This is a genomic window from Xanthomonas sp. LF07-6 (genome assembly GCF_034105445.1).
GTDB lineage: Bacteria > Pseudomonadota > Gammaproteobacteria > Xanthomonadales > Xanthomonadaceae > Xanthomonas_A > Xanthomonas_A sontii.
Genome location: NZ_JAXGGI010000015.1, coordinates 1 through 55,781 on the forward strand (window position 1 = coordinate 1; position 55,781 = coordinate 55,781).

The 55,781-nt window shown below is 68.2% G+C and carries 57 protein-coding genes; 32 read left to right on the plus strand and 25 right to left on the minus strand.

The window, feature by feature from the left end; all coding sequences use genetic code 11:
- Positions 1-173: 173 nt before the first annotated feature.
- Positions 174-1,166, minus strand: coding sequence for a porphobilinogen synthase (gene hemB / locus SLW56_RS17765; protein ID WP_152181559.1), 993 nt, complete (start codon positions 1,164-1,166; stop codon positions 174-176).
- Positions 1,167-1,373: 207 nt separating this feature from the next.
- Entirely contained in the window at positions 1,374-1,622 is a 249-nt protein-coding gene (locus SLW56_RS17770) for a hypothetical protein (protein ID WP_152236823.1), read from the minus strand.
- 172 nt (positions 1,623-1,794) lie between these two features.
- Here SLW56_RS17770 and SLW56_RS17775 point away from each other — a divergent pair, with 172 nt between their 5' ends.
- Complete coding sequence (locus SLW56_RS17775; protein WP_017908506.1) at positions 1,795-2,259, plus strand: hypothetical protein; 465 nt, start codon at positions 1,795-1,797, stop codon at positions 2,257-2,259.
- A 275-nt stretch (positions 2,260-2,534) separates the two neighbouring features.
- Positions 2,535-2,888, plus strand: coding sequence for a hypothetical protein (locus tag SLW56_RS17780; RefSeq protein WP_152236822.1), 354 nt, complete (start codon positions 2,535-2,537; stop codon positions 2,886-2,888).
- A gap of 40 nt (positions 2,889-2,928) precedes the next feature.
- On the opposite strand, the gene SLW56_RS17785 is transcribed toward SLW56_RS17780, so the two are convergent.
- The 4 genes from SLW56_RS17785 to SLW56_RS17800 all read right to left on the minus strand — a co-directional run bounded on the left by SLW56_RS17785 (position 2,929) and on the right by SLW56_RS17800 (position 8,607).
- Positions 2,929-4,734, minus strand: a complete 1,806-nt coding sequence (locus SLW56_RS17785; RefSeq protein ID WP_295906988.1) for a DUF885 domain-containing protein — start codon at positions 4,732-4,734, stop codon at positions 2,929-2,931.
- Between the two features lie 244 nt (positions 4,735-4,978).
- The gene (locus SLW56_RS17790) at positions 4,979-5,563 is read right to left on the minus strand and encodes a cytochrome c oxidase assembly factor Coa1 family protein (RefSeq protein WP_320695243.1); all 585 of its coding nucleotides are present in this window, start codon (positions 5,561-5,563) and stop codon (positions 4,979-4,981) included.
- Between the two features lie 52 nt (positions 5,564-5,615).
- The gene (locus SLW56_RS17795; RefSeq protein ID WP_295906992.1) at positions 5,616-7,847 is read right to left on the minus strand and encodes a S9 family peptidase; all 2,232 of its coding nucleotides are present in this window, start codon (positions 7,845-7,847) and stop codon (positions 5,616-5,618) included.
- 70 nt (positions 7,848-7,917) lie between these two features.
- Complete coding sequence (locus SLW56_RS17800) at positions 7,918-8,607, minus strand: glutathione binding-like protein (protein ID WP_043094212.1); 690 nt, start codon at positions 8,605-8,607, stop codon at positions 7,918-7,920.
- 113 nt (positions 8,608-8,720) lie between these two features.
- Here SLW56_RS17800 and SLW56_RS17805 point away from each other — a divergent pair, with 113 nt between their 5' ends.
- Positions 8,721-9,329: a TIGR00645 family protein gene (locus SLW56_RS17805; RefSeq protein ID WP_017908501.1), complete on the plus strand. Its 609-nt coding sequence runs from the start codon at positions 8,721-8,723 to the stop codon at positions 9,327-9,329.
- A 171-nt stretch (positions 9,330-9,500) separates the two neighbouring features.
- Positions 9,501-10,511: an energy transducer TonB gene (locus tag SLW56_RS17810; RefSeq protein ID WP_295969264.1), complete on the plus strand. Its 1,011-nt coding sequence runs from the start codon at positions 9,501-9,503 to the stop codon at positions 10,509-10,511.
- Positions 10,512-10,606: 95 nt separating this feature from the next.
- Here the strand turns inward: SLW56_RS17810 and SLW56_RS17815 are convergent, their stop codons facing one another.
- The 7 genes from SLW56_RS17815 to SLW56_RS17845 form a co-directional block, all read right to left on the minus strand.
- A complete protein-coding gene (locus SLW56_RS17815) occupies positions 10,607-11,515 on the minus strand; it encodes a CPBP family intramembrane glutamic endopeptidase (protein WP_320695244.1) in 909 nt (302 codons plus the stop codon).
- A gap of 174 nt (positions 11,516-11,689) precedes the next feature.
- Positions 11,690-12,871, minus strand: coding sequence for an ABC transporter permease (locus SLW56_RS17820; RefSeq protein ID WP_048491277.1), 1,182 nt, complete (start codon positions 12,869-12,871; stop codon positions 11,690-11,692).
- A complete protein-coding gene (locus tag SLW56_RS17825) occupies positions 12,868-13,614 on the minus strand; it encodes an ATP-binding cassette domain-containing protein (protein ID WP_017908432.1) in 747 nt (248 codons plus the stop codon). Before SLW56_RS17825 ends, SLW56_RS17820 begins: the two co-directional genes overlap by 4 nt.
- A 31-nt stretch (positions 13,615-13,645) precedes the next feature.
- Positions 13,646-15,160 carry an alpha/beta fold hydrolase gene (locus SLW56_RS17830; protein WP_320695245.1) on the minus strand — a complete coding sequence of 505 codons (1,515 nt, stop codon included), beginning with the start codon at positions 15,158-15,160 and terminating at the stop codon, positions 13,646-13,648.
- A gap of 90 nt (positions 15,161-15,250) precedes the next feature.
- Positions 15,251-15,451 (minus strand): helix-turn-helix transcriptional regulator, encoded by a 201-nt coding sequence (locus SLW56_RS17835; protein WP_010340539.1) that lies wholly within the window; start codon positions 15,449-15,451, stop codon positions 15,251-15,253.
- Entirely contained in the window at positions 15,448-16,026 is a 579-nt protein-coding gene (locus SLW56_RS17840; protein WP_320695246.1) for a hypothetical protein, read from the minus strand. The genes SLW56_RS17835 and SLW56_RS17840 overlap by 4 nt, the downstream gene beginning before the upstream one ends.
- Positions 16,027-16,781: 755 nt before the next feature.
- Positions 16,782-17,492: an FAD-binding oxidoreductase gene (locus SLW56_RS17845; RefSeq protein WP_267085517.1), complete on the minus strand. Its 711-nt coding sequence runs from the start codon at positions 17,490-17,492 to the stop codon at positions 16,782-16,784.
- A gap of 137 nt (positions 17,493-17,629) precedes the next feature.
- Here SLW56_RS17845 and SLW56_RS17850 point away from each other — a divergent pair, with 137 nt between their 5' ends.
- The 20 genes from SLW56_RS17850 (at position 17,630) to SLW56_RS17945 (ending at position 35,153) form a co-directional block, all read left to right on the plus strand.
- Positions 17,630-18,631, plus strand: a complete 1,002-nt coding sequence (locus SLW56_RS17850) for an ABC transporter ATP-binding protein (RefSeq protein ID WP_267085507.1) — start codon at positions 17,630-17,632, stop codon at positions 18,629-18,631.
- Positions 18,632-18,650: 19 nt separating this feature from the next.
- On the plus strand, positions 18,651-19,466 hold the full coding sequence (locus SLW56_RS17855) for an ABC transporter permease (RefSeq protein WP_017907701.1): 816 nt from the start codon (positions 18,651-18,653) through the stop codon (positions 19,464-19,466).
- A 132-nt stretch (positions 19,467-19,598) separates the two neighbouring features.
- The gene (locus SLW56_RS17860) at positions 19,599-19,934 is read left to right on the plus strand and encodes a hypothetical protein (protein ID WP_152236812.1); all 336 of its coding nucleotides are present in this window, start codon (positions 19,599-19,601) and stop codon (positions 19,932-19,934) included.
- A 29-nt stretch (positions 19,935-19,963) separates the two neighbouring features.
- Positions 19,964-21,010, plus strand: a complete 1,047-nt coding sequence (locus tag SLW56_RS17865) for an OmpA family protein (RefSeq protein ID WP_267085506.1) — start codon at positions 19,964-19,966, stop codon at positions 21,008-21,010.
- A 612-nt stretch (positions 21,011-21,622) separates the two neighbouring features.
- Positions 21,623-21,895 (plus strand): pilus assembly protein, encoded by a 273-nt coding sequence (locus SLW56_RS17870; protein ID WP_152236810.1) that lies wholly within the window; start codon positions 21,623-21,625, stop codon positions 21,893-21,895.
- Positions 21,896-22,013: 118 nt separating this feature from the next.
- The gene (locus SLW56_RS17875) at positions 22,014-23,543 is read left to right on the plus strand and encodes a pilus assembly protein TadG-related protein (RefSeq protein ID WP_295907006.1); all 1,530 of its coding nucleotides are present in this window, start codon (positions 22,014-22,016) and stop codon (positions 23,541-23,543) included.
- A gap of 80 nt (positions 23,544-23,623) precedes the next feature.
- A complete protein-coding gene (locus SLW56_RS17880; RefSeq protein ID WP_267093322.1) occupies positions 23,624-24,337 on the plus strand; it encodes a hypothetical protein in 714 nt (237 codons plus the stop codon).
- 13 nt (positions 24,338-24,350) lie between these two features.
- The gene (locus tag SLW56_RS17885; RefSeq protein WP_320695247.1) at positions 24,351-25,172 is read left to right on the plus strand and encodes a TadE/TadG family type IV pilus assembly protein; all 822 of its coding nucleotides are present in this window, start codon (positions 24,351-24,353) and stop codon (positions 25,170-25,172) included.
- A gap of 4 nt (positions 25,173-25,176) precedes the next feature.
- Complete coding sequence (locus tag SLW56_RS17890) at positions 25,177-25,836, plus strand: hypothetical protein (protein WP_226978563.1); 660 nt, start codon at positions 25,177-25,179, stop codon at positions 25,834-25,836.
- Between the two features lie 11 nt (positions 25,837-25,847).
- The gene (locus SLW56_RS17895) at positions 25,848-26,033 is read left to right on the plus strand and encodes a hypothetical protein (protein WP_052250845.1); all 186 of its coding nucleotides are present in this window, start codon (positions 25,848-25,850) and stop codon (positions 26,031-26,033) included.
- A complete protein-coding gene (cpaB, locus tag SLW56_RS17900; protein ID WP_043094195.1) occupies positions 26,030-26,809 on the plus strand; it encodes a Flp pilus assembly protein CpaB in 780 nt (259 codons plus the stop codon). The genes SLW56_RS17895 and cpaB overlap by 4 nt, the downstream gene beginning before the upstream one ends.
- Before the next feature lie 57 nt (positions 26,810-26,866).
- The gene (locus SLW56_RS17905; RefSeq protein ID WP_267085503.1) at positions 26,867-28,300 is read left to right on the plus strand and encodes a pilus assembly protein N-terminal domain-containing protein; all 1,434 of its coding nucleotides are present in this window, start codon (positions 26,867-26,869) and stop codon (positions 28,298-28,300) included.
- Positions 28,301-28,325: 25 nt separating this feature from the next.
- The gene (locus SLW56_RS17910) at positions 28,326-30,053 is read left to right on the plus strand and encodes an ATPase, T2SS/T4P/T4SS family (protein ID WP_267085502.1); all 1,728 of its coding nucleotides are present in this window, start codon (positions 28,326-28,328) and stop codon (positions 30,051-30,053) included.
- Positions 30,046-30,897 carry a type II secretion system F family protein gene (locus tag SLW56_RS17915; protein ID WP_267085501.1) on the plus strand — a complete coding sequence of 284 codons (852 nt, stop codon included), beginning with the start codon at positions 30,046-30,048 and terminating at the stop codon, positions 30,895-30,897. Before SLW56_RS17910 ends, SLW56_RS17915 begins: the two co-directional genes overlap by 8 nt.
- A 23-nt stretch (positions 30,898-30,920) precedes the next feature.
- Positions 30,921-31,784 carry a type II secretion system F family protein gene (locus SLW56_RS17920; RefSeq protein ID WP_267085500.1) on the plus strand — a complete coding sequence of 288 codons (864 nt, stop codon included), beginning with the start codon at positions 30,921-30,923 and terminating at the stop codon, positions 31,782-31,784.
- A gap of 29 nt (positions 31,785-31,813) precedes the next feature.
- Positions 31,814-32,176 carry a DUF192 domain-containing protein gene (locus tag SLW56_RS17925; protein ID WP_226978560.1) on the plus strand — a complete coding sequence of 121 codons (363 nt, stop codon included), beginning with the start codon at positions 31,814-31,816 and terminating at the stop codon, positions 32,174-32,176.
- On the plus strand, positions 32,173-32,853 hold the full coding sequence (locus SLW56_RS17930) for a TadE family protein (RefSeq protein ID WP_152236803.1): 681 nt from the start codon (positions 32,173-32,175) through the stop codon (positions 32,851-32,853). Before SLW56_RS17925 ends, SLW56_RS17930 begins: the two co-directional genes overlap by 4 nt.
- Positions 32,843-33,493, plus strand: a complete 651-nt coding sequence (locus tag SLW56_RS17935; RefSeq protein ID WP_267116588.1) for a hypothetical protein — start codon at positions 32,843-32,845, stop codon at positions 33,491-33,493. Before SLW56_RS17930 ends, SLW56_RS17935 begins: the two co-directional genes overlap by 11 nt.
- A gap of 28 nt (positions 33,494-33,521) precedes the next feature.
- A complete protein-coding gene (panE, locus tag SLW56_RS17940; protein ID WP_267121765.1) occupies positions 33,522-34,466 on the plus strand; it encodes a 2-dehydropantoate 2-reductase in 945 nt (314 codons plus the stop codon).
- A gap of 141 nt (positions 34,467-34,607) precedes the next feature.
- Complete coding sequence (locus SLW56_RS17945) at positions 34,608-35,153, plus strand: hypothetical protein (RefSeq protein ID WP_318526820.1); 546 nt, start codon at positions 34,608-34,610, stop codon at positions 35,151-35,153.
- A 333-nt stretch (positions 35,154-35,486) separates the two neighbouring features.
- Here the strand turns inward: SLW56_RS17945 and SLW56_RS17950 are convergent, their stop codons facing one another.
- Complete coding sequence (locus tag SLW56_RS17950; protein WP_284468159.1) at positions 35,487-36,284, minus strand: TatD family hydrolase; 798 nt, start codon at positions 36,282-36,284, stop codon at positions 35,487-35,489.
- A 97-nt stretch (positions 36,285-36,381) separates the two neighbouring features.
- Here SLW56_RS17950 and hrpB point away from each other — a divergent pair, with 97 nt between their 5' ends.
- Positions 36,382-39,018: an ATP-dependent helicase HrpB gene (hrpB, locus tag SLW56_RS17955; protein WP_320695248.1), complete on the plus strand. Its 2,637-nt coding sequence runs from the start codon at positions 36,382-36,384 to the stop codon at positions 39,016-39,018.
- A gap of 115 nt (positions 39,019-39,133) precedes the next feature.
- Complete coding sequence (locus tag SLW56_RS17960) at positions 39,134-39,544, plus strand: hypothetical protein (protein ID WP_320695249.1); 411 nt, start codon at positions 39,134-39,136, stop codon at positions 39,542-39,544.
- A gap of 194 nt (positions 39,545-39,738) precedes the next feature.
- Here SLW56_RS17960 and SLW56_RS17965 read toward each other — a convergent pair whose 3' ends face one another.
- On the minus strand, positions 39,739-40,275 hold the full coding sequence (locus SLW56_RS17965) for a pseudouridine synthase (RefSeq protein WP_017908156.1): 537 nt from the start codon (positions 40,273-40,275) through the stop codon (positions 39,739-39,741).
- Between the two features lie 85 nt (positions 40,276-40,360).
- Positions 40,361-41,218, minus strand: a complete 858-nt coding sequence (locus SLW56_RS17970) for a class I SAM-dependent methyltransferase (RefSeq protein WP_043094171.1) — start codon at positions 41,216-41,218, stop codon at positions 40,361-40,363.
- A gap of 175 nt (positions 41,219-41,393) precedes the next feature.
- Here SLW56_RS17970 and SLW56_RS17975 point away from each other — a divergent pair, with 175 nt between their 5' ends.
- The 3 genes from SLW56_RS17975 to SLW56_RS17985 all read left to right on the plus strand — a co-directional run bounded on the left by SLW56_RS17975 (position 41,394) and on the right by SLW56_RS17985 (position 44,772).
- On the plus strand, positions 41,394-42,353 hold the full coding sequence (locus SLW56_RS17975) for an aldo/keto reductase (protein ID WP_152236800.1): 960 nt from the start codon (positions 41,394-41,396) through the stop codon (positions 42,351-42,353).
- A complete protein-coding gene (locus SLW56_RS17980; protein ID WP_320695250.1) occupies positions 42,350-43,387 on the plus strand; it encodes an NADP-dependent oxidoreductase in 1,038 nt (345 codons plus the stop codon). Before SLW56_RS17975 ends, SLW56_RS17980 begins: the two co-directional genes overlap by 4 nt.
- Positions 43,388-43,902: 515 nt before the next feature.
- A complete protein-coding gene (locus tag SLW56_RS17985) occupies positions 43,903-44,772 on the plus strand; it encodes an IclR family transcriptional regulator C-terminal domain-containing protein (protein ID WP_267121762.1) in 870 nt (289 codons plus the stop codon).
- 239 nt (positions 44,773-45,011) lie between these two features.
- On the opposite strand, the gene pcaC is transcribed toward SLW56_RS17985, so the two are convergent.
- The 8 genes from pcaC to SLW56_RS18025 all read right to left on the minus strand — a co-directional run bounded on the left by pcaC (position 45,012) and on the right by SLW56_RS18025 (position 51,676).
- Complete coding sequence (gene pcaC / locus SLW56_RS17990; protein ID WP_295907023.1) at positions 45,012-45,404, minus strand: 4-carboxymuconolactone decarboxylase; 393 nt, start codon at positions 45,402-45,404, stop codon at positions 45,012-45,014.
- A 39-nt stretch (positions 45,405-45,443) separates the two neighbouring features.
- The gene (pcaD, locus tag SLW56_RS17995) at positions 45,444-46,223 is read right to left on the minus strand and encodes a 3-oxoadipate enol-lactonase (RefSeq protein WP_295907025.1); all 780 of its coding nucleotides are present in this window, start codon (positions 46,221-46,223) and stop codon (positions 45,444-45,446) included.
- A 112-nt stretch (positions 46,224-46,335) separates the two neighbouring features.
- On the minus strand, positions 46,336-47,688 hold the full coding sequence (locus tag SLW56_RS18000) for a 3-carboxy-cis,cis-muconate cycloisomerase (RefSeq protein WP_320695251.1): 1,353 nt from the start codon (positions 47,686-47,688) through the stop codon (positions 46,336-46,338).
- 66 nt (positions 47,689-47,754) lie between these two features.
- A complete protein-coding gene (gene pcaG, locus SLW56_RS18005) occupies positions 47,755-48,312 on the minus strand; it encodes a protocatechuate 3,4-dioxygenase subunit alpha (protein ID WP_320695252.1) in 558 nt (185 codons plus the stop codon).
- A gap of 4 nt (positions 48,313-48,316) precedes the next feature.
- Complete coding sequence (pcaH, locus tag SLW56_RS18010; RefSeq protein WP_017908147.1) at positions 48,317-49,036, minus strand: protocatechuate 3,4-dioxygenase subunit beta; 720 nt, start codon at positions 49,034-49,036, stop codon at positions 48,317-48,319.
- Positions 49,037-49,122: 86 nt separating this feature from the next.
- Positions 49,123-50,331, minus strand: a complete 1,209-nt coding sequence (gene pcaF, locus SLW56_RS18015; protein ID WP_320695253.1) for a 3-oxoadipyl-CoA thiolase — start codon at positions 50,329-50,331, stop codon at positions 49,123-49,125.
- Positions 50,328-50,999, minus strand: coding sequence for a 3-oxoacid CoA-transferase subunit B (locus SLW56_RS18020; RefSeq protein WP_345785066.1), 672 nt, complete (start codon positions 50,997-50,999; stop codon positions 50,328-50,330). Before SLW56_RS18020 ends, pcaF begins: the two co-directional genes overlap by 4 nt.
- The gene (locus tag SLW56_RS18025) at positions 50,987-51,676 is read right to left on the minus strand and encodes a 3-oxoacid CoA-transferase subunit A (RefSeq protein WP_017911717.1); all 690 of its coding nucleotides are present in this window, start codon (positions 51,674-51,676) and stop codon (positions 50,987-50,989) included. The genes SLW56_RS18020 and SLW56_RS18025 overlap by 13 nt, the downstream gene beginning before the upstream one ends.
- 327 nt (positions 51,677-52,003) lie before the next feature.
- On the opposite strand from SLW56_RS18025, the gene SLW56_RS18030 reads away from it, so the two are divergent.
- Genes SLW56_RS18030 through SLW56_RS18040 form a run of 3 tightly spaced genes read left to right on the plus strand, consistent with a single transcriptional unit; the run spans position 52,004 to position 54,892 of the window.
- Positions 52,004-53,080, plus strand: a complete 1,077-nt coding sequence (locus tag SLW56_RS18030; RefSeq protein ID WP_267105361.1) for an aromatic ring-hydroxylating dioxygenase subunit alpha — start codon at positions 52,004-52,006, stop codon at positions 53,078-53,080.
- A gap of 29 nt (positions 53,081-53,109) precedes the next feature.
- The gene (locus tag SLW56_RS18035; protein ID WP_320695254.1) at positions 53,110-53,859 is read left to right on the plus strand and encodes a GntR family transcriptional regulator; all 750 of its coding nucleotides are present in this window, start codon (positions 53,110-53,112) and stop codon (positions 53,857-53,859) included.
- Positions 53,860-53,908: 49 nt separating this feature from the next.
- A complete protein-coding gene (locus tag SLW56_RS18040) occupies positions 53,909-54,892 on the plus strand; it encodes a PDR/VanB family oxidoreductase (RefSeq protein WP_320695255.1) in 984 nt (327 codons plus the stop codon).
- Between the two features lie 87 nt (positions 54,893-54,979).
- Here the strand turns inward: SLW56_RS18040 and SLW56_RS18045 are convergent, their stop codons facing one another.
- Positions 54,980-55,468, minus strand: coding sequence for a nuclear transport factor 2 family protein (locus SLW56_RS18045; protein WP_017911713.1), 489 nt, complete (start codon positions 55,466-55,468; stop codon positions 54,980-54,982).
- Between the last annotated feature and the right edge of the window lie 313 nt (positions 55,469-55,781).

Sequence of the window (55,781 nt, forward strand, 5' to 3'; positions counted from 1 at the left end):
GATCAGTCGGAAGACATGACGCCTGTTTAGGGGCGACATGTCCAGATACAAGGAGCGGCTTGAACCGCTCCTCCCCATGGCCTTCGCCGCTGCTGGAGGTGCCCTTCAGTCGCGACAGGGCCTTCCCGAGAACGGCGTCGCAACGGAGGCGCCTCCAACAAGCGGACGCCGGCTCAGCGCGCCTCGCGCAGCCAGCGCGCCACCTGCGGCGCGAAGTAGGTCAGCACGCCGTCGGCGCCGGCGCGCTTGAACGCCATCAGCGACTCCAGCACGCAGGCGCGCTCGTCCAGCCAGCCGTTGCCGATCGCCGCCTTGAGCATCGCGTACTCGCCGCTGACCTGGTAGGCGAAGGTGGGCACGCGGAATTCGTCCTTCACCCGCCGCACCACGTCCAGGTAGGGCATGCCGGGCTTGACCATCACCATGTCCGCACCTTCTTCCAGGTCCAGCGCGATCTCGCGCAAGGCCTCGTCGCCGTTGGCCGGGTCCATCTGGTAGGTGGTCTTGTCGGCCTTGCCGAGGTTGCCGGCGCTGCCCACCGCCTCGCGGAATGGGCCGTAGAACGCCGAGGCGTACTTGGCCGAGTAGGCCATGATGCGCACGTGCAGATGTTCGTCGGCATCCAGCGCGCGGCGGATCGCGCCGATGCGTCCGTCCATCATGTCTGAGGGCGAGACGATGTCCACGCCGGCCTGCGCATGCGACAGCGATTGCCGCACCAGCGCCTCGACGGTGATGTCGTTGAGCACGTAGCCGCGGTCGTCGATGATGCCGTCCTGGCCGTGGCTGGTGTACGGATCCAGCGCCACGTCGGTCATCACGCCCAGCTCCGGGAAGCGCATCTTCAGCGCGCGCACCGCGCGTTGCGCCAGGCCGTCCGGGTTCCAGGCCTCGGCCGCGTCCAGCGACTTGCCGGCCGGGTCGATCACCGGGAACAGGTCGATCACCGGGATGCCCAGTTCCAGCGCGGCCTCGGCCTCTTTCAGCAGTTCTTCGATCGACAGCCGCTCCACGCCCGGCATGGACGCGATCGGGGTGCGCCCGGGCACGTCGTGCACGAACACCGGCCAGATCAGGTCGTCGACGGTGAGGGTGTGTTCGCGCATCAGGCGGCGCGAAAAGGCATCGCGGCGCATGCGCCGGGGGCGATAGTGGGGATGGGCCACGTGCAGGCTCCTGGGTGGGCGGATGTTGGGAGGCCGCGCCAGTCGCGCGGCCGATGCCGCCAGGCACCGCAGGCCGCGCCGCCGGCACCGGCGTGAACGCAGGGCGGCCCGTGCGCGGGCCGCCGTCGGCTGGGCATGTTACTCCCGCCGGCACGGTGCGCAGCGCGACATGCTGCAACACAGCATGCCGGTCGCCCGGCACGCAGGTCAGATCACCCCGCCGCCCAGGCTCAACCGGATCACCCCGACCACGATCACCAGCGTATTGAGCATCAGGCCGGTCTTGGCGCGGCCGCGGTTGGGCGCCGCGGTGAACAGCAACCCGATCGCGGCGATCAGCGCGCCGACCGCAGCGAACGGGATCAGGAACCAGTTGCCCCAGCCGAGCAGCGGGATGAAGGCCAGGATCATCCACAGCAACGCCACGATGCCCCACAGCAGACTGATCAGGCCCATGCCGGCCTCCGTGCGAATGTGAGCCTGCACCATAGCGCGCGGCGAACGCCAGGCAACCCAACTCTTGGCACGGGGATCACGGCGGCCCTGCGAGGGTGCGACAGCGGCGGGTTCGGCACGATTCACCCGGCCCGCCTATGATCGCGTGAGATCCGAACACGGGGGTAAGGCCATGAACATCCGACCGCTGTTGCCGCTGGCGCTGCTGCTGGCCCTGGCCGGCTGCGCCAGTTCCTCGAAGGTGATGGTCGGCGCGGCGCGCCCGCCGATCGACCCGGCACTGGTGCAGATCTACTCCGCGCCGCCGCCGGGGGCGGTGGATATCGCCCAGCTCGAAGCCTCCAGCGCGGCCGGCTTCGGCACCCAGGGCCAGACCGACGCGGCGGTGGACCGGCTCAAGCGCGACGCGGCCAAGCTCGGCGCCAACGGCGTGGTGCTGATGGGCGTGGGCTCGCAGCGCTCCGGCGGCGGCCTGTCGGTCGGCGCGGGCAGCTACGGCGGCCACGTCGGCGGCGGCCTGGGCATCGGCATCCCCACCACGCAGAAGCGCGCCGCCGGCATGGCGATCTGGGTACCGCCGGGGGCGCAGGCGCCAGCGGCAGCTGGACCGCAACCTGCGCCGCCCCCCGCTCGCTGAATCGAGTCAGGTCGGTCGGCAACCGCTGACCTGCCCTGTCGATGCGCCGGCTCTGGCACATGCACCGCTCCCCCGAAACGAATCGTCCGGGTCCCCCGGGCCAGCGGATTGGCCCGACAGCGAGCACCCTCCGCCGCTGAAACCCTTGCTAAGCTATTTGCAGGCAGAATCGACCGGACCCCTTCAAGGGTGCGGGTTCGGGATGCCGCTCGCCACGCAGTGACACGTTTGGTCCGAACGTCTGGGATGGACCGCTTTCGACAGAGGGAAGTGCGATGAAGAAGTTGATCTGGATTCTGGTTGCGTTCCTTGGGCTGCAGGGCGTCGCTGGTGCGGAGGAAGCCTATGAAAACCTGTCTTGCCGTTCCAACGACCCGTTCGTGTTCTGTACGCAAGGTTGCAAACCACCCGACCGACATTGGAGACCCGTAGGTACCGGCAGCGGATGGGCGCCGATTGCCCCCTACTGTCCCTACCCCACGGTCGTCGGCACCAAATACTGCAAAGGGTGGTCCGTCATTGCGTACAACGCATGGTGGGAACGCCAGCGCATCTGCCACGTCGGCGGCGGCAAGGCCAGCGACTGGACGGGACGGCAGCGGCCAGAAACCGTTCCAGGAAATCACTGAGAGCGGCGTCCAACCATCAAGGGTTCAGCCCGACAACGCCTCACTTGCGCTGCGACGGCACGAACTCCTCGTCCACCGCCGCGGCCAGCTGGTCCGGGGGCAACAGCCCCTGGTCCAGCAGGAAGTTGTTGAACTTCAGGCGGTCGAACCTGGCGCCCAGCGCCAGTTCGGTGCGCATGCGCAGTTCCAGGATGCGGCTGTAGCCGTAGAAGTAGCTGCCGGCCTGTCCGGGCGCGCGCACCATGTAGCGGTCCAGCTCCTGCCGGGCCATCGCCGGCGACAGGCCGACGTCGTTCTCCAGCACCAGGCGCGCACGCTCGCGGTCGATCAGGCCGAGATTGAGCATCGGGTCGAGCATGGCCCGCGCCGCGCGCAGCAGGCGGAACTGCAAGGCGATCAACTGCCCGTCCAGCGGCTCGTACGGCACCATCTCGGCCTCGGCGTACAGCGCCCAGCCTTCGACGTTGACCGAGTTGAACGCGAACAGGCTGCGCGCCAGCGACACGCCGCGCTCGACCATGGCGGTGAACTGCAGTTCGTGGCCGGGCCGGCCCTCGTGCGCGCTCAGCGTCCATGCCGCGGCACCGAAGTTGAAGTCGTCGTAGTGCTCGCCCTTGCCGGCGCTGTCCGGATTGCCCAGCGGCAGCACGAAGGTGCCCTGCTCGCCGGTGTTGCCGACCAGCGGCGCCGGGCGGAAATGCGGCGCCGGTTGCGCGGCGCTTTCCGCCGGCGAGCCCAGGCGCATCTGCATCGGCCGTTGCGGCACGTCGACGATGCGCTGCTGGCGGATGATCGGATCGATGCGGTCGATGACGCTGCGGTAGTGGGCTTCGAGCTTGTCGTCGGCAATGGTGTCGCGCTTGAGCGCGCGCAGCACCGTGCGGTAGTCGCGGGCATCGTCGCCGCGCAGGCCCTTGGCCGCGGCCACCTGCGGCGCCAGCTGCTGCATCGCCGCGCGGGTTTCCATGAATTCCAGCTGCGCGCGCTGCATCAGCACCTGCGGTGCGATGTCGATGCCGACCTGCTTGAGCTGGAACGCATACAGCTCGGGCGGCAGGCGCGCATCCTCGCGCGCCTGCGGCAGCACCACCGTGCGCGTCCACGTGGCGTAGTCCTGGAACTGCTTGTCCAGCGCCGCCAGCGCCGCATCCGCGCCGGTGATCTTGTACTCGGCGAACAGCGAACGAATGCCCTTGGCGTAGGTATCGACGTTGCTCAAGGCCTGCTCGACCTCGCGCCTGGTCGGCTGCAGGAGGTTGCCGTCGGCGCGCTTTTCTTCGTAGCGTTGCCGCGCCAGCAGCAGGATCGAGGTGCTGCCCGGCGCCAGGCCGACGTAGCGCTGCAGCCGCAGCAGCGCCTTGGCGCGGCGCGCCGCCGGCACCTGCTCGGACAACAGGTTGTTGATGCCGCCGAACACGTGCTGCGGCGCGTCGGTCCATGGCAGCAAGAAACGCTCGTTGAGCGTGCTGCCCTCGATGGACTGGTCGGCGGCGTGGATCAGGATCGCCAGATCCTGGCGCACGTTCGGATCGCGCTCCACCTGCAGTTTTTCCTGCAGCGTGCGGCGCGCGGCAGCGGTGGCCTCGCGGAAACGCCGCGCGTTGTCGGGCCCGAAATCGGAGACCTGGTCGTCGAATCCCGGCACGCCGAAGAAGCTCACTTCCTCGGCCTGGAACGGCGCCTGCGCCTGCAGCAGGATCTGCGCGAACGCATTGCTGCGCTCCACCCAGGCCGGCGCGCGCGTGGCGGATGCGGCCGCCGGTGCGGCCGCCGCGTCCATCGCCGAAAACGGCAAGGGCGCCGCCAGTGCCAGGGTCAGGGCGATGGCGAGGACACGTGGCTTCATGGCGCAGCTCCGACAGAATGATGTCAGGACCGTACGCGGCGCGTGCCGGCTCGGCCATCTGCCGGAGGTCATGGCCGCAGCCACGCCGCGGTGCAGCATGTGGGTTAAGAGACCACGCCGCCGCGGTCGCGCACATGCTGTGCCGGCAGCAGAGCGCATGATTGCAGGACATGGGCGGTGCGATCGCGCCCTACCCAAGGCGGCCCCACCGCACCACGCGGCGCGGCAGATCGTTCGCCGCTGCTTACTTCGTCGCGTCGGCCTCGGCCGGCGTGGCACTGTCGTCGACGTCTGTGGCGGGCACCGGCAGCGCCTCGACCGCCATCCCGTCCGCCTCTTCGTCCTCGTCCTCGGCGTCCTGCCCGAGCGCATCGAGCAGCGGGATCGCTTCACCCGCATCCGGCAACACCTGCAAGGTGGTGTAGTGCCACTCGCCCGCATGGCGCTCGGCTTCGATGTACAGGGTGCCGTTGGCGCGGCTGCCGTGCAGCGACACGCTGAGCTCGGCATTGCCACTGCCGCCGCCGCTGCTGTTGAAGCTGCCGCTGGGCATGATGCCGTCCTTGATCGGCGCGCCCAGCGCAGCCGCCACGCGCGGGTCGTGTTGCGCGGCCATCACACCGACCCGGTACGGCTCGGACGACTTGGTGACGCGCGCGATGCCGAGCACGAACACCGCGATCGACGCCAGCAGCAGGGCGCCGAGCACCAGCACGATCAGCGGCACCGCCCACTTCCAGTGCCGTGCCCACCAGCCGCGCTTGGCCGGTGGCAGCGCCGTGGTGGAGGTGGGACCGGGCGTGCTGGGCAGCGGTGGCGGACTCGACATGACGTCACTCCTTGTCGTGCGGAAGCGGGAAGGTGGAAGCGGAACGGCGCACTCAGGGCTTGAGGCAGCGCGCCAGGAAGGCTTCGGTGGTGCGATAGCGGTGCAGCGCGTTGCTGCCGGACAGGCCGTGCTTGGCGCCCGGATAGGTCATCAGCTCGAACAGCTTGCCGCGCTTCTGCAGTTCGCTCATCAGCGAGGTGGAATTGGTGAACAGCACGTTGTCGTCGGCCATGCCGTGCAGCAGCAGCAGTTGCGAGGTCAGCCCGTCCAGGTGCGCGGCCACGCGGCTGTCGCGGTAGCCATCGGGATTGGCCTTGGGCAGGTTCATGTAGCGCTCGGTGTAGTGGCTGTCGTACAGACCCCAGTCGGTCACCGGCGCGCCGGCGGCGCCGCAGGCATAGGCCTCGCTGTGCTTGGCCAGCAGCATCAGGGTCATGTAGCCGCCGTTGGACCAGCCGTACACGCCGATACGCGCCGCATCCACCCACGGCTGCGCCTTCAGCCAGGCCACGCCGCGCAACTGGTCGTCCACTTCCACGGTGCCCTGGTGCTGGTACAGCGCACCACCGAAATCGCGGCCGCGGCGCGGCGTGCCGCGGTTGTCCAGCGAGAACACCACATAGCCGTGCTGCGCCAGGTACTGGTCGAACAGCGCATCGCCGCGGCCGGGCCAGCCGTCGACCACGGTCTGCGCGGCCGGACCGCCGTACACATAGACCACCACCGGGTAGCGCTTGCCCGGGTCGAACCCGTCCGGCTTCATCAGCCGGTAGTGCAACTGGGTCTTGCCGTCGGCGGCGGTCATGGTGCCGAACTCGACCGGGCGCTGCGCGGCGCGGTAGGCGGCATAGGGGTGTTGCGGATCGGCCAGGTCGTTGACCAGCAGGGTGGCGATCTTTTCGCCGTTGGCGCGGAACAGCTCGATCTGCGGCGGCGTGGTGGTGTTGGACCAACTGTCGACATACACGCTGGCGTTCTTGGCGAAGCTGGCGGCATGCGTGCCATTGGGCTTGGACAGCTGCTCGATGGCACCGCCGGCCAGCGGCACGGCGTAAATCTGCGTCTGCGTCGGCGACGCCTTGGTCGCGGAGAAATAGACCTTGCCGGCCGCCTCGTCCACCGCGAGCAGTTCGTCCACCACCCACTCGCCCTGGGTCAGCGGGCGCAGCGTGCGGCCGTCTTCCGAGGCCAAGTACAGGTGCTCGTAGCCGCTGCGCTCCGAGCCCCAGACGAAGCGCCCATCCTTGAGGAAGTGCAGGTCGTAGGTGAGCGGCACCCAGGTCGGGCTGGTCTCGGTGATCAGCAGGCGCTGCTTGCCGGTGGCCAGGGTCGCCTCGATCAGCTCCAGGCGCTTCTGGTCGCGCGACTGGCGCTGGAAGGTCAGCCGTTGCGGATCGCGCCAGTCCACCCGCGCCAGGTAGATGTCCGGGTTCTTGCCCAGGTCGATCCACTGCGGCTGCGCGCCGGCACGCGGCGCGATCGTGCCTAGTTGCACCTTCACGTTGGGCTGGCCGGCCTGCGGATAGCGCTGCTCCACCACCTCGGTGTGGTCGGCGTAGACCTCCGGGCGCTTCTGCACCGGCACCTCGGTTTCGTCGATGCGCGCGAAGGCGATCGCCGAATCGTCCGGCGCCCACCAGTAGCCGGTGTGGCGGTCCATCTCCTCGTCGGCGACGAACTCGGCCACACCGTTGCCGATGGTCTCGCTGCCGTCGCGGGTGAGCTGGTGCTGCTGGCCGCTGGCCAGGTCGATCACCCACAGATTGCGCCCGCGCACGAAGCTGACGTAGCCGCCCTTGGGCGAGATCTTGGGATCGGTGACGAAGCCTTCGCCGTGGGTGAGCTTGCGCACCGCGGCGCTGCCGCTCTTGCGCAGGTCGTACAGGTACAGCTCGCCGCCGAGCGGGAACAGCAGCGCATGCGCGTCCGGCGCCCACTGGTACTCGACGATGCCGGTGTAGGCGGCGATGCGCTGGCGCTCGCGGCGCGCCTTCTCCTCGTCGCTCAGGGTCTCGGTGCCGGGCAGCACCAGCTTGGAATCCACCAGCATGCGGGTCTGCCCGCTGGCGATGTCGTACTCCCACAGATCCAGCTGGTTGCGGTCGCTGTCCTTGCCGCGCAGGAAGGTCACCCGCGAGCCGTCCGGCGCCACCTTGGGCTTCATCAGGGTCGGCCCGGACAGCGGCTTGCTGCCGGTGATGGCCTCCAGGGTCAGTTTCTCGGCGTGGGCGGGAACGATGGGGGTGGCGAGCATGAGGGCGAGAGCGGCGAACAGAGAGCGCATGAAGGTTCCTGATGGAGCACCGAGCGCACGGATGATGCGCGTGCGCCCGGGATTTGAGAAGCGCGCCGGCTCAGCGCTGTCCGAACAGGTGCTTGCGCTCGGCGTCGCTGAGCGGCTTGCCCGCGTTCGGGTTCACCTGCTCCTTCAAGGCGTAGGCGCGCTGGGTGGCCGGGCGCGCGGCGATGGCCTCGTGCCAGCGCTTGAGGTGCGGGAAGGCGGCGTAGTCGGGAGTCAGCCCGTTGTACACCTCGATCCACGGGTAGCTGGCCATGTCGGCGATGCCGTAGTCGTCGCCGGCCAGGTAGGCGCTGTGCGCCAGACGCTTGTCCAGCACCCCGTGCAGGCGCCGCACCTCGTTGCCGTAGCGTTCGATCGCATAGCCGATCTTCTCCGGCGCGTAGACGTTGAAATGTCCCATCTGCCCGGTCATCGGGCCGAGCCCGGCCATCTGCCAGAACAGCCATTCCAGCGCGACCACGCGCCCGCGCGGATCGGCCGGGAGGAAGCGGCCGGTCTTCTCGGCCAGATACAGCAGGATCGCGCCGGATTCGAACACGCTCTGCGGCGCGCCGCCGTCGGCCGGGGCGTGGTCGACGATGGCCGGCATCTTGTTGTTGGGCGAGATCGCCAGGAATTCGGGCGCGAACTGCTCGCCGGCACCGATGTTGACCGGCTTGAGCGTGTAGTCCAGCCCGGCTTCCTCGAGGAACAGGGTGACCTTGTGCCCATTGGGGGTGGGCCAGTAGTACAGATCGATCATGGCGGCGTTCCTGGACAGGGGATCCCGAGTGTAGCGGCGGCCCCCGGCTTGGCAGCGTCATCGCCGGCCGGGTACCCTGGCCGCTCCCGCAACGCAGCATTCCAGACCACGCCATGACTCCAGAGCGGCCCCGCCTGCATCCCCTGTCCAACCTGATCTTCGCCTCGCGCTGGCTGCAGTTGCCGCTGTACCTGGGACTGATCGTCGCCCAGGGCGTCTACGTGTTCCTGTTCGGCAAGGAACTGTGGCACCTGATCCACGAGGCGCCGAGCCTGGGCGAGCAGCAGATCATGCTGATCGTGCTCGGCCTGATCGACGTGGTGATGATCTCCAACCTGCTGGTGATGGTGATCGTCGGCGGCTACGAGACCTTCGTGTCGCGGCTGGGCCTGGAGGGCCATCCGGACCAGCCGGAGTGGCTGAGCCACGTCAACGCCAGCGTGCTCAAGGTCAAGCTGGCGCTGTCGATCATCGGCATCTCCTCGATCCACCTGCTCAAGACCTTCATCGCGGTCGGCGCGCTCGGCGGCATGCCGATGTGCTCGCCGGAACAGCTGGCCAGCGCCGTGGGGACGGTGGACCTGAAGAGTTGCGCGACGCTGACCGCCACCGGCGTGCTGTGGCAGACCATCATCCATGGCATCTTCATCCTGTCGGCGATCGGCATCGCCTGGACCGACCGGATCATGTCCGCGTCCGCGCCGGCGCGGCCGGCGCATTGACCGGCGCGCGCCGCGTCACGCTTTTTGCCGCATGGCAGCGGCTGCCACGCACGCGGCGGCCGCGGATGCTAGATTGACCGATGGGGTGCGCTGGCGGCATGGGGGCCGCAGCACCGCGAACGCACCGCCGTCGCATCGTTGATTGCCAACACCGGGGATTCAGGGGGACGCATGTCGCAACTCACCACACTCGCCAAGGCGCGCCGGGTCGCGCCGATCCTGTTGCTGGCCGCGCTGGCGGCCTGCTCCAAGCAGGAAGAGGCCGCACCACCCAGCGCTGCACCGGCCACCGCCGCGGCCAACGCACCGGCACCGCCGGCGGTCTCGGCCAAGGTGCAGTCGATGGGCACCGAACAGTTGCACGACTCGGCCAGCCAGGCGCTGCGCGAGAACCGCATGTATGCACCGGCCGGCAACAACGCGGTCGAGTACTACCTGGCGTTGCGCGACAAGCAGCCGGACGACGCCGGGGTCAAGAGCGCGCTGACCGACCTGATGCCGTACACGCTGATCGCCGCCGAACAGAGCATCAACCGCGAGGACTTTCCGGAAGCCCAGCGCCTGATCGGCCTGATCGAGAAGATGGATCCGCAGGCGCCGGCGCTGCCGCGGCTCAAGCAGGGCGTGAGCAAGGGCATGGAGGCCGTGGCCCAGCGCAGCCAGGACGAGACCGACAAGGCCAAGAAGGACGCCGAGCAGAAGGCCAAGCTGGCGGCCGAGCAGCAGAAACAGGCGCAGCAGCAGGCCAGCGAGGCGCAGGCGGCGCAGCAGATCGCCGCACAGCAGGAGGCCGCGCGCCGCGAGAGCGCACGCCAGGAGGCCGAACGCCAGGCCGCCGCGCGCCCCGCCACGCCCGCCGCCACCGCGCAACCGACGCCGGCACCGGCGGCGGCCCCCGCGACCGCGCCGGCCGCTGCCGCCACCGCACAGACGCTGCGCCCGATCAGCACCCCGGCGCCGCGCTATCCGCCCGAAGCGCTGCGCTCGGGTACCGCGGGCGAAGTGCTGGTGGAGATCACCGTCGGCACCGACGGCGCGGTCACCAATGCGCGCGTGCTGCGCTCCACGCCGCCGCGGGTGTTCGACCGCGAGGCGTTGAACGCCACCAAGCGCTGGCGCTTCGAACCGGTCGGCGCGCCGGTGACCACCCGCCGCACGCTGGCGTTCAATCCCGGCGGCTGAGCCCAACGTTGACACCTGCGTGCCCGGCGGCGGCCGGGCGCGCAGCGAAGCGCAAGCGCAACACCGTGCCGACCGCAACACTTAGACCAGCGCGATCAGGACGTCGGTGTCATGCCAGCGCTGCGCGCGGAGACGCCGAGGCGCCCCTTGCGCCAGGCCATCCAGGTCGCGACCGCCCCCACCACCGTGCACACCAGCAAGCCGGGCAGCGAGGCCTCCGGACCGAACGCGCCACCGCTCAACCATTCCGGCACCCCGGCCTGCGCCGTGCTGCGCGCGATCGCCGGCCCCATGTCGGTCCCCGATACCGCCGCGCCGAACAGATAACCCTGGGTGAAGTTCCAGGCCGCATGCACGCCGATGGAGACCCAGAGCCGGCCGCTGAGCACATAGAACGCGCCCAGCATGACGCCCGCCTCCACCGCGATGCACAACGCGGCGAACACGCTCGCGTTCGGATTGCCGAGGTGGGCCAGGCCGAACAGCAGCGCCGACAGTGCGAACGCCAACCATGGCCCGAACGCGCGCCACAGCAGCCGCAACAGGATCGCGCGCAACATCAGCTCTTCCACCACGCCGGCCTGCAACGCCTTCCCGAGCGGCGCCAACACCGGCGCCGCCCCGGTCCAGCGGATCGTGTAGACGCCGAACGCCGCCATGATCGCCATCACCGCCGCGAACATGGCCGCTCCCAACAGCAGCCCCACGCCCAACTGCAAGGGCGCGGCGCGCCAGGCGAGTTCCGCCGGCCAGCGCCGCTCGCCCAGGCGCACCGCGATTGCGTAGAACACGGCGGCCGTCAGCGCCGTCGCATACGGCGCGAGCCGATTCGCGCCCGGCGGAAGCAGCCTGGCGCACAGCAGCGGCACCGCCGTCGCCACGACGATCATCAGCGCCAGCAACGCGATCGCCCAGAGCAGCGCCCGCAGCCAGCGCACTCTTCCCGGCTGCAGGATACGCGCCTCGCCCAGCACCAGCAGGCGCCTGGCGCCGGCCGCCATCATTGCTGGGGCATCGTGTGGATCTGGAGACATGCAAAGGCTCGCTGCGGAGGAAGCATCGGCAGGACGGACAACGCCGCTGCGCGCAGCGAGTGTGCATCACGATCGCGTTTCCTGCGCGTCTCCGCGACGGACGGGCGTGCAGCGCGCGGACCCGGCCCGCGCGCTGCCTCCTGCTCAGCTGGAGATCGCCAGCTGTTCCTGCCGGTAGCGGCGCACCGCCGCCAGCCACAGCACCGCGGCCAGGCCGAAACCGGTGAGCAGGTACACCGCCCAGATCTGCGGATCGATCGTCTCGCGGCGGATGATCTTCATCAGCATCTGGTTCTGCGCCAGGAACGGCACCGCGAACTGCCACAGCGTAGTCTTCAGCGGATACACCATCAACGCATAGCCCGGCAACATCGGCAGCAGCATCAGCCAGGTCATGTGGCTCTGCGCCTCCTTCATGCTCTTGGCCGAGGCCGCCAGATAGGTCAGCAGCGAGGTGCCGATGAACAGCATCGGCAGCAGCACGAACAGCATCTGCAGCATCGCCACGAAGCTGACGTTGAGCTGGCGGCCGATGCCGCTGGCCACCTGCGCGCTGAGCTTGAACGCGAGCAGGGTCAGCAGCAGCGAGACCAGGCCGACCACGCAGGCCGCGGCGATCTTGCCGCTGACGATGGCGCTGCGCGAGGCCGGCGTGGCCAGCAGCGGCTCCAGCGATTGCCGCTCGCGTTCGCCGGCGGTGGCGTCGAGGATCAGGTAGGCACCGCCGATGAACGATGTGATGGTCAGCAGCACCGGCAGCAGCATCGCCAGCAACGCGCCACGCTTGGCCTCGGGCGTGGCCAGGTCCTGCAGTGCCACATCCAGCGGCCGCGACACCTGCGAGTCGATGCCGCGCGCCAGCAGGCGCAAAGCGCCGACCTGCTGGCCGTACATGCTCAACGCGGCCTGCACCCGCTGGGTCGGGATGTCGGCGTCGCGGCGGGTGCTGTCCTTGATGATCTCCACCAGCGCCGGGCGTCCTTCGTGCCAGGCGTTGGCGTAGTCCTCGTCGATCTTCAGCGCAAGATCCACGTCCTGGCTGCGGATCGCCCCGGTCAGGTCCTTCGGCGGCGCGACCGCGTTCAAGCCCTGCGCGGCGAGGAAGGCGACCAGGTTCGGCGCGCGTTCGCGGCCGATCACCGGAATGTCCAGCGGCTTGTCGATCTGGGTGCGCACGCGGCTCTCGGCCAGCGCGCCCATGCCCAGGATCAGCGCCGGATACAGCAGCGGGCCCAGCAGCAGCGCCAGCGCCAGGGTGCGGCGATCGCGTGAAAGGTCGCGCAATTCCTTGCGCATCACGGTGAATACGGTACGGAGCAGGCTCATGCGTGCAGTCCCTCGTCGCTGCCGATCGCCTTGACGAAGGCGTCTTCCAGATTGGGTTCGCCGGTCAGGGCGCGCAGTTCATCGGCGGTACCGGCGGCCACCACCGTGCCCTTGGCGATGATGACGATGCGATCGCACAGCGCCGCCACCTCCTGCATGATGTGGCTGGAGAAGATCACGCAACGCCCTTCCTCGCGCAGCTCGCGCAGGAAGCCGCGCAATGCGCGCGTGGTCATCACGTCCAGGCCGTTGGTGGGTTCGTCCAGGATCACGTTGCGCGGATCGTGGACCAGCGCGCGGGCGATCGCGGTCTTGGTGCGCTGGCCCTGGCTGAAACCTTCGGTCTGGCGGTCGAGGATGTCGTCCATGTCCAGCGCCTTCGACAGCAACCGGGTACGCTCGGCGATACGTGCCGCCGACAGCCCATGCAGCTCGCCGAAGTAGGCGATGTTCTCGCGCGCGGTCAACCGCTTGTACACGCCACGCGCATCCGGCAGCACGCCCAGCGCGCGCCGCACCGCCATCGGATCCTGGCCCACGTCCACGCCGTCCACGCGCACCTGGCCCTGGTCCGGCGCCATGAGCGTGTACAGCATGCGCAAGGTGGTGGTCTTGCCGGCGCCATTGGGACCGAGCAGGCCGGTGATCTGGCCGTCGGCGGCCTGGAAGCTGACCCCTTGCACCGCCTGCACGGCGCCGGCGCGGGTCTTGAATGCCTTGTGCAGATTGTCGGCGACGATCATGCGTGCCCCTCCCTGTCGAACGCTGCGCAGCTCATGGTTCCCATCCGTTGAATGAAGTGAAGGCCGGCACGCCGCTCATCGCGTCCAGGCAGGTGGCATCGAGGTGCTTGGCATCGGCGGTCTCGAAGAACTGACCGAGCAGCTTGGGCATGCAGCCCAGGGTCATGGTGCCGTGGCCCTGGCCGCGCACCACCAGGTGGCGGCCGTTGGGCAGGCCCTTGAGTACGCGCTCGGCATAGCGTGGCGGCGTCACCGGATCCAGCTGGCCGGAGGTCAGCAGCACCGGCAAAGTGGAGGTGAACGGCGCGGTGAAGTCGGCCGGGCGGGTGCCGGTGGGCCACACCGGGCAGGGCGCGAAGAACATCTGCGCCACTTCCGGACCGAGCAGCGTGTCGTGCGTCTGCGGCGCGCGATAGCGGTCGGCGTCCTCGGCGCAGATCACCGACCACTGCATGCCGCGATTCATCTGCCCGTCCAGTTGCCCGCCCATCATCTTTGCCAGCGACATCAGCGGCCCGTAGCGGCCGTTGGCCGCTTCGTCCAGCACCAGCGGCAGCAGCGACGCGGTCTGCGGCGCATAGGAGAACGAGAACGCCAGGCTGGTGACGGTGTCGGCGGTGACCCGGTCGTGGCGGCTCTCGCCGCTGGCCGGATCGCGGTAGTCCACGTCCACCGGCGCCTGCCGCAGCCGCTCCACCACTGCGCGCAACTGCGTGCGGGTATCGGTGGGAAAGCGCTTGGCGCAAGCCGGATCGGCCTTGCACTGCTCGGCCTGCAGGGCGATCGCATCCTCGAAGGTGGTGGCGAACTCGCCACCGACCACCAGATCGTTCGGCGCCACGCCATCGATGACCACGCTGCGCACATGCGGCGCGTAGCGGCGCGCGTACTGCTGGGCGACGCGCGTGCCGTAGGAGCCGCCGATCAGGTTGATCTTGTCCACGCCCAGCGCGGCGCGCACCGCATCCAGATCGCCGATCGCCTGGGTGGTGGTGTAGTAACGAGGATCCGCGCGGCCCTGCAGCGACTGCGCGCAGCGCCGCGCGTAGTCGACCAGTTCGTTCGCGGTGGGCGCGCGTGCCGGATCGGCCAGCGGCATCTCCTTGCCGTCCGGTCCCAGGCAGCTCAGCGGGTTGGACTGGCCGGTGCCGCGCTGGTCGATCAGGAACACATCGCGGCGCTTGCGGGTCTCGCGCAGCGCCATGTCTACGATGCTGGCGACCTGGGTGGCGGCCTGGCCGGGACCGCCGGCGAGGAAGAACACCGGATCCGGGTCGCTGCCGCCCTCGCCGGTGACCGGCAGCCAGGCGATGTTGAGTTCGATCTTGCGGCCGTTCGGCGCCGCCGGATTCTCCGCCACCGCCATGCGCGCGCACTGCGCCGGCACGTTGTTGGAGGCCACCGGATTGGTCAGCGTGCACGGGTGGAAGCGCAGCGCGCCGTAGCTGCGTTCGGACGTCTGCGGCGTCGGTGCCTGGGCCGCCTGGCAGGCGGCGAGCAAGAGGGTGGCCGCCGCGATGGCGAACGGCCGGGAAGGGTGTCGCATGGTTCGCATCCTTGAGTTCATGGCTTGCAGAATGCCATGCCGGAACATGGCGTCGTCGGTGCCCGGTGGGGCATGGAACGGAGTGCGCGCTTACTCGGCCTCATCGAACAGGAACACCTGCTCGATGCTGTGCGCGAACAGCCGCGCGATACGGAACGCCAGCGGCAGGCTCGGATCGTACTTGCCGGTCTCCAGCGCATTGATGGTCTGTCGCGACACGCCCAACCGCTCGCCCAGTTCGCCCTGCGACCAGCCGTGCGCCTCGCGCAGTTCGCGGATGCGGCTGTTCATTGGTAGCGGCGCGCGTTCGCGACCTTGACCACCCCATAGGTCATGCACAGCGCAGGAAACACCCACAGCATCGCGCTCGAGGCCGGCACCGTGATCACCTGCGCCGCCTGCAGGAAGCCGGCGGCCATGTAGACGCCACAGGTCAGGCCGGCAGCGATGGCGATGGATTCCAGCTCGATGCGCCGCTGCAGTTCGTCGGAGTCGCGCACGAAACGCGCCACCGCGCGGATCACCAGCGCCAACGTCAATGCCGGCAGCAGCGCGACCACCACGCGCAGCCAGTGCGCGTCGACGCTGTCGAGCAGGCGCTTCCAGAACAGCATCACCACCACGTAGGCGCCCATCGGCGGGAAGAACTCGCGGTAGTAGCGCCGCGCCAGCGCCCGCGGCGCGCTGTCGGCCAGGCTGCCCCGCGACCACCACAGCAGTAGCGCCATGAACAGGCCGCCGATGCCGACGCCCATGCATACCCCACGCAGATAATCGCTGCCGCCGAGCGGCAGCCAGGCCCCGGCCGCCAGCAGCGCCAGACTCACGCACAGCACCACGATCGCGTTGCGCCTGCAGTTGCCCATCACCTGTCCCCGATACTCAGCCGATCCCCGACCCGACACCCTCGCGGCTGCCGCGTATGCCGTGCCGACCTTTCTCCTGTCAAGCACGCTTGACAGGAGAATGCGCGCGCCAAGGTCGGCTGTCAAGCGTCCTTTACAGACAAAACAAAAATCACCGGCAAGCCAGCGCAACGAGCCCCTCTCCCGCCGGGAGAGGGGTTGGGGTGAGGATACGGGCGCGAAGCGCGCTCGACGCTTCGGAAACACGCAGCTTCGCCCTGGACGGACCGCAGGTGTGGCGGTCGCGGCCGAAGCCGCGCCTACGCGGGATGTCCGGCGCCAACGCACCCCCTATTGCTGATGCCTTGCCCGAACGACACGAAAACACCGGCAAGCCAGCGCAATGAGCCCCTCTCCCGCCGGGAGAGGGGTTGGGGTGAGGGTACGGGCGCGAAGCGCGCTCGACGCTTCGGAAACACGCAGCTTCGCCCTGGACGGACCGCAGGTATGGCGGTCGCGGCCGAAGCCACGCCTACGCGGGATGTCCTGCGCCAACGCACCCCTATTGCTGACACCTTGTCCGAACGACACGAAAACACCGGCAAGCCAGCGTAGCGAGCCCCTCTCCCGCCGGGAGAGGGGTTGGGGTGAGGGTACGGGCGCGAAGCGCGCTCGACGCTTCGGAAACACGCAGCTTCGCCCTGGACGGACCTGCAGGTGAAGCGGTCGCGGCTGAAGCCGCGCCTACGCGGGATGTCCGGCGCCGACAGCGGCCGTTACTTGCTGCTGACGTACTTCTCGCGGCGGATGTGCTGCACCGGCAGGCCAGCCTCCTTCAGCGCATCGAAGCAGGCGTCGACCATGTTCGGATTGCCGCACAGGTAGGCGATGTCGCCGTCGGCCTGCGGCGCGAACTCGGCGAGGAACTGCTGCACGTAGCCATGCCGCACATCCGCATGCGGCGCCTCCGGCAGCTCGCGCGAGAAGCACGGCACGAAGCGGAAACCGGGATGCGCATCGGCGAAGGCGCGGAATTCGTCGCCGTACAGCAGTTCGGCCGGCGTGCGTGCGCCCAGCAGCAACACCACCTCCACGCCGCGCTCGGCCATCGCCGCTTCCAGCAGCGGCAGCATCGAGCGGTACGGCGTGACGCCGGTGCCGGTGGCGATCAGCAGATAGCGACGGTTGCTGTCGCCCGGCTGCAGGCAGAAACGCCCGTAGGGGCCGCTGGCGCAGACCTGCCCGCCGATCTCCAGGCCTTCGAACAGCGCGGTGGCCGCGCCGCCGGCGACGAAGCTGACCGCGATCTCCACGGTGGCATCGGCCGGTTGTGCCGGATCGTGACGCGTGGCCAGCGAGTAGCTGCGCTTGGTCGCGGTGCCATCGGCATAGTGGAAGTGCACCTGCACGAACTGGCCGGGCACGAACGGCAGGGGTTGGCCGTCATCGCGGACGAAGCGGTAGTGGCCGACGGCCGGGGCCAGCATGTGGCGGTCGACCAGTTTCAGCGGGAATTGGGCAGGCACGGAGATGCAACAGTCTGTGGCCGGGGGCGACCCCACGAGGTCTTCTATAATAACGGCTGCACTTCTCCTGCGCCGTCGATGCGGCGCGAAGGCCCGCCTTGACTCCCGCACCTGCCCTTTCTCCCCAGACGCCGGCGCCCGCCCTGCGCGTGCGCGACCTGCGCAAGACCTACGACAACGGCGTGCAGGCCCTGCACGGCGTGTCGCTGGACGTCCTGCCCGGCGACTTCTTCGCCCTGCTCGGCCCCAATGGCGCCGGCAAGTCGACTTTGATCGGCATCATCAGCTCGCTGGTCAACCTCAGCGCCGGCCAGGTCGAGGTGTTCGGCACCGACCTGAGCAGCCAGCGCAGCGCGGCGATGCGCCTGATCGGCCTGGTGCCGCAGGAAATCAACTTCAACCTGTTCGAGCAGCCCTTCGACATCCTGGTCAACTACGCCGGCTTCTACGGCATGCCGCGCGCCGAGGCCGAGCGCCTGGCCGAAGTGGAACTCAAGCGCGCGCACCTGTGGGAGAAGGCCCAGGTGATGAGCCGCACCCTGTCCGGCGGCATGAAGCGGCGGCTGATGATCGCCCGCGCGATGATGACCCGGCCGCGCCTGCTGATCCTGGACGAACCCACCGCCGGCGTGGACATCGAGATCCGCCGCGACATGTGGCGCGTGCTGCGCGAGATCAACGCCGCCGGCACCACCATCATCCTCACCACGCACTACCTGGAGGAAGCGGAGAGCCTGTGCCGCAACCTGGCGATCATCGACCGCGGCCGCATCGTCGAGCAGGGCCCGATGCGCGCCCTGCTGGCCAAGCTGGACGTGGAAGGCTTCCTGCTGGACATCGACGGCGAGTTGCCGGCGCAGCTGCCGGCGATCGAGGGCACCACCCTGCTCGCCCAGGACGCGCACACCCTGGACCTGGACATGCCGCGGGCGATGGACCTCAACCGCGTGTTCGCCGCACTGGGCGACGCCGGCATCCGCGTGCGCTCCATGCGCACCAAGAGCAATCGCCTGGAGGAACTGTTCGTGCGCCTCACCGGCGAACACCGCGATGCCGCTGCGGCCACGACCGGCGCGGCCACGCCGTCCGCCACTCCCTGATGCCCCCACGGCGACGACCATGACCACCCAGACCGATTCCACCCTCCCCGTTTCCGACGCCACGCCCGCCCAGCGCAACTGGGTCGCGCTGGGCACCATCGTGCGCCGCGAGGTCAAGCGCATCCTGCGCATTTGGGGCCAGACCCTGGTGCCGCCGGCGATCACCATGACCCTGTACTTCCTGATCTTCGGCGGCCTGATCGGCTCGCGCGTGGGCGACATGGGCGGCTACAGCTACATGCAGTTCATCGTCCCCGGCCTGGTGATGATGAGCGTGATCCAGAACAGCTACGGCAACATCAGTTCCAGCTTCTTCGGCGCCAAGTTCGGCCGCCACGTCGAGGAACTGCTGGTCAGCCCCATGCCCAACTGGGTGATCCTGTGGGGCTATGTCGCCGGCGCGGTGCTGCGCGGGCTGATGGTCGGCGTGATCGTGCTGATCATCGCCATGTTCTTCACGCCGGTGCGCATCCCGCACCCGCTGGTGACCCTGACCACGGTGTTGCTGGGCGCCACCATCTTCTCCCTGGCCGGCTTCATCAACGCGGTCTACGCGAAGAAGTTCGACGACGTGGCGATCGTGCCGACCTTCATCCTGACCCCGCTGACCTACCTGGGCGGCGTGTTCTACTCGGTCAAGCTGCTGCCCGGCTGGGCCGAGGCCGCCACCCACGCCAACCCGATCTTCTACATGGTCAACGCCTTCCGCTACGGGCTGCTCGGCAGCAGCGACGTGCCGGTGTGGGTGGCCTACAGCCTGATGCTGGGCTTCGTCGCGGTGCTGGCGGCGCTGGCGCTGTGGCTGCTGCGGCGCGGGGTGGGGTTGCGGAGCTGATTCTGTTCGCTCCTTGAACGCCCCCCGTTAGCGCCGCCCGAACGGGGTTGGGCGTTGCGCATGGCATTGCTATCCTCCGCGCCACAGGGGTTTTACTGGCCCGCTCGCCGCGGGCCGCAAGAGGAGCAAGGAATGAACCGATACACGGCAGTCATCGCAGCAGCAGTGCTGGCATGTGCAAGCGGCGGGGTTCACGCTCAGGACGACGGGATCGTCAATTTCGGCAAGATCGTCGGCGGCAACGCCGAGAACGGCAAGGCCTGCGGCGCCAGCCAGGCGCAGATCGACGGCTACAAGGCCAAGCAGAAGCAGGTGATGCAGGGCATGTACGCACAGGTCAAGAATTTCGGCAGCGACTTCGACAATGGCTACAAGTTGGGCCAGCAAACCATGCAAAAGGCCCACGCCACAGGCACCTACAAGCCTGACGCAGCGATCTGCAAGCAACTCTTGAGCGAGATGCGCTAAGCGCTCCCCGTCCGCACCCGAGATTCCCGATGACCGCGATAACCCCCACGGCGCGCCGCGCCGCTCTCAGCGCTTGCCTGCTCTTGATCGCCGCTGCTGCCGGCTGCAAACGCACCGACCCTCAGCAGCCTGCAACCGAAGCCCCCGCTCCGGCAACGAACGCCGCGCCGCCCACCGCATCCGCGCCAGCGGCAGCGCCTGCCGCTGAAACGGCGCACCGCTTCGATGCCGCCAGCATGCCGGTCTCCGAGGCGCCGCTCGGCAGCTTTCCGTACCTCGGCCTGCCCGAGGGCTACGTCACCAAGAATGCACCGGTCCGCAACGATTTCGATCGTGCGCCGTTCTGGACCGGTGACCGCGTTGAATGGGTGGAGGGCAAGGTATATGCCGCCGCGCTTGGCACCACTGAAGACAAGCCCTTTTCGGGCGTGGAACTGAGCCGCAATATCCAGACACTGGTGGAATCGCTGGGAGGACAGCGCATCGCCAGCGGACCAATCCCCGCTGACGCAGCCAAGGCCATCGGCGACAGCAAGACAGCGGTGACCTATGTCGATGGCATCGGCGACATCTATAACGAGCCGGCCGATACGTTCGTCATCCATCGCGCCGATCGCGACATCTGGATCCATGTCTGCAGCGGCCCCAGTAGCGGTGGCTTGCTGATTGCGGAGACGAAACCATTCCAGGCCACCGCCAAGGTGCTGCCCGCGGACGCATTGCAGCAGCAACTGGCAAGTGCAGGCAAGGTGGCCATCCAGGTGAACTTTGCCTCGGACGCCGCCCAGATACTTCCCGACTCCAAGCCCCAACTGGAGCAGGTCCTGCAGTTGCTGAAATCCGATAGCGCCTTGCGCCTGGCGGTCAATGGGCATACCGACAACAGCGGCGACGCGGCGCACAACAAATCGCTGTCCGAAGCCCGTGCCAACGCGGTGGTGGCTTATTTGACCGGTGCCGGCATCGCCGCCGATCGCCTGCGTGCCGCGGGCTTCGGCCAGGAACAACCGATCGCACCGAATACCACCGAAGACGGCAAAGCGCGCAACCGGCGCGTCGAGCTGGTCAAGCTCTGAGCGGAAGACGGTTCACGCCCCTTCGTTTTGCCACTTTTGGGGCAACGCGTCTGTAGCGAATGCCCCAACGGCGGCTGATTCAAGGAACGGGAAAATATTCTTGGCCTGAGCCGACGGGCATTTGCGAATACTCACCCGCAGCGTGTCATCAAGCAGCGGCGATCGCCATGTTTTTGAAAGGCGCTTTGGCCGCCGCGGTATGACTGGCAACCGCGGCGATCGGATCAACCCGCTTCCGTCCTTCTTTTGATTGGCGACATCGATAACTTTGTGATTAAAACCACAAATAGCGGGGCACACTAAGGCAAACCGCGCCTTGCAACACCTCAGGTCCGGACTTGCGTAGACCTCGCTACGTGCCTGAGATTTGACAGGTTATGTGATGCGAACTCCATTTAGCGTCAATTTATTAACGCCATTTTTCTTGTAACGGCAATATCTTGACGCTACATTGGCGCCGTCCGCATCCGTTCTCGTTCGATGCATCCGCGGGCCAGAGATCAGCTTCATCTCTGTGAATTATTTCACTTAAATCACCCACTCGCCACACGTTGCCGCGGGAAGTATGTGTGCTGCCGGTAATCGGGCGAAAGAGCCAAGGAGAGGATTCAGATGAAGAACCATCGCCGTCACATTGGATTTGGCCGCAAGCAGTTGGGCCAAGGCATGACCGAGTACATCATCATCACCGCCCTGATCGCGATCGCCGCGATCGCCGCCGTCACCTTCTTCGGCGGCACCGTCCGCAGCCAGGTCGCGGGCATGTCGAAGGAACTGGCGGGCCAGAGCGCCACGCAGTCGATCAACCGCGCCAAGAACCAGTCCAACAGCGCGCAGCAGGAAGCTGACAAGACCAAGGGCATGGACGCGTACAACAACAAGTAATTACTTGTTGCCCTGATGTCCTAGGTACCTGGGCAGTCACGCTGCCCAGGCCCTTCTTCTATTTTCCGACATGCCGGTGACGCCGCTGTAGGAAGTGCATTCGGCAAAGGAACTGCAGATGCGTGCAGCGATCGCGATTGCCAAATCACGTGTGCCGCCCCGCCTGGACGGGAAGCGCGGCATGGCCGGCCAAGCCATGGTGCTGGGGTTGGTCCTGATCCTCGTGCTCTGTGTCGGCGCCATCGTGCTGTTCGACAGCGGGCAATCGGTCAACAAGAAAGTCGAGCTCACCAACGCCGCCGATGCGGCCGCATACAGCGTCGCGGTGCAGCAGGCGCGTGCGCTCAACTTCGCCGCTTACATGAATCGCGCACGGGTGGCGAACGAAGTGGCGATCGCGCAGACGATCAGCCTGTATTCGTGGATGAACCAGCTGCAGATGACGACCATCACGATGCGTCTGACGATGAACGCGTTGTCATTGATCCCATATGTCGGCGCGGTGTTCAAAGCGCTCGCTACCGGCTTCCAGGCGGCGGAAAACATCTTGAAAGGCGTTCGAAGTGCCTTTCAACCGTTCGCACAAGGCGTCGTCACCGCGCTTGACGAACTCAACGGCATCTTCGCCACGGCGGCGACGTCGGTGATAGAAGGCGTATCCCGTGTAGATGGCATGCTGATCGCAAGAGATGTGGTGCAACGAAACTCCGCGAATGCGAGCCTGGGAACCGTTGGTACAGGTGTGCTCGCCGAGCAGTTGCTCACCGCAGAAAGCAAGTTCCTCGATTTCAACAGGATTCCGCGCACGACCGGTACCGGCAGTGCGGCGCAGCGCAATGGCGCCGATCGCTTCCGCAATGTGGTGATGCAGTCGCGCGACGATTTCAGCAAGGACCGCGGGGATCGGGTTGGCATCGGGCTGATCAACTTCGAGAGCACCGGCGGTACCGACATGGTCGACTACAACCGCTGGGCGGCGTTGGACACCATGTCGATGGACGTCAAGATCTGGCCGATCGTGGACATCGATCTGCCGATGGGCTGGGGCGGCGCGCAGGCGGTCGACCGCTACCGCAACCAGCGCTTCCTCAACGGCTTCGGCAATGGTCAAGGGTGGTATTCCGATTGGGACAAGCGTCGCTATCGCCCCTACGGCGACAGCCTGCGCAAGAACCGGTTGGTCAGCCGCATGGTCGAAGGCGATGCGAATGTCAGGGCCGCCAAGGGTCAGCACAAGAACGCGTTCTTCACCAGCTACAACGGCCTTCGCGACTATCACGACGTCAAGAAAAACATGGCCATGCGCCCGTATTCCGGCAATGGCAATCAGATCTTCGACGAGAACGCCGGCCCGGTGTTCAGCGTGTACGCGGAAACCGAAATGCGCAATGCGCGCACCAGCGAGACCGTCGGCATCGGCACCGCGGCGGGGTCACGCATGTCCATGCAGAACAAGGCGCAGAACGGCAAGCTGAGCGCACTGTCCTCGGCGCAGGTGTACTTCAACCGGCCGCCCAACTATGCGCTGTTCCGTCGCGGCGACAACAAGGTCGAGTCCGGCAATCTGTTCAGTCCCTACTGGCAAGCGCGCCTGGTCGATACCCCGAGTGCGATCAAGGCCGTCGTCGCAGGAACCGGTGCACTATGAGGTCGCCAACCCTCCTCCACTGCCGCAACAGCGTATTTGGAGTATTGCTACTGACCCTGTGCAGCTGCAGTGCCACCGCAGTGGATGCCGATGGCGTGGAGGATACGCGCAGCTCGATGCCGCCGATCCACGTTCGGCAGACCGTGGAAATGACGCGCAACGGCGTCAACGAAGCGCGAGAGAACTACCTGGCGACGCTGCGCGACTGCCAGGCAGGGGGACTGCAGAGCCGTGCCTTGTCAGATAAGGATGTCGCCTTGCTCGGCACGACCCGCTACGAACTCTGGTTCGATCGCGAGACCGAGGTCGTCCGCGAAACCAGCTGGAACGTCGCCAACGATGGCGCTGGCGGCACCTGTCTGTTCCGGCTTGAGACCACCGGCACACAGGAAACCACCACTGCCAGCCGCTACCAGCAGGTAGATCTGGCAACGGGCGAAAAAACCGACGAAGCGGCGCCGCAGGACGCGCTGACCCGCACGCCGGTGGAAAAGAGTGCGCCTGCCGCGCTGTCCGATTTCCGAGGCCCAGCCCAACGCAGTGTCGCCGGTCAGCCCTGCAACGAGTGGGTCAAGCCGAACGGGCTGCGTCAATGCGTCTGGTCGGCCGGAACAAAATGGGGATTCACCTCCGAGCCGGCCAACGACCATCGCCCCAATCGTGGCTTCATTGTCCTGGAACAGACACCCGGCGCCGATGCGGACTACACGGTCACCACCCAGGTGATCAGCGTCGGCAAGGCGTTCGACTCCGCCGCGCTGGAAGCACCGCGCGCACCGGCGAAGATCAACTAGGAGGACCGCAAGCATGCGCCAGCGTCGACAACCGCAACTGCGCGGACGCCAGGACGGCCAGAGCCTTACCGAAGCGGCGGTGCTGTGCGCCGTCCTGGTCCCGCTGTTCCTGTTGATCCCCATCATGGGGAAGTACATTCATTTGCGTCAGGCTACCCAGCAGGCAGCGCGTGCCGCCGCCTGGGAGGCGACCGTGGCAAAGGACTACACCCTGCCGTCCGCCACGCGCATGCGCGACCTGACTGTTGACCGGCATTTCGGCAAGGCAGATGCGCCCATCATCAGCCGCGCCAGCACCGGCAGTGCGCGCGACCGCGCGGACAATCCGCTGCTGAATACCTTCTCGAACCAACCGCTGCTGGAACGCGGCGATATCCGCGTCAACGCTTACAAGAACGAACGGTCCTCCGGCATCCTGGATCGCCTCGGCAATCTGATCAGCAAGATTCCCGGCAACTTCCCACCCAATGACAAAGGCTTGGTGACGTCCAACCTGAGCGTCAGTGTGCAGGACCTCAAGCTTGCCAACGGCGGGTCAGCGTCGTTCCTGGAACCGTTCGACCAACTCGGGCTGCGTATGCAAGGCAGCAACAGTTTGCTGGCCGACCCATGGAATGCAGCCGGACCAGGCACCGCGAAGAACCCGGCCAAGCGCTCCGTCATCGGCCAGGTGCGCACGCTGGTGCCAAGTTCCTACCTGAGCGACTCGGCGAAGATGTTCGATGCGCTCAAGATCATCCCGATCGTCGGCACCATCAGTCGATTCGAGCCGGGCTACATCGCCCCGGATGTGGTTCCGGTGGACAAGCTGGAACCTTATGCCCCGCCGCGCTGAGCCTATGTTTCACCTGATCCTGGCGCTTCTGGTCCTGCTGGTGCCGGCGACCGCTTGCGCCGCGGAGTGGCCCGACGTGCCCGAGCCCGACGACGCGAAGAGCGAGTGGGTGTCCAAGCACATGATCTACAACGGCCTGCACATGCGCTCGGCGCGCTATACCAGCCAGCAGTCGCCGCAGCAGCTGATCGCGTTCTATTCGAAGCAATGGCCGGGGCAGGTCACGATCAACGACGTCGGCAGCAAGACCATCGTTGGCCATGCCCAGGACGAGCATTACATCACCGTGGAAATCAACGGAGCGGGTACCGGTAGCGAAGCACAGATCGGCATCGTGCGCCTGCTCAAGGAGAAGCCGCGGACTGCACCCGGCGCCGACTTCATGAAGCCCTCCGGCACCACAGTCGTCAACGACATCCAGTACCTGGATAACCCCGGACGCACGCTGGCGATGGAGAGTAGCTTGTCGCCCTATCAGAGCGAAGCGTTCTATCGCAATCGGCTGCCGGCCGAAGGCTGGACGGCACAGTCGTCGGCGACGGCCTGTTCGATGATTTCCAACAGTTGCGTCAGCAGCTACAGCAAGGGCAAGCAGCAGATGACCCTGACCTTCAACCGCCGCGAGAAGGGCACCTCGATCGTGGTCAATCAGCTCCAGCAATGAGGACGAACGCCGTGAGATCTGCCTTCCCGCCCTCCGCCCGGCACCAACGCGGCGCGGCCCTGATCGAGTACAGCATCGTCACTATGCTGGCGGTCATCGTGCTCGTGGCGCAGCCCAACATCATCCTGGAGCTGATCGATTCGCTGCGCAAGGCATATGCCAGCTTCACCTATGCGCTGTCGCTGGGGTGGCTATGAAGGCCCCCGCATTCAAGCCGAACCGCAATCTGCTATTCATCGTGGTCGCTCTGGGCCTCGGTGCCCTGGCGGCCTTCGTCGCAGTGCGCTACGTGCAGAGCGCAGTGGCCGCGCGCACCAAAGATGTTGGCCAGACCGTCGCGGTGGCCGTGCCCAAATCCGATATGGCCCCTGGCACGGTAGTCACCACATCCGACCTGGCCGTCCGCGAAGTGCCGGCGGACCTGCAGCCCGCCGATGCGGTGACCCCGGAGAACGTGGACCAGTTCAGCGGGCGCGTGCTGCGCGCGCCCGTCCGCCAGGGCGCTCCGCTGGGCGCCAGCGCGCTGGTGCCGCTGTACGACCAGTTCTCGCGCGTGATCAGGCCGGGCAATGTCGGCTATACGTTGCCCGTCGACGAGACCAACTCGATCTCCGGCATGATCGCACCTGGCGATCATGTCGATATCCTGCTGACCGTGGAACAGGAAAACGCCGGCTCCCGGGTCATTCCGCTACTGGAGAACATCAACGTGCTCGCCACCGGCAACCGCGTCGGGGACACGCCTGCGCAGGAAGACCAGCAAGGCTTCTCCAACATCACCCTTGAACTGAGCCCGCAGCAGGCAGAGCGCCTGACGGTGGCGGCCAAGGCCGGCGCAATGCGGGTGATGCTGCGCCAGGTCGAGGACCGAAACTCATTCGGTCTCAATGGCATGACCCAGAAAGAGTTGCTCGGCACCGCCAAGCCCGGCGGTAGCAGTGGCGTGGAATTCATCATCGGAGGCAAAGGCTGACGCATGCGCAGGACTACATGGAGTGTTTCTTTCCTTCCCATGCTCGCCGTAGCGACCATGACCATGAACGGCGAAGTGCAGGCGCAACAGCAATCGGGACTGGTGCCGGTGCCAGTCAGGGTCGCGCCAGATACCAGGACCCAGCCACAACCCCAGCCGACGGGCAATCAGTCGCCCGTGCCGATGAGTGGCAGTTTTCCCACCCCTGTGCCCAACCCGGCCTATCAGCGTGCTGCGGGCAATGCCCAGGTCACGCCGCTGCCCGAGCGCGCGCGGATCTATGCGGGTCAGGCCGCCGTTCACAGCCTGCCGCAGGCACTGAAGCGTGTGGCCGTCGGCAACGGCGAACTGGTCCAGGTGACCAACATCGGCAAGCGTGAACTGGTCATCATCGGGCAGAAGCCGGGCGCGACCAGCGTGCATCTGTGGCTGCAGGACGGGCGCCAGATCGATGTGCCGGTCGAAGTCATGGACGGCAACGCCGGCGCCACCGTGGAGACCATTCGCGCCTTGCTCGCGGACGTGCCCAACCTGGGCGTGCACGCTGTCGCGGATCGGGTGGTCATCACCGGCCAAGACATCAACCCTGGCGTGGCCAAGCGTATCGAGGCGCTGATGAAGCTCTACCCGAGCGTGCTCGACTTTACCTCCGCCGACCCGGTGGGGATGCGTCCGATGGTGCTGATGGACGTGAAGATCATGGAGTTCGACAGCAATGCCCTCGAAGAGCTTGGCATTCAGTGGGACAACGTGATTCAGGGACCGGTGGGTGGTCTGCTCAAGGACTTCACCACAAACGATTACTACCGGATCAATCCACCGGGCACCCCGGCCGCGGGCGTGGTTCTGCCCAATCGCGTGCCCGGCACCCAGGCCTTCTTCGGCATCGCCACCCAGATCGGCTCGGCGATCAACCTGCTGATGAACAAGGGCAAGGCATTCCTGCTGGCGTCGCCGCAGCTCAGTGCACGCAGCGGCGGCCAAGCCAAGTTCCTGGTCGGCGGCGAGGTGCCGATTCCGATCCCGCAGGGATTCGGCCAGGTGACCGTGGACTTCAAGGAGTACGGCATCAAGCTGGACATCGAGCCCCTGGTCAACGGCAACCAGGAGATCTCCACCCGCCTGCTCGCGGAAGTCAGCCGGGTCGATCCCACCGTGACAGTGCAGGGCGTGCCCGGCTTCACCACGCGTCGCACCGAATCGGAACTCAACGTCAAGGCGGGCGAGACCATCGTGATTTCCGGCCTGATCGATTCCAGCGCGCAGCAGGACGCCAAGAAGCTTCCCCTGTTGGGCGAGATTCCGATTCTGGGCAAGCTTTTCCGCTCCGATGGCTTCCGCGGCAATCGGACCGAACTGGTGATGTTCGTGACCCCGCGCATCCTCACCCCCGATTCGGCAGAAAACCAGGAAGGCCTGGAACGTGGGCGTCGCATCCAGGAGCGCGGCAAGGAGGCGATGCCCAAGCGCAGCAAGGACTACGTCCAGTAATCGCCACGACTCGTAGACAGACGCCATGTTCAACATCTTGATCGACACTCCCAACCGCGACCGGCGCCACGTCCGCTGTCTGCATCGCGAATGCGGCATCGGCCGCGGCGACGGCAATCTGGTGGTCCTGCAAGGCTGGAGCATCGCGCAGCAGCATGCGGCGCTGAAGCGAGAGGACAACGGTATCTTCATCGAGACGCTCGGTGGCCGGGCGTCCGTCCTGGTCAACGGTGAGAAGGTGACCGGCAGCCGTGGCCCGCTGAGCAGCCGCGACCTGGTGCAGATCGGCGACTATCGTCTGCAGGTTGTCGGCGACGAACCGGAGTCGGCACCGACGCCGAGGCAGGATGCCAGTGCCTTCAATGCGCCAGCGGCGCCGATCGGTGAGCACGTCGCCGCGGCGGCCAATCAGCCGATCGCCGAGCCGGAGCAGCAGCGTCAGCTGGCGCGGCCACAGGATCTGCCACCGGACATCGCGGTCTACCGCGCAAAAGTGCATGCCGCGCTGGTCAAGCAGATGGACCTGCGGCGCCTGGATGTGCGCAGCATGGGCGATGACACCTTGCGCGCGACCACCATCAGCCTGATCGACGACGTCCTGGAGCGGGAGTTCGCCGACCTGCCCAAGACCGTCAATCGGCGGCGCCTGGCCAAGGAGGTGCTGGACGAGGCGATCGGCCTGGGGCCACTGGAGGACCTGATCGAGGACAATACGGTGACCGAAATCATGGTCAACGCCTACGATCAGATCTTCATCGAGCGCGCTGGCCGCATCGAGCAGTCCGCGGTCTGCTTCACCAGCGATCGTGCCGTGCTGTCGGCGATCGAACGCATTGTCACTCCGCTCGGCCGGCGTATCGACGAGAGCTCACCGATGGTCGACGCGCGCCTGAAGGACGGCTCCCGTGTCAACGCGATCATTCCTCCGATCGCCCTGCGCGGGCCCAGCATCAGCATCCGAAAGTTCGCCAAGCGCAAACTGGAAGGCAAGGATCTGATCGACTTCGGCTCGCTCAATGCGCCGATGCTGGAATTCCTGACCATGGCCGTGCGCGAACGGCGCAATATCGTCGTCACCGGCGGCACCGGATCCGGCAAGACCACCCTGCTCAACATCCTGTCCAACTTCATTCCCGACACCGACCGCATCGTGACCATCGAGGATGCGGCGGAACTGAAACTGGTCCAGCCCAACCTGGTCGCGCTGGAAGCGCGGCCGCCGAACATGGAAGGCAAAGGACATATCTCTATTCGCGACTTGGTGCGTAATGCGCTGCGCATGCGCCCTGACCGTATCGTGGTCGGCGAGTGTCGCGGCGGCGAAGCGCTGGACATGTTGCAGGCGATGAATACCGGTCACGAAGGCTCGCTAACCACTGCGCATGCCAACAATCCGCGAGAGGCGCTATCGCGCCTGGAAGTCATGGTGATGATGGCCGGCATGGAACTGCCGATGACCGTGGTCCGCGAGCAGATTTCCTCTGCCGTCGACCTCATCGTGCATCAGAAGCGTTTCCCCTGTGGTTCACGCAAAGTCAGTCATATCACCGAAATCACTGGCGTCGAGAGCGGCACGATCCAGTTGCAGGACGTTTTCCTGTTCAAGGCCAGGTCCAACAGCGGCCGCGATGGCAAAGTCAGCGGCGAGTTCATCGCAACCGGCGCAGTGCCGGAGTTCTACGAGGAGCTGGCAGAGCGCGGCGTTTCGGTCGACCTGTCGATCTTCCGCAACGGCGGCCAGGGCAATGGATAATATCTGGCTCGTCGCGCTGCTGTCCTTCAGTTGCGTCACGGTCTCCGGACTGATGCTGGTTCGGGCCAGCGCGAACTTCATGCAGCGCTACCACGAGCGCTTCGTCGACCAGGCGCGCCTGAACCTCGCGGACATGTTTCTGTTCGTCGATCCGCAGATGCTCTTCGTCGCCAACGGCGTCGTACTGCTGTTGATTCCGCTGTTGCTGTGGCTGCTCAGCGGCAACCTGCTGCTGCCGGTCGTGGCCGTGATCGTGTTGGCGATCGCGCCGCGCAAGGTGTATCTGTGGCTCAAGCAGCGCCGCCTCGACCAGATCCAGCAGCAGTTGCCGGACAGCCTGCTGATGATGTCCGGCAGCCTGCGCGCCGGTGTCGGCTTCAACCCTGCGCTGGAGGCGCTGGCGCATGACGGGCAGCCCCCGCTCGCGCAGGAACTGGCCCTGGTGCTGCGCGAGCAGCACATGGGCGTGCGGACCGACGAGGCACTGGAAAACTTCGCTAACCGCGTTCCCATTCCCGACGTGAAGCTGTTCGTGGCTGCCGTCAGCATTTCGCGCGAGGTCGGCGGCAACCTCGCAGAAAGCCTGTCCACGTTGGCCGAAACCCTGCGCCGCAAGCTGATCATGGAAGGCAAGGTCAAGGCGCTGACTGCGCAGGGCCGCCTGCAGGGCATCGTAATGGCGATGCTGCCAGCTGGACTGGTCGGCTTCCTGGTGCTGTTCTACCCGGAAACCATGAACCCGATGTTCCATACGCTGCTTGGTTGGTGCGTCATCGCCCTGATGTGCGTGCTGGAGTATCTGGGCTATCGCATGTGCCGCAAGATCATGACGATCGATATATGAACTGGATGCTTGCCCTTGTCGCCGTGCTGGCCGTCACCGCCGTCGGCCTGGTGCTGTTCGCGCTGCGCGGCATGTTGCAGGCGGTACCGCAGGACGACCGCAACTATCAGGATCCGCTGCCGTCGGTCCTGCGCATGCTGTGGCCCCTGGTCACGGCTGCCACGCATGTGGTCGGACCGCGCCTCAAGTCCTCGCAATTGGAACGTGCCCACCGTAGCCTGCAGTCGGCAGGCCAGGATTTCGTGCTGACCCCCGAAGAGCTCTACGGGACCCGCATCGTCGCTGCCGGCACGGTCAGCGTGGTCTTCATCGTCGTCGTGATGCTGCTCGGCAAGCTCAGCGTCGGCGCGTTTTGCATGTGTTTGCTGTTCGGCATCCCGCTGGGATGGATGTATCCGACGCTGTGGCTGGGCGAACGACGCAAGCAGCGTAGCAAACATGTGGTCCGCGACCTGCCGACATTCCTGGATTTCATCACCATGGCGGTGGAGGCGGGCCTCAACATCACCGGCGCGATCGAGCAATCGGTGCAAAAGGGTCCGCCCGGCCCGTTGGCGCAGGAGTTCTCGCGCATGCTGCGCGATCTGCGCGCCGGACTGCCGCGTGCCGAAGCGCTGCGCCGCATGGCCGACCGCATGGATATCTCGCAGATCTCCAACTTCACCAGTGCCCTGATCCAGGCCGACCGGGTCGGTGCCAGCCTCAGCGAAACCCTGCGCTCGCAAGCCATGCAAAGGCGCGAAGAGCGCTTCCTGCGTGCGGAGAAGCTGGCGCTGGAAGCACCGGTCAAGATGATGCTGCCGCTGGTGCTGTTCTTCTTTCCGTTGATTTTCGTGGTGCTGGCGTACTTCATCTACTTGCAGATGAAGCAGCAGGGGATCCTGTGAGGTGCGGCACACTCCAACGCGAGGGACAGGTGCTGCTGCACAGCGTATGGCGCGCTGACACGTGGTGGTTGCGACTGCGCGGCCTGCTTGGGCGCGCAACGCTGCAGCCGGGCGAAGGCCTGCTGATCGAGCCGTGCAACAGCGTGCACACCCTGGCCATGACGTACCCGCTCGATCTGCTGTTCTTCGATCGCGGTGGCCGCGTCCTGGACTGGCGCGAGCGTGTGCGTCCCTGGCGTGGCGCCCTGTGCCTGCACGCCCACGCCACACTCGAACTGCCACCCGGTACGCTGCAGGCGTTGCAACCCGTCCGCGGCGAGCATCTGGCGTGGTTGCCCGCGGAATCTCCCATCGCCACAGGCATCGTCGCTCCCGCAGGAGACCGTTCGTGACCGTACTCCGACATTCGCCGCGACATCAGCATGGTCAATCCCTGATCGAGTTCTGCATCGTCGTCCCGACTTTCCTCTTCCTGGTCCTGGTGATCTTCCAGTTCGTGCTGATCTACCGTACCAAGACAGTGCTGGACTATGCCGCTTTTCAGGCAGCCCGGGCTGGAGCGGTCAACGGCGTCAGAAAGAATGACATGGCAGACGCATTGGCGGGCGGATTGACGCCGCTGTTCGCTCAATCGCCTGACATCGCCAACGTCATGCTGACAAAGCAGAAGATCCGTTACACAGAAGTGCAGCTGTTTTCCAAAATCGAGGTCATTGCACCGACCCGGGCCGCCTACAACGAGTTCCGCGAACGCCAGTACGACGGCCGCTACGCGCTGCCCAACGACAGCCTGGCGTTCCGCAACGCCAACGTCGGCGGCAGCCAGGTCAATGTGCAGGATGCCAACATCCTCAAGATCAAGGTTACCTACAACATGCCGTTGATCGTGCCCTTCGTCGACCGCGTCATCGTCGGCCTGTCGGATCTGGTCAGCGGGGGCGAAAGCTATACGCCTGCCTCAATGCTGTTCGAAGAGCCAATCAGCGGCCATCGCCGCCTGCCGATCGAATCCTATGCGGTGGTACGCATGCAATCCCCTATCTACGAAGCTGGCAATCTTGACCATTGAACGACCGATCTTGGTGTTGCTGGCTAGCTTGCTGATCGCTGCGACAACCGATCCCAGAGATGCAGCTGCGCAGGAGCAGAGCGAAGCAGCGGAGCCGTTGCAGGCGCGCCTGCAGGCACGCGCCTATGGCGTGGGTCCGCTGGGTCCGAAACAGGCAGGCGACGCCGTCCTGGTCGAGGTACGTTTGCGTGGCGATGCCATCCGCATCGACTTCGTCGGTACGCAGGCGCCCGATGCCTATCTGATCAACCCAGGGACCCGCGGCCGCGGCTGGCTCGTCAGCCACTCCGGGGACTATCGCCTGCCGATCGCCGACGCCAGCGGCCCCTATTGGTACGATCCCGCCGATCCTTGCGCCAGGATTGGCGGTCGCTGCGCGCCGGCGCCCGGGGAATTCATCGCCGGCCGTTTGGCTACGGGGTGGCGCTACGACGCCGCGCAAGGCCCTGACGGCACGACCTCCGGCACGCTATGGCTAGACCGCAGCGGCCTGCTGCTCGGCTATCGCGGCAAGGTCGGCAACCGCCGCGAGGAGCGCAGCCTGCGCGTAGATGCGGTAAGTTTCGAAGCCGTTCCTGCCGAGGTAGTCACGCCCCCAGAGGGCCTGCGTACACCGGACGGCTCCAGGCCGCTGCAATGAGCGCCTATCCCTTTTCTATCAACGTCTCATGCGTATCTTGATTCTCGGAGCCGGCGCGACCGGCGGTTATTTTGGCGGACGCCTGGCCCAGGCCGGCGTCGATGTCAGCTTTCTGGTGCGACCACCACGGGCCGCACGCCTGCAACGCGATGGGTTGCGCATCCGCAGCCCGCGCGGCGACGCGGCGATCGCGGTGAGCACGCTCACCGCCGAGACGCTGCACAGCGCGGCACAGGCGCGGCCGTTCGATCTGGTACTGCTGAGCTGCAAGGCCTACGACCTGGGAAGTTCGCTGGACGCGGTGGCGCCGGCGGTCCACGACGGCACCAGCGTGCTGCCGATCCTCAATGGCCTGCGCCACTATGGGGCGCTGGATGCGCGCTTCGGTGCGGAGCGGGTGATCGGTGGGCTTTGTTTCATCAGCGCGGTGCTCGACGCCGACGGCGCGATTCAGCACCTGGCCAAGCCGGCCTCGCTGACCTTCGGCGAACGCGACGGCCGCGGCGCCGACAGCGCGCGCGTGCGCGCCCTGGCCGCGGCGTGCGCGCAGGCCGACGTGGATCATCTGGCTGCGCCGCGGATCGCGCAGGAGCAGTGGATCAAGTACACCTTCCTCACCGCGCTGGCCGCGGCCACCTGCCTGATGCGTGCGCCGATCGGGCGCATCGTCGCCAGCGACGATGGCGTGGCGCTGGTGCGTGGCCTGTATGTCGAATGCACGGCAGTGGCCGCGGCGGCCGGCGAACCGGTGCCGGAGGCGGCGCAGGCCAGCGCGCTGCAATTGCTGACCCAGCCGGGTTCGCCGATGAAGGCCTCGATGCTGCGCGACCTGGAAGCCGCGCAACAGGTGGAAGCGCAGCAGATCGTCGGCGACATGCTGGTCCGCGCCCGCGCCGCCGGGCAGGACGCGCCGCTGCTGATGGCGGCGTACTGCCACCTGCAGGCGTACCAGGCCGGTCTGCCCGCGCGCTGAGGTTTGCCGCGGGACGCCGGTGCCGCGCGCAGCGTGCCCCTGCCCTGCGCACGCCAGCCACAGTGCTCCGGGCAACGTCGTACCTGCGCCGTATCGTGGGCGGCCGTGCATCTTCGCGCGCCGCTGACGCGCCTGGCGCCTATGCTCGCCCACCACACAGGGGGCAAGCGAGCGGGCACGCACATGGAAAAACTGTTCCGCGGCGGGCATTTCCTCATCATTCTGCTGTTCCTGCTGTGCGCGGCCGGGCTGATCTGCATGGCCGTGCTGGAGCTGTGGCACGGCCTGACCCCGGGCGGCGAACTGGTGGTGCGCGACCGCTTCAACGTGGTGCTGGAAGCGATCGGGCTGCTCACCGTGGCGCTGGTGACCCTGGAACTGGGCCAGACCATCTACGAGGAGGAGGTGCAGCGCGACGTCAAGGTCAGCGGACCGACGCGGGTGCGTCGCTATCTGTCGCGGTTCTTCGTGGTCATCGTCATCGCCCTGGCGATCGAGACCCTGGTGTCGATCTTCGAACTGATGCACGACGATCCGTCCAAGCTGCCTTACGCGTCTGCCGTGGGCCTGTGCGCGGCGCTGCTACTGATCGCCTGGGGCGTGTTCGTCAAGCTCAACCGCAGCGCCGAAGAACTGGAGCCGGAAGCCATGGCGGAAGCAAAACGCGAGGACGCGCAGGTCGATTGAGAGGCGGTAGTGCCGCCAATGGCGTTACCTGCGCAGCAGCGGCTTCACCCGCGACGAATGCAGACTAAAGCCAACTGACACCGTCGTGCGTCGGGACTGAAGTCCCTTCCACAAGAAGACGCCAACCCACGCCGTCCAGGATCTCCACCGGCGCATCGGCCGGCACGGTCGCGCAGAGGATCGGCATGGCCACCGGACCATCCGCCGCGACGCGTTGCCCGGTCGCGGCTGAAGCCGCTCCAATAAAAGACGCGTACAGCCAAGCGCGCTTTTACGGATCCCCAATCCCCAATCACGAATCCCCAAAACACGAAACCCGCCGCGTCGACGTACTCAGCCCGGCATCGGCAAACGGAAGAATGTCCGTGCGGCAGAAGTGCTGGCCGCGGCGACCGTGGCCACGTCCTCGCCACGATCGCGTGCCAGTTCCTCGACGATGTGCGCCAGGAACGCCGGCTCGTTGCGGCGGTCCTTCGGCGTCGGCTTGAGCGTGCGTGGCAGCAGGTAGGGCGCATCGGTCTCGATCATCAGGCGCTCGGCGGGAACGTGCTTCACCAGCTCGCGCAGATGCGCGCCGCGGCGCTCGTCGCACAGCCATCCGGTGATGCCGATGTACCAGTCGCGGTCGAGGTAGTCGAACAGTTCCTCGCGGCTGCCGGTGAAGCAGTGCACCACCGCCGGGCCGAGCTTGCCGTCGAACTGGCGCATCAGCGCCATGAAGTCGGCATGGGCGTCGCGCTGGTGCAGGAACAGCGGCTTGCCGGTGTCCACCGCCAGCTGCAGCTGCCGCTCGAACGCGCGGTGCTGCGCCGGCCGCGGCGAGAAATCGCGGAAGTAGTCCAGGCCGCACTCGCCCACCGCCACCACTTCGGCATGCGCATGCAGCGCGCGCAGTTCGGCATCGCACTCGGCGGTGTACTCCACCGCGTGGTGCGGATGCACGCCGGCGGTGGCGTACAGCACGCCCGGATGCTGCTGCGCCAGTTGCAGTGCCAATGGCGAGTGCTCGCGGCTGGCGCCGGTGACCACCAGTTGCGCGACACCGGCGGCGCGGGCGCGCTCCAATACCGCGTCGCGGTCGCGATCGAAGGACTCGTGGGTGAGGTTGGCGCCGATGTCGATCAGGGTCATGCGGTTGCGCGGGAATCAGCTGGGAAAGCGGCCAATTGTACGGGCCATGCGCCCACCGCCGCTCCACGGCGGCGCGGCGGCACCGTATCCTTGGCCGATGACGTCCGCCGTGTTTCCGATCGATCCGCTGCTGCCGCAACTGCGCGACAGCCTCGCCGCCCATCCGCGCCTGGTGCTGGAAGCCCCACCCGGCGCCGGCAAGACCACCCAGGTGCCGCCGGCGCTACTCGACGCGCCCTGGCTGCAGGGCCGGCGCATCGTGATGCTGGAACCGCGCCGGGTCGCCGCGCGCAGCGCCGCCTCCTTCATGGCCCGGCAGCGCGGCGAGGCGCCGGGCGAAACCGTGGGCTACCGCATCCGCTTCGAGAACAAGGTGTCCGCGCGTACCCGCATTGAGGTGGTCACCGAGGGCATCCTGACCCGCATGCTGCAGGACGACCCGATGCTTGAGGGCGTCGGCGCGCTGCTGTTCGACGAGTTCCACGAGCGCCACCTGGCCGCAGACCTGGGCCTGGCGCTGGCCCTGGACGTGCAGGCGCAGGTGCGCGAAGACCTGCGCATCGTGGTGATGTCGGCCACGCTGGACGGTGAGCGCCTGGCGCAGTTCCTCGACGCGCCGCGACTGTCCAGCGCCGGGCGCAGCTTCCCGGTGGAGATCGCGCACTTTCCCGCGCGGCGCGAGGAATCGCTGGAGGCGCAGACCCGGCGCGCGGTCGAGCACGCGCTGCAGCAGCACCCGGGCGACGTGCTGGTGTTCCTGCCCGGGCAGCGCGAGATCGGGCGGGTACAGGCGGCGCTGGAAGCGGCGGGGGTTGGCGGTGGTGCGGCGGGTGTTGCTCCAGCAGGTGCCGCGTCCGGCTCTACTCCAGCCGGCACCGCCTCCGGCGTACCCTCATCCGGCGTACCCTCATCCGGCGCTGCGCGCCACCTTCTCCCGGGGGGAGAAGGGAGCGGAGTGGAGGTCCTGCCGCTGCATGGCGAGTTGCCGGTGGAACAGCAGAGCAAGGTGCTGCAGCCGGATCCGCAGGGGCGGCGGCGCGTGGTGCTGGCGACCAACGTCGCCGAGTCCTCGGTGACGCTGCCCGGGGTGCGCGTGGTGATCGACGCCGGGCTGGCGCGCGAGCCCCACTACGATCCCAACAGCGGCTTCTCGCGGCTGGACGTGACCGCCATCGCCCAGGCTTCGGCCGACCAGCGCGCTGGCCGCGCCGGCCGTGTCGCCAGCGGCTGGACCTACCGGCTGTGGCCGCAATCGCAACGCCTGGAGGCGCAACGCCGCGCCGAGATCCTGCAGGTGGAGCTGGCCGGGCTGGCGCTGGAACTGGCCGCCTGGGGCAGCGATGGCCTGCGCTTCGTCGATCCGCCGCCGGCCGGCGCACTCGCCGCCGCCCGCGAGCTGCTGCAGCGGCTCGGCGCACTCGCCGAGAGTGGTGCCATCACCGCCAGCGGCCGGCGCATGCTCGCGCTGGGCACGCATCCGCGGCTGGCGGCGATGCTGCTGGCCGCCGGCGATGCGCGCGCACAGGCCCTGGCCTGCGACCTCGCCGCGCTGATCGAAGCGCGCGACCCGCTGCGCCAGGGCGGCGACGCACTGGCCGCGCGCTGGCGCGCCCTGGCCGCGTTCCGCCGCGGCCGCGTGCCGCACGACGCCAACCGCGGCGCGCTGGCGGCGATCGATGCCGCCGCCAAGCAGTGGCGACGGCGCCTGCGCAGCGACGCCGCCGCGCCGGACAGCGTGGAGGCGCACGAACTCGGCGATCTGCTGGCGCACGCCTTTCCCGACCGCATCGGCACGCGTCACCCCAGCGATCCGCTGCGCTACCAGCTGGCCAATGGCCGCAGCGTGCGCTTGTTCGACAACAGCGACCTGCGCGGCGAGCCCTGGCTGGTCGCCACCGAGCTGCGCCACGAGGCCAAGGACGCGTTGCTGCTGCGCGCCGCACCGGTGGACGAGCGCTACCTGCGCGCGCAGTTTCCGCAGCGCTTCGCACAGGAGGACGTGGTGCGCTGGGATGCCGAGCGGCGCGCACTGAGCGCGCTGCGCGAGACCCGCTTCGATCGCATCGTGCTCGACAGCCGCCCCGCAGGCCGGGTCGAGCCGGCGCAGGCAGCCGCGGCGCTGACCGACGCGGTGCGCGAATTGGGGCTGCAGGCGCTGCCCTGGAGCGAGAACCTGTCGCAATGGCGCGCACGGGTGGCGGGACTGCGCCAGTGGATGCCGGAACTGGAGCTGCCGGACCTGGGCGATGCCGCGCTGCTGGCCAGCCTCGACGACTGGCTGCGCCCGGCCTTCGCCGGCAAGACCCGGCTCGATGGGCTGAGCGAGGACGAGCTGGGCGAGGCGCTGAAGGCGCGGCTGCCGTGGGACCGCCGCCAGGCCATCGACCGCCATGCCCCGGTGCGCATCGCGGTGCCCTCGGGCATGGAACGGCGCATCGACTACAGCCTGGACCATGCCGGGCAGCCGCAGCCGCCGGTGCTGGCGGTCAAGCTGCAGGAGCTGTTCGGCCTGGCCGACACCCCGCGCATCGCCGACTGCCGCGTGCCGCTGCTGCTGCACCTGCTCTCGCCCGGCGGGCGGCCGCTGCAGGTCACCCAGGACCTGCGCAACTTCTGGTCCAGCACCTACCCGGAAGTGAAGAAGGAAATGAAAGGCCGCTATCCGCGCCACCCGTGGCCGGACGACCCCTGGACCGCCACCGCCAGCCATCGCGCCAAGCCGCGTGGCACCTAGTGGGTCTGGCGCACCGCATTCAGCGGGCAGACGAATCCGCGGCGCGGCGCTAACGCCCCGTATACGGTGCGAGGGCGACACTGCAACCCTTCATTCCTGCCAGTAGGGGACGCCCATGAGCAAGCTGACCATCATCACCGATCGCGCCCTGGATCTCGCCAGCCATGCCGGCGACAGCCTCAAGCACTTCGGCCCGCAGGCGAACAAGTGGTTGCAGTCGGGCAAGGCGATGGGCGCGGTCAAGGCGGGCGCAGCGATGGGTGCAGTGAAGACCGGCTCCAAGGTCGCGCGCACCGCCGTGCGCCGCAACCCGGCCATCGCGATCGCCGCTGCCGCCGTGGGTGTGGGTCTGCTCGGCTACGCCATCTACCGCAAGCGCCAGCGCGACAAGGGTGCGCCGATCGAAGGCAATGCGCAGCGTATCGAAGCCGCCAACAAGCGCGGCAACGTGGGTGCGCGCCGCAGCGCTGCCAGCACCCGCGGCACGCGCCGCAATGCCGCAGCGCACGACGCCATCGAAGAGTGAGATCCGCGCACTGCCGCTGACGGCAGCCGCCGCATGAAACGCAGCGACCGGGAGACATCCCGGTCGCTTTTTTTATGGTTCGCCGCGCCTCTGCTTTTCCAACCCAGGAGCGGCTTCAGCCGCAACCGAGGCGTTACCGATGCGCTCCGGTCGCGGCTAACGCCGCTCCTGCGGGTCATTCGGCACAACACGCACTACAGCGCGCGCCAGGCCCCCGGTGCCAACCCGTCCAGGCGGTGCGCGCCCATCGCCGCACGCACCAGGCGCAGGGTCGGCAGACCGACCGCGGCCGTCATCCGCCGCACCTGGCGATTGCGGCCTTCGCGCAGCACGACCTGCAACCAGGCATCGGGCACGCTCTTGCGGAAGCGCACCGGGGGATCACGCGGCCACAGCGATGGCGGCGCGTCCAGCAACGTCACCTCGGCCCGCGCGGTCGGGCCGTCGTTCAACAGCACGCCGTCGCGCAGGCGCTGCACCTGCTCCGGTTGCGGCGCGCCTTCCACCTGCACCCAGTAGGTCTTGGGCTGCTTGTGCCGCGGATCGGTCAGACGGTGCGCCAGCGCGCCATCGTCGGTCAGCAGCAGCAGGCCCTCGCTGTCGTAGTCCAGGCGTCCGGCCGCGTACACATCGGCGGGCAGGCCGAACTCGGCCAAGGTGCGCCGCGGCGGCGTGCTGCGGTCGGTGAACTGGCACAGCACGTTGAAGGGCTTGTTGAAGGCGATCAGCATCGATGGGAACGGCGGCGGGCCTGCGCCGCACGGCGCGGCGCAGGCATTGTCCCATGCGTCCGCGCCGCGCCGCTCGTGCGCCGGCTCAACGCTTGACGAACTTCAGGGTCATCCGGTCGCTCTCGCCGATCGCCTGGTACTTGGCATCATCGGCGGCCTCGTGCTGGTTGCTCGGCGGCAATGTCCATACGCCCCCCGGATAATCCTTGGTGTCGCGCGGATTGGCGTTGAGCTCGCTCTTGCCGGCCAGCTTGAAGCCGGCGGCCTCGGCCATGGCGATCACCTGCGCCTGACCGACATAGCCGCTCTTGTCGTCGGCCGGCACGTCGGCCTTGGCGCGGTGCTCGACCACGCCGAGCACGCCGCCGGGCTTGAGCACGTTGTAGAAGCCCTTGAACATGCCCTCGGCCTGGCCGGCCATGCGCCAGTTGTGCACGTTGCGGAAGGTCAGCACCAGGTCGGCCGAGCCGGGCGGGCCGAACACCGGTGCGTTCGGCGCATACGCGACGATGCGCGCGTGGTCGTACTGCGCCGGTGCCGCGGCGAACTTCTGCTCCAGGCCGGCGCGCGCCTTCTGCTGGTAGTCGCGGCCGCGCCCTTCCGGCACGGCGGTCGGATCCACCACCGCAGCGATGTACTGGCCGTGCTCGCGCAGGTACGGTGCCAGGATCTCCGCATACCAGCCGCCGCCCGGGGTGACCTCGATCACCGTCTGGGTCGGCTTGATGCCGAAGAACGCCAGGGTCTGGCCGGGATGGCGATAAGCGTCGCGGGCGACGTTGGCGCGGTCGCGCCAGCTGCCGTTGATCGCCGCCTGCAGGGACGCGTCCGGCGCCGGCAGCGTCGCGGTGTCGGCAGGCTTGATCGCCTGCGCGGCAGGGGCGAGCAAGGCGGTGGCGACGGCCAGAGTACAGGCGCAGGCGAGCGAGGTTCGAAGCGTCATGGCAGGCATCCGCAAGAGGAGGTGGGGCGAGCCTAGCATGCGGCCCGACAAGCCCGAATGTTGCGCTCCCGTTAGCGCGAATCACGCCGGCGGAACGCTGTTTTCGCGAGCATTGGCCGATCCTTCGACCCCCGGCGACTATCCTGTCGCCTTTCCCCACAGTGGAGCGTTTTCCATGCTGCACACGCGCGAACTCGGCCGCTCCGGCCTGCATGCGGCACCGCTGGCGTTCGGCGGCAACGTGTTCGGCTGGAGCGCCGACGCCAAGACCTCCTTCGCCCTGCTCGATGCCTTCGTCGAGGCCGGCTGCAATCTCGTCGACACCGCCGACATCTACTCGGCCTGGGTCCCCGGCAATCACGGCGGCGAATCGGAAACGCTGATCGGACAGTGGCTCAAGCGCAGCGGCAAGCGCGACAAGGTGCTGATCGCGACCAAGGTCGGCAAGTGGGCCGAACGCCCGGGCCTGTCGGCCGACACCATCGCCGCCGCCGCGGAGGACTCGCTGCAGCGCCTGCAGACCGACGTCATCGATCTGTACCAGGCGCACGCAGACGACGATTCGGTGCCGCTGGAAGCCACGCTGGCGGCGTTCGGGCGGTTGATCGAACAGGGCAAGGTGCGCGCCATCGGTGCTTCCAACTACAGCGCCGCGCGCCTGCGCGAGGCGCTGAACGTCTCCGCGCAATATGGCCTGCCCCGCTACGAGACGCTGCAGCCGGAGTACAACCTGTACGACCGCGCCGGCTATGAGGCCGAGCTGGAGCCGCTGGTGCGCGAACAAGGCCTGGGCGTGCTGTGCTACTACGCGCTGGCCAGCGGCTTCCTCAGCGGCAAGTACCGTCAGGCCGAAGACGCGGGCAAGAGCCAGGCGCGCGGCGCCAGCGTGGTCGCGCGCTATCTCAACGCGCGCGGCCTGCGCATCCTCGCCGCGCTCGACGACATCGCCGGCAAGCATGGCGCCGCGCCCACGCAGGTGGCGCTGGCCTGGTTGATGGCGCGGCCCGGCATCGTCGCGCCGATCGCCAGCGCGACCAGCCTGGAGCAGCTGCAGGACCTGCTCGCCGCCGCACGCCTGCAGCTGTCGGCCGAGGACATCGCGCAATTGAATACCGCAAGCGAGGAAACCGCATGACCGCCCCCACCCACACCACCCGCATCGTCCTCGCCTCGCGTCCGCAGGGCGCACCGGGCACCGACAACTTCCGCACCGAACAGGCGCCGCTGGCGCCACCCGGCCCCGGCCAGGTGCTGCTGCGCAACCGCTGGCTGTCGCTGGACCCGTACATGCGCGGGCGCATGAGCGATGCGCCGTCCTACGCGCCGCCGGTGCAACTGGGCGAGACCATGGTCGGCAGCACCGTGGCCGAGGTGCTGCAATCCAACTCCCCCGACCACGCACCAGGCGATCTGGTGCTGGTGCAGAACGGCGGCTGGCAGACCCATCTGGTCGTCGACGGCGCCAGCCTGCGGCGCAAGCTCGACCCCAACTCGCCGCTGCCGCCGAGCACCGCGCTGGGCGTGTACGGCATGCCCGGCTTCACCGCCTACGCCGGCCTGCACGAGATCGGCAAGCCGCAGCCGGGCGAGACCGTGGCGGTCGCCGCGGCCACCGGCCCGGTCGGCGCCACCGTGGCGCAGATCGCCAAACTGCGCGGGGCCAAGGTCATCGCCATCGCCGGCGGCGCGGAAAAATGCCGCTACCTGCGCGAGGAACTGGGCGTGGACGTGGCCCTGGACCACCGCGCCAAGGACTTTGCCGAGCAGTTGCGCGCCGCCGCGACCGACGGCATCGACGTGTACTTCGAGAACGTCGGCGGCCACGTGTTCGATGCGGTGCTGCCGCTGCTCAACGATTTCGCGCGGGTGCCGGTGTGCGGCACCATCGCCACCTACAACGCCAACGGCGCCTTGCCGCCGGGGCCGGACCGGATGCCGGCACTGATGGGCCAGGTGCTGCGCCAGCGCCTGACCCTGCGCGGCTTCATCGTCGGCGACTTCGTCAAGCTGTACCCGGAGTTCCTGCGCGAGATGGGCGCCTGGCTGGCCGACGGCCGCGTACGCTACCGCGAGCACGTGGTGGACGGGCTGGAAAAGGCGCCACAGGCTTTCATCGACATGCTGAGCGGCGGCAACTTCGGCAAGCTGGTGGTGCGGCTGGGCGACTGAGGCGAGAAGGTCCGAGGCTGTCGGGACTGATCCCACAAAATGCACGAGAGTCCTTCCCACATCGTGCCCGGACACTGATCACCGCGAGTCGCTGTAGCAGTCGCGATCGCTTGGCTTTGGATGTTGCTGTTGCCCTTGTTTTTGACTTACTGGGTTCCCTTCCGAAGCGGCGGCCATCGCGGGGAAACACCCGAAGGGCGGCGTACATGGATGTACGCCGTCCGCGGCAGGGGCAGGATGCCCCTTCCGCGGATCCCCGTGATGGACGCGGACCCGGAGCGCGCAGCGCGGAGGGCGCGAGGCAGGGCGCGCTTTCTTTTGGTTACTTTTCTTTGCGCGAGCAAAGAAAAGTAACTCGCCCGTGAGGGCGAAAGCCTTTGCTTTCGCTTGAGATTTGCGTGTCGGACGAAAAAGAACCGCAGGAGCGGCTGCCGCCGCGCCCACCTGCTTCCGCGGCATCGACGCCCGCAGGCGCAGCCACTACCATCGGACGCATCGCCGCCGCCGCCGCTTCCATGTCCGAGTCCCCGCGTCCCCCTCGCGCACGCCGCACCGCGCGCGCCGCCACCGCCCCCACCCCGCCCGAGCGCGGCCTGGCCGCGGAGCTGATGCGGCGCATCGGCGAATGCGAAGGCGACCCGAACTTCATGACCTCGCTGGCGCGCGGCCTGGCCGTGCTCAGCGCCTTCGGCCAGCACAGCCGCGACGTCAGCATGGCCCAGCTCAGCGCCGACACCGGCATCCCGCGCGCGGCGGTGCGGCGCGTGCTGTACACGCTGGAGAAGCTCGGCTACACCGGCACCCACGGCCGCGGCTACGTGCTGCTGCCGCGCGCGCTGGGCATCGGCAGCGGCTACCTGTCCACCGCCGCGCTGTCGGTGGCGGCGCAGCCGGTGCTGGACGCGCTGCGCGACACCCTGCACGAGTCCTGCTCGCTGGGCGTGCTCGACGGCGACGACTTGCTGTACGTGGCGCGTGCGGAAACCGTGCGGATCATGTCGATCGGCCTGCGCGCCGGCAGCCGCCTACCGGCGTACTGCACCTCGATGGGCCGGGTGTTGCTGGCAGCGCAACCGGGCGACACCTTGAACAGCTATCTGGAGCGCAATCCGCTGCGCCCGCGCACCGAACGCACCGTCACCGATCGCGCGCAGTTCCAGGCCCTGCTCGAGCGCGTGCAGCGCGACGGCTACGCGGTGGTGGACCAGGAACTGGAGATCGGCCTGCGCTCGGTCGCGGTGCCGGTGCGCAACCGCCAGGACCGCGTGGTCGCCGCACTCAACGTCGGCAGCTCGGTGGCGCGGATGACCCTGGGCAGCCTGCAGAGCACGGTGCTGCCGGCGCTGCGGCATGCGGCGCAGCAGTTGAGTCGGGTGCTGGACTGAGCCGCATCCGCCGCTGCGGGGCACCTTTCCCTCCGACAAAACAAGGGATAAGCCCCTCTCCCCCCGGGAGAGGGGTTGGGGTGAGGGTCCGGCACGCGCCGCGATCTGGCCGATACCACGCATCTGCCGAAGCAACGCAACGTGTCAGCCACGCGTCGCATCGTGTCGTTCGCGGCGCTCGGTGCAGCGGACCGCGTGTCACGATCATTCCCAACCATGCCGCAACAGCGGCGCCGGGCTCAATCCGTCGCTTCTGCGGCCTGCTCGGCCAGGATCGGCGCGGCCAGGGCGAAGGCGTGGTTGGCCGCAGGCACGCCGCAATAGATCGCCGCCTGCAGCAGCACTTCCTTGATTTCGTCGGCGCTGACGCCGTTGTTGCGCGCGGCGCGCACGTGCAGCTTGAACTCTTCGTCGTGGCCGCGTGCCACCATCATCGCCAGGGTCAGCAGTGAGCGCGTGTGCCGCGGTAGGCCCTCGCGGGTCCACACCGTGCCCCAGGCGGTGCGGGTGATGAACTCCTGGAATTCCTCGGTGAACGGCGTGCGTACGGCCAGCGAGCGGTCGACATGGGCATCGCCGAGCACCGCGCGGCGCACCTGCAGGCCGGCGGCGTAGCGTTCGTTCTCGTCCATCGGGGCGACTCCTGAAACGTGGGGAAAAGCGGGCGCTGACTACTGCAGCAGGAAGCGCAGCAGCGCATCGTTGAAGGCGTGCGGCGACTCGACGTTGCACAGGTGGCGGCCGTGCACCTCGGCCTCCTCGCCCTGCGCCACCTGCGCGGCGATGGCCTGCAGATCGGCTGGCGGACACACCGGATCGTCGTGCCCGGCCACGGCCAGCACCGGCACGCGGATCTCGCCCAGGCGCGCGCGGAAGTCGGCCTCGGCCAGCGCCTGGCAGCAGCCGATGTAGGCCTGCGCATCGGTGGCGCGGAAGCTGTCCAGGATCGCCTCGACGGTCGCCGGCTGCGCCTCGGCGAAGGCCGGGGTGAACCAGCGCGTGCGGGTGCCTTCGCACAGCGGCGCCAGGCCTTCGGCGCGCACTTGCTCGATGCGCGCCTGCCAGCTCTCGGCGCTGCCGATTTTGGCTGCGGTGGCGCACAGGGCGAGGCTGAGCAGGCGCTCGCCCGCGTGCAGGCCCAGCCACTGCCCGGTCAGCCCGCCGATCGACAGGCCGCAGAAATGGCTGCGCTCGATCGACAATGCATCCCAGAGCGCCAGCACGTCGCCGCCGAGATCGGCCATGGCGTACGGCGCCGGCGCGGCGGTGGAGGCGCCGTGGCCGCGGCGGTCGTAGCGCAGCACGCGGAAATGCGGCGCCAGCGCGGCGATCTGCGCGTCCCACATGTGCAGGTCGGTGCCGAGCGAGTTGCACAGGGTCAGCCACGGACGGCCTTCGCTGCCGTCGATGCGGTAATGCAAACGATGCGTGGGCAGGTCGAGGATCGGCATAGGCGGCGCTCGCAGGGAAAGTGGAAGGGGCCACGGCGGCACGGAACCGCGCGGCACCGACAAGTCTAGAACGTGTCGCCGACACTGCGGCAGACGGGCACGGCGCGGCGCCTCACCCGCGCGCCTGCGCGGCGAGCACGCGCTCGATCCACACCGCGGCCATGCCGCGCCAGCTATCGCTGGCGAACAGCGCATCCAGTTGCGGCGGCGCCAGCACCGCGGTCACCTGCGGCTGCTCAGCCAGCACCGCGCGCAGGTGCTGCTGCGTGGCCAGCGCGCGGCGCACCGCGGTTTCCACCAGCGCGTGCGCGGCAGCCTTGCCCAGATGCGCAGCCAGGGTCACCGCCACCGCCTCGGCGTAGAGCAGGCCGCCGTGGCTGTCCAGATGCGCGGACATGCGCGCGCGGTCCAGCTCCAGGCCTTCGATCAGCACCCGCACCTGGGCCAGGCTGCCGGCGCTCAGGCGCACCAGTTCCGGCAAGGTTTCCCATTCGGCATGCCAGCCGCCGACCGCGCGCTCGTGTTCCTGCGGCAGCGCCGCGAACAAGGTCGCCAGCAGGCCCGGCGCGCGCGTGGCCGCGGCGATCGCGACCACGCAGCCGACCGGATTGCGCTTGTGCGGCATCGCCGAGGAGCCGCCCTTGCCCGCCGCGGCGGGCTCGAACGCCTCGGCCACTTCCGACTGCATCAGCAGGGCGACGTCGCGGCCGATCTTGCCAAGGCTGCCGGCGAGCAGCGCGAACGCCGCGCCGATCTCGCCGATCCGGTCGCGCGCCGCGTGCCAGGGCAGCGCCGGCAACGGCAGCCGCAATTCCTCGGCCAACGCCTCGGCCACGGCCAGGCCCTGCGACTGCAGCGCAGCCAGGGTGCCGGCGGCACCGCCGAACTGCAGCACCAACGCATCCTCGCGCAGCGCCTGCAGGCGTCGGCGGCTGCGCTGCAGCGCGTCCAGCCAACCCGCGGCCTTCAGCCCGAAGGTCACCGGCACCGCCTGCTGCAACAGGGTGCGCCCGGGCAGCCCGGTGTCGCGCTCGCGCTGCGCCAACGCCGCCAGCGCCGTGCACAGCGCGTCCAGTTGCGCTTCCACATGGTCGAGCGCGGCGCGCAGTTGCAGCACCGCGCCGCTGTCGATGATGTCCTGGCTGGTCGCGCCCCAGTGCACCCAGCGCGCGGCGTCTTCATCGGCGGCGGCGACCTGCGCGGTGAGCGCCTTGACCAGCGGAATCGCCGGATTGCCGGCCAATGCGGTGGCGGCGGCCAGCGCCGGCAGGTCGTAGCGCGCGGCATCGCAGGCGGCGGCGATCGGCGCCGCTGCGTCGGCAGGGATCACGCCGCAGCGTGCCTGCGCGCGCGCCAGCGCCGCTTCCACGTCGAGCATGGCCTGCAGGCGCGCGCGGTCGTCGAACAGCGCATCGACGGCCGGATCGCCGAACAGCGGACGCAACAGGGACTCGGAGACGCTCATCGGTTCGTAGGCGGTGGAGAGATCATGCAGCGTAACCGCTGCAGCCTGTGCGGGATGTCGCTGCGCTCAGTAGCGGAAGAACACGGTCTCGTGCTCGCCCTGCATGCGCACGTCCCACTGGTAGCGATTGGGCGCCAGCGGTTGCGCGATCAGGGTGGCGCGGCGCTCGGCCGGCACCTGCGCCAGGATCGCGTCGCCCTCCAGGTCGTCGTCGCCGAAATACAGCCGGGTCGGTGCGGCGCGCAGCAGGCCACGCATGAACACCAACACCACCAGGTGCGGCGCCTGCAGGCCCTTGGGCCCGGCGACTCGCCCGGGCTTGATCGTGCGGAAGGCGAAGCGGCCCTGCGCGTCGGTCGGTACCCGGCCCCAGCCATGGAAGGCCGGATCGTGTTCGCCGCGGCGCGGATCGGCGGCATGGTCGTAGATGCCGGCGGCATCGGCCTGCCAGATCTCCAGCAGCGCATCGCCGACCGGTGCGCCGTTGCCGTCGAATACGCTGCCGACGATCTCCACCTGGGTGCCCTGCGCCTGCGCCGGCGCGATCTCGGTGCGGTACAGCGGTTCCAGCCCGATCCGGTAATAGGGGCCGACCGTCTGCGAAGGGGTTGCCTGGAAACTCATCGCCTCACTCCCAAGGGGTCTGCTTGCGTCCGCGCAGGACGATGTCGAAACGGTAGCCCAGCGCGAACTCGTTGGCGGTGGTCTCCCAGTCGAACGCGGAGACCATGCGCTCGCGTGCCTTGGGGTCCTCCACGCAGTTGAAGATCGGGTCGAACGCCAGCAGCGGGTCGCCGGGGAAATACATCTGGGTGACCAGGCGCTGGCCGATGCCGTCGCCGTGCAGCGAGAAATGGATGTGCGCCGGGCGCCAGGCGTTGTAGTGGTTGCGCCACGGATAGGCGCCGGGCTTGATGGTGGTGAAGCGGTAGCGGCCGTGGTCGTCGGTCAGCACCTGGCCGGTGCCGGTGAAGTTGGGATCCAGCGGCGCGTCGTGCTGGTCGCCGGCGTGCAGGTAGCGGCCGGCGGCATTGCACTGCCACACCTCGACCACGCTGTTGCGCACCGGCTTGCCGTTCTCGTCAAGCAGGCGCCCGCTGACGATGATGCGCTCGCCCAGCGGCGCGCCGGGAAAGCCGGCGGTGAGATCGGCGGCGTGTTCGCCCAGGGTGGTGCGGTCCAGGGTCGGGCCGGTCGCTTCGGACAGGGTCAGCGGGATCGCGATCGGATCGCGGGTCGGGCCGCGCGCGCCGGTGGAGGCGTAGGGCGGGTGCAGGTAGGCCGGCTGCGTCCCGGGGTACGGGCGCCGATAGCCGAGCAGGGGATCGATGGGGGTATCGTCGCGCATCGTGCGGTCTCGCTGGCTCCACGCGGAGCCGGTTGGCTGGAAGAATGATGCAGGCGTATGCGGCGCAGCGTCGATGGCGCGAGCGGCTACAGCCGCTCGATCGCCAGCGCCACGCCCTGGCCGACGCCGATGCACATGGTCGCCAGACCGCGGCGACCACCGCTGGCCTCGAGCTGGCGCAGCAGGGTCAGGGCGAGGCGCGCGCCGCTCATGCCCAGCGGATGACCGAGCGCGATCGCGCCGCCGTTGGCGTTGACGTGTGCGGCATCGTCGGCGACGCCGAGTTCGCGCAGGCAGGCCAGGCCCTGCGCGGCAAACGCCTCGTTGAGTTCGATCGCATCGAAGTCGCCGATGGACAGCCCCAGCCGCGCCAGCAGCTTGCGCGTGGCCGGCACCGGGCCGATGCCCATGTAGGCCGGCTCCACGCCGGCACTGGCGAAGCCCAGCACGCGTGCACGCGGGGTCAGGCCCAGCGCCTGCACCTGCGCGTCGCTGGCCAGCAGCAGCGCGGCGGCGCCGTCGTTGATGCCCGAGGCATTGCCGGCGGTGACCGTGCCGGGCTGGCGGAAGATCGGCTTGAGCCTGGCCAGCGCCTCGAGTGTGGTGTCGGCGCGCGGATGCTCGTCGACACCGACCTCGATGGTCTCGCCGCGCTTCCTTCCCGGGGCGGTCACCGGCACGATCTCGCCGTCGAAGAAACCGGCGGCCTGCGCGGCCGCGGTGCGCTGCTGGCTGCGCAGGGCGAAGGCGTCCTGGTCCTCGCGCGAGATGCCGTAGCGTGCGGCCACGTTCTCGGCGGTCTCGCCCATCAGCTCCACGCCATACAGTTGCTGCAGCTTCGGATTGACGAAGCGCCAGCCCATGGTGGTGTCTTCGAGCTGCTGGTTGCGGGCGAAGGCGCTGTCGGCCTTGCCCATCACCCACGGCGCGCGCGACATCGACTCGACGCCGCCGGCGATGGCCAGGCCCAGCTCGCCGGCGCGGATGCCGCGCGCGACGGTGCCGATGGCATCCAGGCCAGAGCCGCACAGGCGGTTGACCGTGCTGCCCGGCACGCCGAACGGCAGGCCCGCCAGCAGCAGGCTCATGCGCGCGACGTTGCGGTTGTCCTCGCCGGCCTGGTTGGCGCAGCCCAGGTAGACGTCGTCGAGTTGCGCCGGATCCAGCTGCGGCTGCCGCGCCAGCAGCGCCTGCAGCGGCACCGCGCCGAGGTCGTCCGCGCGCACCCCGGCCAGGGCGCCGCCGTAGCGGCCGATCGGCGTGCGAACGCCGTCGATGATGTAGGCCTCGTTCATGCCGCCTCCGTGGAATCGGCCAGGGTCAGCGCCAGCCCGGTGGCCTGGCGCAGGTCGTCCAGGCTCACGCCCTCGACCAGTTCGAGCACGCGCGCGCCGTCCGGCCCGAGCGCGAACACGCCCAGGTCGGTGTACACCCGCGACACGCAGCGCAGCCCGGTCAAAGGATAGCTGCACGCGTTGACCAGCTTGGGTTCGCCGCGCTTGGTCAGCAGTTCCATCATCACGTAGACCTGCTTGGCGCCGATCGCCAGATCCATCGCGCCGCCGACCGCAGGGATGGCATCGGCCGCGCCGGTGCTCCAGTTGGCCAGGTCGCCGTGCACCGACACCTGGAACGCGCCGAGCACGCACACGTCCAGGCGCCCGCTGCGCATCATCGCGAACGAGTCGGCGTGGTGGAAATAGCAGCCGCCGGTCAGCAGCGTCACCGGCTGCTTGCCGGCGTTGATCAGGTCCAGGTCCTCCTGCCCCGGCGCCGGCGCCGGCCCCATGCCGAGCAGGCCGTTCTCGCTGTGCAGGAAGATCTCCTTGTCCGCCGGCAGGAAGTTGGCCACCGCGGTCGGCAGGCCGATGCCCAGGTTGACGTAGGCGCCCTCGGGGATGTCGCGCGCCACCCGCGCGGCCAGCGCGTTGCGGTCGATGCCGCGCCCGTTCAATGCGTGCATGCGCCCTCCTGTGCGGTGGCCACCGCCACCACGCGTTGCACGAAGATGCCCGGCGTCACCACCGCTTCCGGATCCAGCGCACCGAGTTCCACCACTTTCTCCACCTGCACGATCGCGCAGGTCGCGGCCATCGCCATCAGCGGGCCGAAGTTGCGCGCGGTCTTGCGGTACACCAGGTTGCCCCAGCGGTCGCCGTGGTGCGCCTTGATCAGCGCGAAATCGGCGCGGATCGGATACTCCAGCACGTAGTGGCGGCCGTCGATCTCGCGGGTCTCCTTGCCGGCGGCCAGCTCGGTGCCGTAGCCGGTCGGGGTGAAGATCGCACCCAGGCCGTTGCCGGCCGCGTGGATGCGCGCGGCCAGGTTGCCCTGCGGCACCAGCTCCAGTTCCAGCTCGCCGGCGCGGTAGGCCGCGTCGAAGTGCTGCGAGTCGCTCTGCCGCGGGAACGAGCACACGATCTTGCGCACGCGCTTGTGCTTGATCAGCGCGGCCAGCCCGGTCTCGCCGTTGCCGGCGTTGTTGTTGACGATGGTCAGCTCGCGCGCGCCCTGCGCGATCAGTGCATCGATCAGCGCATCGGGCATGCCCGCAGTACCGAAGCCGCCGATCATCACCGTGGCGCCATCGTGGATGTCGGCCACTGCGTCGGCGCACGAAGCCAGGGTCTTGTCGATCATCGGCGCCGCTCCACCGTCGCCGGCCGCGGGCGCAGCGCGCGTCGGCGCAAGCGCATTACAAGGTCTGCCACGACATCCTCCTCCAGGTCGCTCCGGGAGGCCACGTTAGGCCGGCACTGGCGGGCGGTCAATCCGATTATCGGATGCACAGTTCGATAAACGAACAATTTAACGATGTGGCAACGGCGCGCCGGCTCATCCCTGTTGTATACATTCGGCCATCGCCGCGTATCGGGCGATGGCGTAAAGGCAGCGCCAGCTCTCCCTCCGCCCGCAACACGCAAGGATCTTCCCCAGCCTGTTGTATACACAATCGAGGTCGCCGCCATGCAGTCGTCCACTCCGGCATTTCCACTCAATGCCTGGTACGCCATCGCCTGGGATCACGAGGTCAAGCACGCGCTGCTCCCGCGCAAGGTGTGCGACCTGGACATCGTGCTGTACCGCACCAGCAGCGGCCGCGTCGCCGCGCTCGAGGACGCCTGCTGGCATCGGCTGGTGCCGCTGTCGATGGGCCGGCTGCGCGGCGACGACGTGGTCTGCGGCTACCACGGCCTGGTCTACGACGCGAACGGGCGCTGCGTGCACATGCCTTCGCAAGACACGATCAATCCGTCCGCCTGCGTGCGCCGCTTTCCCACCGTGGAACGGCACCGCTACGTCTGGGTGTGGCCGGGCGACGCGGCGCTGGCCGACCCCGCACTGGTGCCGGACCTGCACTGGAACGACGACCCGGCCTGGGCCGGCGACGGCCGCACCATCCACGTCAAGTGCGACTACCGGCTGGTGCTGGACAACCTGATGGACCTGACCCACGAGACCTTCGTGCATGGCTCCAGCATCGGCCAGGACGAGGTCGCCGAGGCGCCGTTCGACGTGGTCCATGGCGAACGCAGCACGGTGGTCTCGCGCTGGATGCTGGACATCGACCCGCCGCCGTTCTGGGCCTGGCAGATCGAGCACGCGCACGGCTACCGCGGCAAGGTCGACCGCTGGCAGATCATCCGCTTCGAGGCGCCCTGCACCATCGCCATCGATGTGGGCGTGGCGGTGGCCGGCAGCGGCGCGCCGCAGGGCGATCGCTCGCGCGGGGTCAACGGCTACGTGCTCAACACCATCACCCCGGAAACCGATCGCACGTGCCACTACTTCTGGGCATTCGCGCGCAACCATTCGTTGCACGAGCAGTCGATCACCACGCGCCTGCGCGACGGCGTCAGCGGTGTGTTCGGCGAGGACGAGTTGATCCTGGAAGCGCAGCAGCGCGCCATCGACGCGCATCCGGACCACGTGTTCTACAACCTCAACGTCGATGCCGGCGGCATGTGGGCGCGGCGGCTGATCGAGCGCATGGTCGCCGCCGAACAGCGCAACCAGGACCTGCAGCTGCGCATGGTCGGATGAACCGCCGCCGGGATCCCGGAGCCACCGCCATGTCCGCCGCGCATCCGTTCCGCTCCAGTGCCGCGCAGACCACCCGCGCCCTACTCGAATTGCGCGAGCTGATCCTGGCCGGCGCCCTGCCCGCCGGCGAGCGCCTGTCCGAGGTCGCGCTGGTGGAGCGCCTGGGCGTCTCGCGCACGCCGGTGCGCGCCGCCCTGCAGCGACTGGCCGAGGAAGGCCTGGTGCAGCCGCTGCGTGGCGGCGGCTACGCGGTGCAGGCCTTCGACGAGGCCGATGTGGACGACGCCATCGAACTGCGCGGCACCCTGGAAGGGCTGGCCGCGCGCCGCGCGGCCGAGCGCGGTGCCGAGCCGGCCTTGCTGGCGCGGGCGCAGGCGTTGCTGGCGCAGATCGACGCCGTCCTGGCGGCGCGACCGCTGAGCGAGGAGGCCTTCGCCCGCTATGTCGATTGCAACGCGCAATGGCATGCCCTGCTGTTCGAGATGGCCGGCAGTGCGCTGCTGTCGCGCGAGTTCGCGCGCGTCGCGCAGTTGCCGTTCGCCTCGCCGAGCAGCTTCGTGCTCGAACGCGGCCAGGCCGCCACTGTGCTGTCGATCGCGCAGGACCAGCACCGTCAGGTGCTGGACGCGATCGTGCGCCGCGAAGGCGCGCGCGCCGAAGCGCTGATGCGCGAACACGCGCGGCTGGCGCAGCGCAACGCCCACCACGCCCTGCACGACCAGAACGCGCTGGGCCAGATCCCCGGCAGCCGTCTGCTGCGGCGCCGCCCACCCGCCTGATCGCGGCGCACACGCGCCCGTCTCCCCTTCCCGCCTGCCGGACCCCACCATGCGCAAAGACACTCAGTGGACCACCGCCCGCGTCATCGCCGTCGCCACGCCGTGCCAGGACGTGCGCGAGATCGTCCTCGATCCCGGTCGCGCCAGCCGCTCCTTTAGCGTGGGCAGCCACCTCGACGTGCGCGTGCGCATCGGCGAGGCCTGGCACGAGCGCTCCTACTCGCTGGTCGGCGAGCCCGCCGCAGACGGCCACTACCGCATCGCCGTGCGCGCGGTGCCAGGCAGCCGCGGCGGGTCGCGCGCGATGTGGACGCTGGCGCCAGGCGATCAACTGGAGATTTCCTCTCCCAACAACCACTTCGCGCTGGACGAGACCGCCGAGCACATCGTGCTGGTCGCCGGCGGCATCGGCATCACCCCGATCCTGGGTATGGCGCAACGGCTGGCGCGCGGGCGCATCCCGTTCCAGGTGCTCTACGCCGGCCGCAGCCGCGCCAGCATGGCCTACCTGGAGCATCTGCAGGACCTTCTGGGCGAGCGCGTGCAGTTGTTCTGCCCGGAGCATCTGGGTCAGCTCGAGCTGGCCGCGCAGATCGCGCAATGGCCGCGCAATGCCGACGTCTACGCCTGCGGCCCGCTGCCGCTGCTGGACGAACTGCGGCAACGCTGGCGCGACGACGGCCGCGCCCGCGCGCGCCTGCACTTCGAGACCTTCGGCAACAGCGGCAACGCACCGGCGCAGCCGTTCGTGGTGCAGGTGCCGGCGCTGGGCAAGACCGTGCAGGTCGCCGAGAACGAGTCGTTGCTGGATGCGCTGAGCGCGGCCGGCGTGGAAGTCATGGCCGACTGCCGCCGCGGCGAATGCGGCCTGTGCGTGGTCGAGGTGCTGGACGCGGCCGCGCCGCTGGACCACCGCGACGTGTTCCTCAGCGACGAACAGCGCCACAGCAACCGCAAGCTGTGCGCCTGCGTCTCGCGTGCGCTCGGCGGCAGCGTCAGCATCGACACGGGCTACCGCGCCGACGCGTTCTGACGCCTGCGCGCATCCCCCTCGCAGCGCGCAGGTGCCGTCCACGCGGGTGGACGGCACCTGCCAGCGATCAACGAACGCGACGCGACCTCACTTGGTCGCCGCGTCCCAATGCTCCTGGATCTTGCCGTTCTGGATGCGGAACATGTCGAACCAGGTGGTGGTGTAGGTCTTGCTGGCGTCCTTGGGATCGGGCAGCGTGCGCACCGACACCAGGGTCACGTAGTCGCCCTCGGCCAGGATCGCCACCAGCGGCAACTGCACCCGCGGCTGGATCGGCGTCGGCTTGACGAAGGAGGTCAGGAACGCCAGGAACGCGTCGCGGCCGTTGGCCACGTTCGGGTTGTGCTGGATGTAGTCCTTGGCCATGTACATCGGCGCATATTCGGTGTGTCCGGCTTCGAACACGATGCGCCAGAAGTCGTAGACCAGGCGCTTGTTGGCGGTGGTGCGCCAGTCCTCGCCGTGCAGCAGCTGCGCGTGGTTGGGATTGGCGGTGACCGCGGTCTGCGCGAACGCGGACGCGACCGGGAGCGCAAGCAGCAGCGCCAGCAGACAGGCCTGAAAACGGATCTTCATGGAAGACTCTCCGATGGGGGAACAGGGGGAATGCGCAGTGCCGCTGCGCTACCGCGATGCGCGGCAACGTCGGCACCGGCGCGGCTGCAGCGTAGCAACGCGCCGTGCCTGCGCGAGGCAGGAAATCGCGAAAATCACGCGGATTTACCGAATTTTTCCCTGGTCTGGGAGAATCGCCACAGTTACCTCGATATCAGAAATGGCGCGGTAACACGCACCTGAAGGTGCGCATGCAGTGCATGGCGCCGCGATGTGTTGGCGCTCTGCACCCTCATCCATCGGCGCGCCTGATCGCCGTCATCGATCGCAATGA

Coding starts and splice junctions, on each gene's coding strand:
- SLW56_RS17910 (WP_267085502.1), top strand. CDS start 28,326: ATGTTCAACATCTTGATCGACACTCCCAACCGCGACCGGCGCCACGTC.
- SLW56_RS17865 (WP_267085506.1), top strand. CDS start 19,964: ATGACCGCGATAACCCCCACGGCGCGCCGCGCCGCTCTCAGCGCTTGC.
- SLW56_RS17980 (WP_320695250.1), top strand. CDS start 42,350: ATGACCGCCCCCACCCACACCACCCGCATCGTCCTCGCCTCGCGTCCG.
- pcaD (WP_295907025.1), bottom strand. CDS start 46,223: ATGCCGATCCTCGACCTGCCCACGCATCGTTTGCATTACCGCATCGAC.
- SLW56_RS18040 (WP_320695255.1), top strand. CDS start 53,909: ATGCGCAAAGACACTCAGTGGACCACCGCCCGCGTCATCGCCGTCGCC.
- SLW56_RS17805 (WP_017908501.1), top strand. CDS start 8,721: ATGACTCCAGAGCGGCCCCGCCTGCATCCCCTGTCCAACCTGATCTTC.
- SLW56_RS18035 (WP_320695254.1), top strand. CDS start 53,110: ATGTCCGCCGCGCATCCGTTCCGCTCCAGTGCCGCGCAGACCACCCGC.
- SLW56_RS17840 (WP_320695246.1), bottom strand. CDS start 16,026: ATGGGCAACTGCAGGCGCAACGCGATCGTGGTGCTGTGCGTGAGTCTG.
- SLW56_RS17780 (WP_152236822.1), top strand. CDS start 2,535: ATGAAGAAGTTGATCTGGATTCTGGTTGCGTTCCTTGGGCTGCAGGGC.
- hrpB (WP_320695248.1), top strand. CDS start 36,382: ATGACGTCCGCCGTGTTTCCGATCGATCCGCTGCTGCCGCAACTGCGC.
- SLW56_RS18020 (WP_345785066.1), bottom strand. CDS start 50,999: ATGCACGCATTGAACGGGCGCGGCATCGACCGCAACGCGCTGGCCGCG.
- SLW56_RS17820 (WP_048491277.1), bottom strand. CDS start 12,871: ATGAGCCTGCTCCGTACCGTATTCACCGTGATGCGCAAGGAATTGCGC.
- SLW56_RS18045 (WP_017911713.1), bottom strand. CDS start 55,468: ATGAAGATCCGTTTTCAGGCCTGTCTGCTGGCGCTGCTGCTTGCGCTC.
- SLW56_RS17965 (WP_017908156.1), bottom strand. CDS start 40,275: ATGCTGATCGCCTTCAACAAGCCCTTCAACGTGCTGTGCCAGTTCACC.
- SLW56_RS17975 (WP_152236800.1), top strand. CDS start 41,394: ATGCTGCACACGCGCGAACTCGGCCGCTCCGGCCTGCATGCGGCACCG.
- pcaC (WP_295907023.1), bottom strand. CDS start 45,404: ATGGACGAGAACGAACGCTACGCCGCCGGCCTGCAGGTGCGCCGCGCG.
- SLW56_RS17800 (WP_043094212.1), bottom strand. CDS start 8,607: ATGATCGATCTGTACTACTGGCCCACCCCCAATGGGCACAAGGTCACC.
- SLW56_RS17835 (WP_010340539.1), bottom strand. CDS start 15,451: ATGAACAGCCGCATCCGCGAACTGCGCGAGGCGCACGGCTGGTCGCAG.
- SLW56_RS17970 (WP_043094171.1), bottom strand. CDS start 41,218: ATGACGCTTCGAACCTCGCTCGCCTGCGCCTGTACTCTGGCCGTCGCC.
- pcaF (WP_320695253.1), bottom strand. CDS start 50,331: ATGAACGAGGCCTACATCATCGACGGCGTTCGCACGCCGATCGGCCGC.
- SLW56_RS17825 (WP_017908432.1), bottom strand. CDS start 13,614: ATGATCGTCGCCGACAATCTGCACAAGGCATTCAAGACCCGCGCCGGC.
- cpaB (WP_043094195.1), top strand. CDS start 26,030: ATGAAGGCCCCCGCATTCAAGCCGAACCGCAATCTGCTATTCATCGTG.
- SLW56_RS17815 (WP_320695244.1), bottom strand. CDS start 11,515: ATGATGGCGGCCGGCGCCAGGCGCCTGCTGGTGCTGGGCGAGGCGCGT.
- SLW56_RS17860 (WP_152236812.1), top strand. CDS start 19,599: ATGAACCGATACACGGCAGTCATCGCAGCAGCAGTGCTGGCATGTGCA.
- SLW56_RS17855 (WP_017907701.1), top strand. CDS start 18,651: ATGACCACCCAGACCGATTCCACCCTCCCCGTTTCCGACGCCACGCCC.
- SLW56_RS17915 (WP_267085501.1), top strand. CDS start 30,046: ATGGATAATATCTGGCTCGTCGCGCTGCTGTCCTTCAGTTGCGTCACG.
- SLW56_RS17870 (WP_152236810.1), top strand. CDS start 21,623: ATGAAGAACCATCGCCGTCACATTGGATTTGGCCGCAAGCAGTTGGGC.
- SLW56_RS18030 (WP_267105361.1), top strand. CDS start 52,004: ATGCAGTCGTCCACTCCGGCATTTCCACTCAATGCCTGGTACGCCATC.
- SLW56_RS17810 (WP_295969264.1), top strand. CDS start 9,501: ATGTCGCAACTCACCACACTCGCCAAGGCGCGCCGGGTCGCGCCGATC.
- SLW56_RS17875 (WP_295907006.1), top strand. CDS start 22,014: ATGCGTGCAGCGATCGCGATTGCCAAATCACGTGTGCCGCCCCGCCTG.
- SLW56_RS17950 (WP_284468159.1), bottom strand. CDS start 36,284: ATGACCCTGATCGACATCGGCGCCAACCTCACCCACGAGTCCTTCGAT.
- SLW56_RS17770 (WP_152236823.1), bottom strand. CDS start 1,622: ATGGGCCTGATCAGTCTGCTGTGGGGCATCGTGGCGTTGCTGTGGATG.
- SLW56_RS17830 (WP_320695245.1), bottom strand. CDS start 15,160: ATGCGACACCCTTCCCGGCCGTTCGCCATCGCGGCGGCCACCCTCTTG.
- SLW56_RS17795 (WP_295906992.1), bottom strand. CDS start 7,847: ATGCGCTCTCTGTTCGCCGCTCTCGCCCTCATGCTCGCCACCCCCATC.
- SLW56_RS17985 (WP_267121762.1), top strand. CDS start 43,903: ATGTCCGAGTCCCCGCGTCCCCCTCGCGCACGCCGCACCGCGCGCGCC.
- SLW56_RS17775 (WP_017908506.1), top strand. CDS start 1,795: ATGAACATCCGACCGCTGTTGCCGCTGGCGCTGCTGCTGGCCCTGGCC.
- SLW56_RS17960 (WP_320695249.1), top strand. CDS start 39,134: ATGAGCAAGCTGACCATCATCACCGATCGCGCCCTGGATCTCGCCAGC.
- SLW56_RS17790 (WP_320695243.1), bottom strand. CDS start 5,563: ATGTCGAGTCCGCCACCGCTGCCCAGCACGCCCGGTCCCACCTCCACC.
- panE (WP_267121765.1), top strand. CDS start 33,522: ATGCGTATCTTGATTCTCGGAGCCGGCGCGACCGGCGGTTATTTTGGC.
- SLW56_RS17945 (WP_318526820.1), top strand. CDS start 34,608: ATGCTCGCCCACCACACAGGGGGCAAGCGAGCGGGCACGCACATGGAA.
- SLW56_RS17890 (WP_226978563.1), top strand. CDS start 25,177: ATGTTTCACCTGATCCTGGCGCTTCTGGTCCTGCTGGTGCCGGCGACC.
- SLW56_RS17785 (WP_295906988.1), bottom strand. CDS start 4,734: ATGAAGCCACGTGTCCTCGCCATCGCCCTGACCCTGGCACTGGCGGCG.
- SLW56_RS18025 (WP_017911717.1), bottom strand. CDS start 51,676: ATGATCGACAAGACCCTGGCTTCGTGCGCCGACGCAGTGGCCGACATC.
- pcaH (WP_017908147.1), bottom strand. CDS start 49,036: ATGCGCGACGATACCCCCATCGATCCCCTGCTCGGCTATCGGCGCCCG.
- SLW56_RS18000 (WP_320695251.1), bottom strand. CDS start 47,688: ATGAGCGTCTCCGAGTCCCTGTTGCGTCCGCTGTTCGGCGATCCGGCC.
- SLW56_RS17885 (WP_320695247.1), top strand. CDS start 24,351: ATGCGCCAGCGTCGACAACCGCAACTGCGCGGACGCCAGGACGGCCAG.
- SLW56_RS17905 (WP_267085503.1), top strand. CDS start 26,867: ATGACCATGAACGGCGAAGTGCAGGCGCAACAGCAATCGGGACTGGTG.
- SLW56_RS17845 (WP_267085517.1), bottom strand. CDS start 17,492: ATGCTGGCCCCGGCCGTCGGCCACTACCGCTTCGTCCGCGATGACGGC.
- pcaG (WP_320695252.1), bottom strand. CDS start 48,312: ATGAGTTTCCAGGCAACCCCTTCGCAGACGGTCGGCCCCTATTACCGG.